Here is a 55,528-nt window from a genome sequence, read left to right on the forward strand (position 1 = left end):
GACGGTGGCCGTCGAGTACGTCGGCATCACCGTCACCACTCGCAGGCCCAGACCGCTCCGCGCGTCCCGGCTTCCCGATCTTGTCGGTCCCCGCGCCTACCCTGTGTATTCGGGGGCTCTTGTGGCGGTTGATCTTGGCGCGGGGGGTGGGTCAGTGGGCGGCGGTCAGTCGCGGTCGTGGGCGCGGGCGAGGCGGAGGACGGCGCGTTCGAGGGCGTAGTCCGGGTCGGCGGCGACGCCCTTGACGTCGGCGTTGACCTCGGCGGCGGCGCGCATGGCTTCGGCGAGACCGGCGGGTTTCCAGCCGCGGGACTGGGCCAGCGCCTTCTTGACCTTCCAGGCGGGCATGCCGAGCTCGCCAGCGAGCTTGAACGGGTCGGCGCGGCCCGCGCCGGCGACCCTGGCGACGGTGCGGACCGCGTCGGCGAGGGCGTCGGCGACCAAGACGTGCGGGACGCCGAGCTGCATGGCCCAGCGGAGGGCCTCCATGGCGCCCGGGATGTCGCCGGTGATGGCCTTCTCGGCGACGGCGAACCCGGTGACGTCGGCGCGGCCGCGGTGGTAGCGGCGGACCGCCTCCTCGGTGACCTCGCCCCCCGCGTCGGCGACGAGCTGCGCGGCGGCGGCCGCCAGCTCCCGCAGGTCCGAGCCGACCGAGTCGATCAGCGCGGCGACCGCGCGCGGGTCGGTCTTGCCGCCCGCGTGACGGATCTCGTTGCGCACGAACGCTTCCCGCTCGGCCGCCTTGGTGATCTTGGGGCACTCGGTGACGACGGCGCCCGCCTTCTTCATGGCGGCGACGATGTCCTTGCCCGCCTTGCGGCCGCCGCCGTTGTGCACGACGGTGAGGACGATCCCGTCGGCCGGGGCCTTGGCGTAGCCGATCACCAGGGCGGCGATGTCCTGGGTGGCGTCGTGCGCGGCGTCGAGGACGATCACCCGGCCCTCGGCGAACAGCGACGGGCTGACCATCTCGGCCAGTTCGGGGGCTGTGAGATCAACCACCCGGGTCCTGGTGAGGTCCGCGGCCGGGTCGGCCAGCCGGGCGGTGTCCAGCACGGCCCGGATGGCGCGCTCGACGAGCAGTTCCTCTTCTCCCAGCACCAGTTGCAGCGGCGGCGGGGTGACCGCGGGGGAGTTCACGCCCGCGATCCTGCCACGGTGGGCCGACGTGGGCGGTACCGGCGCGCGGCGGTCGCCCGCTGGCCGAGGGGGCCGCGCGTGCCGTACCGTTGCCGTCACGTCTTAGGCCCAGGCCTGGGCGACAACTGAATACCGCTCATCCAGAGGGGCAGAGGGATCGGCCCGAAGAAGCCCCGGCAACCGGCGTACGCGCCACTTCCTCATCGCGAGGAGGCGGACGACCACGGTGCCAATTCCGACCCGCGTAGCGGGATAGATGAGGAGACACCTCGCGATGACTTCTGTCGACGTCCAGACCGGCACCATCGACCTCGGCCCCGCTCGGGCCCTGTCCTGTCGTGAGTGCGGCCACCGGATCCCCCTCGCCGCCGAGTTCGCCTGCGCCGAGTGTTTCGGCCCCCTCGAGGTGGCTTACGACTTCGGCACCGTGACCCGCGCGGACATCGAGGCGGGCCCCAGGTCGATCTGGCGCTACCGCGCGCTGCTGCCGGTGCCGCCGGACGTGGAGCGCCACCCGAACACCGACCCCGGCCTGACCCGCCTGGTGAAGGCCGACCGCCTGGCCGCCGCGCTCGGCGTGAAGTCGTTGTGGGTCAAGGACGACACGGGCAACCCGACGCACTCCTTCAAGGACCGCGTGGTCGCCGTGGCGCTCGCCGCCGCCCGCACCCTCGGGTTCAGCGTGTTGGCGTGCCCGTCGACCGGCAACCTCGCCAACGCCGTCGCCGCCGCCGCGGCCCGCGCGGGCTGGGAGTCGGTCGTGCTGGTCCCGTCGTCGTTGGAGCGCGCCAAGATCCTGACCACCGCGGTCTACGACGGCGCCCTGATCGCGGTCGACGGCAACTACGACGACGTGAACCGCCTGGCGACCGAACTCGCCGCCGAGCACGAGGACTGGGCGTTCGTGAACGTCAACGTCCGCCCCTACTACGCCGAGGGTTCGAAGACGCTGGGCTACGAGGTCGCCGAGCAGTTGGGCTGGCGGCTGCCGCAGCAGGTCGTGGTACCCGTCGCGTCGGGCTCGCAGTTGACCAAGGTCGACAAGGCGTTCCGCGAACTCGGCGAGCTGGGCCTGGTCGAGCCGACCCCATACCGGGTGTTCGGCGCGCAGGCCACCGGCTGCTCCCCCGTGTCGGCCGCGTTCAAGGCGGGCGAGGACGTGATCCGCCCGGTGAAGCCGGACACCATCGCCCGCTCGCTGGCCATCGGCGCCCCCGCCGACGGCCCGTACGTGCTCGACTCGGTCCGCCGCACCGGCGGCGCCGTCGAGGACGTCACCGACGCCGAGGTGGTCGAGGGCATCCGCCTGCTGGCCCGCACCGAGGGCATCTTCGCCGAGACCGCCGGTGGCGTGACCGTGGCGACCGCCAAGAAGCTCATCGAGACCGGCCAACTCGACCGCGACGCCGAAACCGTCCTCCTGATCACCGGCGACGGCCTCAAGACCCTGGACGCGGTCCAGGACCACATCGGCCCGCGCGCCACCATCCCCCCGTCGGCCGCCGCCGTCCACGAGGTCCTCAACCGGGGCTGACCCGCCCCCACCTCCTCTCTGACTCTCTCCAATCCTCTGACTCTCTCCAACCAGCCTGATCTCCCAACCTGCCTTCCCCGACCGGCGGCGCAGTGACATCCCACCGCGCCGCCGGTCGACCCGGCTGCTCCCCCCAACTCAGCGGCGCACGCCACGCCACGCCACGCCACGCCACGCCACGCCACGCCACGCCACGCCACGCCACGCCACGCCACGGAAGCGGAGACCGACAAACCGGTGGCAGTCAACCCGGGCGGTCGCGGTCGGACAGTGGACCGGTGGTCAGTGCCGGGGCGGTGCTCTCGGCTCGCCCCGGGTCAGCAGGGTCAACGCGTCCGCCGGACCGATGATCGCCGTGTCGCCGTCCTGGTCGGTGCGGGTGACCCGGATCCCCCGCCGCCGCAGGTCCAGCACGGTCATCGGGCTGGGGTGCCCGTACGGGTTCCCCGCCCCCACACTGATCATCGCGAGGCGGGCACCCACGGCGGTGATGAAGTCCGGTGTCGTGTACCGGGACCCGTGGTGCGGCACCTTGATCACGTCCGCGCGCAGGTCGACCCGGGCGGTGAGCAGATCGGCCTGCGCGGCCAACTCCACGTCACCGGTGAGCAGGACCCGCCCCGCCCGCGTTGTCGCGCGCAGCACCACCGACCCGTTGTTGATCGATGTCCCGTCCCGCGCCGATGTCTCCTCTCGTTCGTCGTCGATCTCCTTCCGTTGCGGCCCAAGCACTTCCAGGGTCAAGCCGGGCCACGTCAACCGCTGCCCGGCGGCGATGCCGACCAGCGGTACGCCCGCGGCCGAAGTCTGACGGCGTACCTGCCGCCAAGCCCAGTCCGGCGATCGCCCCGGTCCCACGGCGACCGCGCCCACCGACCGGTCGGCCAACACCGCGGCCAACCCGCCGACGTGGTCCGCGTGCAGGTGGCTGAGGATCACCATCGGCACCCGGTCGATCGCCAGCCGGTCCAGGCATTCCCGCACCGGCACGGGATCGGGCCCTGTGTCGACGACCACCGCCCGCCCACTGTCCGCTGTGGACAGGACGATGGCGTCGCCCTGCCCGACGTCGCACACCACCATGGCCCAACCGGCGGGCGGCCACCTCGGTGCCAGCACGCGCACCGGCACCAGGACGAGCAGCAGCCCGACCACCACAAGCCCGACCACGACGCGCGTGCGCCGCCACCGCAGCCCGACCACCAGTGCCGCCAGCAGCACCCCGCCCCACCAGCCCGAGGGCCAGTCGAGGGCCGCCCCGGGCACACCGGCCGCCGTGTGCCCGACCAAGACCAGCCAGTCGACCGCCGGACCTGCGGCCCGCACAAGCCACCCCGCCAGCCATGGCGCGACCGGCATGACCAGCGCCGCGAGCAGCCCCTGCACCGTGGCGGGCGCGACCACCGGGACCGCCACCAGGTTGGCGACGACCGCGACGAGGCTCACCTGCCCGCTGATCCCCGCGACCACCGGCGCCGTGGCGAGGTGCGCCGCCGCCGGTATCGCGACGGCCTCGGCGAGCAGCCGGGGCACCCGCCGCCGGGTCAGTCGATCCACCCACCGCGGCGCGACGAGCACCAAGGCGGCGGTCGCCAGGACCGACAGCACGAACCCCAGGCTGACCGCCATCTCCGGGTCGATCGCCACCAGCACGATCACCGCCGTCGACAGCGCCGGGAGCACCGCCCGTTCCCGCCCGAGGGCCAGGGCCAGCAACCCGATCGCGCCCATCACGCCCGCCCGCAGCACGCTGGGCTCCGGCCCGACCAGCACGACGTACCCGAGCAGCGCCGCGAACGCCGCCACCGCCGACCCACGTGGCCCGATCCGCACCAGCCGCGCCAGGAACAGCACCGCGAAGCAGACGATCGCCAGGTTCGCCCCGGACACCGCCAGCAGGTGGGTCATCCCCGCGGTCCGGAACTCGTCCGCGACGGACTGGACCATCCGGTCGGTGTCGCCGACCACGAGGGCGGGCAGCAACCCCCTGGCCTCGTCGTCGAGAACCGACGACGCCTCCCGCAGCCCGTCGCGCAGTGACTGTGCGACCCGCTGCCACACGGGCGCCGCACTGACATCCCTCGGTGGCCCCCGCACCCGCAGCACCGCGACCGTCAACCCCCCGGAGTCCGCGGGCCCCAACGCTCCCTTGACCGTCACCTCCTGTCCTGGCAGCAACGCCGCCCAGTCATCCACCGGTGCCAGCACCAGCACGCGACTCCCGTCCAACAGCGCCGGGACGACCACCGACCGAGCGCCCGAGGGCACCGCCCCAAACCCGGTCGACGTGACCTTCTTGGGCCGCTCCGCGACCTCCACCCGAGCCTCGACCACGGCACCCCGCGCGGCCGCCACCCTCAGCGGATCCGCAGCCGCGACCCAGATCCGCGCCGCGACCGGGCACACGGCCAGCACCCCGCACACCACCAACGGCCATCCGGCCCCGACCACCGTGAACCGCTTCGGCGCACCGCGGAGGTGCAGGACTCCCGCGGCAACCGCCACCCCACCGACCACCGCGGCCAACACCCAGTGCCCCAGCAACCCCAGCAGGGCGGCCAACCACAGCGCGAGAGCCCCGGGCACCAACCGGACATCCTGCGTGCCCCCGTTCACCACCACGACAATCCCCCATACCATTTAGTCCTTTGAGGACAAACAAGCCGCAATGTCGATGTCGACCCGGCCACCGCGTCCAAGCACCTCAGGTGATTCCGCTCGAAGAGCCCTGCCGGAGGTCAGGACTGACCGCTCCACACCGCGCCGAGCACGCAGGCGGCCACGCTCATGACGACGATGAGCGACCAGTGGGCGTACAGCCCGAGGAAGATCCCGACCCCGATGGCCGTGGCGCCGATGGTCACCGTGTGCGCGGTCATTGGACGGTCACCAGGTCGCGGAGGTGTTCGAAGCGGGCCTGGCCGATCCCGTCGACATCGCGCAGTTGCTCGACCCGGCTGAAGCGGCCGTGTTGGCCGCGCCAGTCCAGGATGCGCTGGGCCGTGACGGCGCCGACCCCGGGCAGCGTGTCGAGCCGGGCCAGGGTCGCGGTGTTCAGGTTGACCTTGCCGGGCGGGCCGGGCGGGTCGTCAGCCGGTGGCGCGGGGACGCCGACGTGGATCTGCTCGCCGTCGACGAGCTTGCGGGCCAGGTTGAGCGGGGTCAGGTCGGCGCCGGGCAGGGCTCCGCCGCTGGCGCGGAGCGCGTCGTCGACCCGGGAGCCGTCGGGTAGGGAACGCAGGCCGGGGTTGGCGACCTTGCCGACCACGTCGACCACGATGGTCGGCACGGTGTGCTCGACCGCGGCGGCGGCCAGGGTCGGCGCTTGCTCGGGGGGTGGTGGCGATCCGGAGAGCGTTGACGTGGCTATGACCGCGGCGAGGACAACGGCGAGTCCGGCGAGGACGGGTATCCGCGACCGCCGCCGCGCCGGTTGCTCCGCCGGTTCGCGATCCCAAGGGCGACCGGCGACGGTGGCGAGGCGGGCGAGGACGGCGTCGATGTGCTTGGCACGCTGTGAGTTGGACATGGGACCCACGCTAGGAACCCGCGGCGACCTGGGACAGCGCTGATCATCTTGTGTGGACGGGCGCGGCGAGTGTGGACAACCCGCCTACCGGTAGCCGGATTGCAGGCGGCTCAGCGCGGGCTGACGATGATGCCGAGCACGCCCGGTCCGGTGTGCGCGCCGATGACCGCGCCCAGCTCGGCGACCAGGCACTCGGCCGAGGGCAGCCGTTCCCGCAGCCGGTTCGCGACCTCGACTGCCCGGTCCGGGTCGGCGAGGTGGTGCACGGCGATGTCCACCGCAGACCCGCCTGCGGCCTCGACCGCCAGGTCGACCAGGCGGGCCACCGCGCGGCCGGTCGTGCGGACCTTCTCCAACGGCACGATCTGCCCGTCGTGCACGTGCAGGATCGGCTTGACGGACAGCGCGGTCCCCAGCAGCGCGGCCGCGGCACCGATCCGGCCCCCGCGCCTCAGGTACTCCAGCGTTTCGACCACGAAGAGACTCCGGCTCGCCGCCGCCGACTCGACCGCGGCGGCCTCGACGTCCGCTCCCCCGCCTCCCCCTGCGGCGACCTCCGCGGCGCGAACCACGGCGAACCCGAGGCCCATCGCGGTGGTCCTGGAATCGACCACACGCACCGCGGAACCGAACTCGGCGCCCGCCAGCCGGGCGGACTCCCAGGTGCCGGACAGGTCGCGGGAGAGGTGCACGGAAAGCACTCCGTCGGCGCCCCCGTCGAGCAGTTCGCGGTAAGTGGCGGCGAACTCGGCCGGGTTGGGTCGGGACGTGGTCACCATCCGCCGGTCGCGCAGGGCTGCGGCCAACTGGGTGGGGCCGATGTCCAGCCCGTCGCGACCTTCCCGACCGTCCACACGCACCAGCAGCGGGACGACCCGCACGCCGTGCCGGTCGGCGAGGCCCTCCGGCAGGTACGCGGTGGAGTCGGTCAGCACGGCGAACGGCACGTGATGGGAGCGTAGTGGCTAGCAGGCGGGCGGCCGACCCAACAGCGGTGCCAGGTGCTCCACAAGCCCTTCCGCGACCAATTTGTGTCCGTCCCAGCCCCAGTGGATGCCATCCGGGTTGCCGTGGCCGTTCATGACATGGTCACCGATTACAGCGGTCACGTCGAAGGTGACCACACCTGTCCGCTCGGCCCACGCACGCATGAGGTTCACCGTGCGGAGGCGACCGGTGTGCACGTAACCGTAGGCGGGTGCGCGGTGCACGGAAGGCAACATGGCCACGACAGGTAGGTCCGGCCGCAACGCGCGCACAGCGACGACTATGTCGTTGAGGTACCGCACGGTGAGTGCAGCCGGTAGCGCTACCGGCCACCCACCCATCACGCGCGAAGCCCACGGTTGGGCGGCCAGGTAGGTCTTACGAACACGACGACGCAACCAGTCGGGCCGGAGGTACCGGATTCCCTGACGCAGGTAGGTCGGCAACGGCGAGGGCAACGTGTCCATACCGCTCACGGCAAGCACCAGGACGTCGACCTTGGGCATGTGTGTCCACACGCGAGGATCACCCGTCAGCGCCCAGTACGCGTCACGAGCCGTCCACCCGAGTCCCGCGAACAGCTCGGTACGGCCACCTACCGCGGTGGCGGCGAGGTTCGGCCAGAGACGCGGGTCGTCCGCGGGATGGGGACCGTCGGGGCCGTGGAAGCTCAGCGAGTCGCCGAACACCAGCACGGTCGGCGCCACCGGGCTATCCGGTGATGCCCACGTTGTAGGCGACCAGACGCCAGGCCAGCCCGCTGGTGTCGCGGCGGGCGAGCACCGTCCAATGACAGTTGCCGATGCCGCCGAGCTGCCACCAGTTGGCCACCGGTAGCTCCAAGAGGCTGCCTGCCAACGCCGTGATCAGGCCGCCGTGCGCGCACAGCACCGCGGTCTCGTCGGTCCCCTCGTCCAGCGCGGCGACCACCTCGACCGCGCGGGCGGCGACCTCGACCCGGGACTCACCGCCCGGTGGGGCCCACGTGGCGTCGGTCTGCCACTCGGCACGACCGCCCGGCCACTCCTGGTCGATCTCGGCACCGGTTTTGCCCTGCCAGAGGCCGAGGTGGGTCTCGCGCAAACGCTTGTCGAACCGCAGCGGCACGCCGACGGCCTCGCTGAACACCGTGGCCGTGTCGGTCGCCCGGCGCAGGTCGGAGGCCACGACGACGTCCGGTGAGAACCGGGCCAGCGCCGGGACGGCGAACCGGGCCTGGTTCCACCCGATCTCCGTCAGGTGCGAGTCGATGTGGCCCTGCATCCGCCCGGAGGCGTTGTGGTCGGTCTCGCCGTGGCGCCAGAGGACGAGCCGCCGCAGCGTCACTCGGCGTCCTCGTCGGCGGGCGGGTCGGCGTCGAACGCGATCCGCGGGCAGTCCTTCCACAGCCGCTCGATGCCGTAGAAGGAGCGTTCCTCGGCGTGCTGGATGTGCACCACGACGTCGACGAAGTCGAGCAGCACCCAGCGCCCCTCACGGGCGCCTTCGCGGCGGACCGGCTTGGTGCCCGCCTCGCGCATCTTCTCCTCGACGTTCTCCACGATCGCGCCGACCTGCCGCTCGTTCGCGGCGGAGGCGATCACGAAGCAGTCGGTGATCACGAGCTGGTCGGACACGTCCAGCACGATCACGTCCGCCGCCTTCTTGTCGGCGGCCGCCCCGGCCGCGACCAGCGCCAGTTCGCGTGCCTCGTGCGTCGCTGCCACTTCACTCCTCGATCCGGTCCACGGGCCAACCAGTCGAGGGTACCGGGTCGCGCACATCACTTACTGCTCGGCAGCGTAGAGACCGCGCTTCGATATGTACTGCACCACACCATCCGGTACGAGGTACCAAACGGGCATACCGGTGGCTACGCGAGCGCGGCAGTCAGTGGAGGAAATCGCGAGCGCGGGAACTTCGATAAGACTCACAGTTCCCGACGGCAGGTGAGTGTCCGCGAGGCTGTAACCGGGCCGGGTGACGCCAACAAAGTGTGCCAGCGTGAACAGCTCCTCGGCTCGGTGCCAAGACAGGATCTGTTCGAGCGCGTCGGCGCCGGTGATGAAGTACAGGTCCGCGCCAGGGTACCGTTCCCGCAGGTCACGCAGGGTGTCGACGGTGTAGGTGACCCCGGTGCGGTCGATGTCGACCCGGCTGACCGAGAACCTCGGGTTGGACGCGGTGGCCACCACCGTCATCAGGTAGCGGTCCTCCGCGGCGCTGACCCCCTTGGCGCCCTTCTGCCAGGGCACCCCGGTCGGGACGAACACGACCTCGTCCAGCTCGAACCGGGCCTGCACCTCGCTGGCGGCCACGAGGTGACCGTGGTGCACCGGGTCGAAGGTGCCGCCCATGATGCCAATCCGGCGAGCCATGTCCAGGAGCCTACGGGCGCCCGGTCTGACATGCGCGGACGTCCCACGGGGGCTATGAGTTTCGTCTCCCCCCGCGGCCGACTTTCGGACACCACCGTTCGGGCCATGACATGGGCCCTATGACCGGATCGGTATGACCGTGGGCGGGCGTCCGACCGGGAGACTGCCGGACATGGCTTGGATACCGATCCACGATCAGCCGTACGACCCGGTGCCTTACCGGCCTGCCCGGGTCACGGCCGAGGAGTCGCTGAGGGCGGCTGCCGACCTGCGCGCCAGGATGGACGAGCGCAGGACGGTACGCGCGTTCTCCGCTGAGCCGGTGCCCGAGCAGGCCGTGATCGATGCCATAGCCGTCGCGGCGACCGCGCCGTCCGGCGCGCACCAGCAGCCGTGGACGTTCGTCCTGGTGACCGATCCCGAGGTCCGCGCCAAGATCCGCGAGGCGGCGGAGCGCGAGGAGCAGATCTCGTACGCGGGCAGGCTTGGCGAAGAGTGGTTGTCGGCGTTGCGTCCGTTGGGGACGGACCAGAACAAGCCGCACCTGACCGACGCGCCCTACCTGATCGTCGTGTTCGAGCAGCGGTACTACTTGGACGAGGAAAGCGACGAGCAGCACAAGCACTACTACGTCGACGAGTCCGTTGGCATCGCGGTGGGCATGCTCATCACCGCGTTGCACCTGGCGGGCCTGGCAGCTCTGACACACACACCGAGTCCGATGAAGTTCCTGTCCGAGGTTCTGAACCGGCCGCGCAACGAGAAAGCGTTCGCGGTCATCCCGGTCGGCTACCCGGCGGACGACGCCACCGTCCCCAAGCTGATCCGCAAGGACCTCGAACAGGTGCTGGTGCGGTTCTGACGACTTCGGCGGAGGGCTGCCGCTTCGCCCGCCGGAGTTCCCGGTCTGGATGACCGGGACCCGCCTCGCGCGGATGGTGCGCGTCCGCGCGGGGCGGGGTTCTCCGCTCCCACCAGGGCATCGGCGAAGTTGTCCACAGGCTGCCGGAGCCGAGGTCGACGAATGTCGGCCCGGCGCGGTATCCATGTGACGTGGACGACAACACATTGCGGACATCGGCGGAAGAACACCTGAAGGCCCTCGCGGGACCGACCGCGAGCCTGCGCGCGGACCAGTGGACGGCCATCGAGGCCCTGGTCGCGCGGCGCAGGCGGGCATTAGTGGTGCAGCGCACCGGGTGGGGCAAGTCCGCCGTGTACTTCGTTGCCACCGCCCTCCTGCGGGAGTTGGGCGAGGGTCCGACCGTGATCGTGTCGCCGCTGTTGGCGTTGATGCGCAACCAGGTCGAGGCGGCGGCCCGCGCCGGGGTGCGCGCGGCGACGATCAACTCGGCCAACCAGCAGGAGTGGGACCAGGTCCAGACCGCCGTCACCGACGGGGACGTCGACGTGCTGCTGGTGAGCCCGGAGCGGTTGAACAACCCGGACTTCCGCGACACCGTCCTGCCCAGTCTGACCGCGTCGGCGGGGATGCTGGTGGTCGACGAGGCGCACTGCATCTCCGACTGGGGCCACGACTTCCGGCCGGACTACCGTCGGTTGCGGACACTCCTGGGTGAACTCCCCGACGGGGTACCGGTCCTGGCGACCACGGCGACCGCCAACGACCGCGTGGTGCGGGACGTGGCCCAGCAACTGGGTCTCGGCGCCGACGACGCGTTGGTGCTGCGCGGCGCGCTGGACCGGGAAAGCCTCCGACTGGGCGTGCTGCGGTTGCCGACGCCACAGGCAAGGTGGGCCTGGCTGGCGCAGAACCTGGGCGACTTCACGGGTTCCGGCATCATCTACACGCTGACCGTCGCCGCGGCGGAGGAACTGGCGGCGTTCTTGCGCGGTCAGGGTTTCGAGGTGACGGCGTACACCGGGCGCACCGAGCCGTCCGACCGGCAGCGCGCCGAGGACGACCTGCTGGGCAACCGGGTCAAGGCGTTGGTGGCGACATCGGCGCTGGGCATGGGGTTCGACAAGCCGGATCTGGGGTTCGTCGTGCACGTCGGCGCGCCGCAGTCACCCATCGCGTACTACCAGCAGATCGGGCGCGCGGGCCGTGGCGTGCGGCGGGCGGATGTCGTGCTGATGCCCGGCACGGAGGACAAGGACATCTGGGCCTACTTCGCGTCCCTCGCCTTTCCACCGGAAAGCTATGTGCGGCAGGTACTGGACGCGCTCGCCGCCGAGGGCAGGCCGTTGTCGACCCAAGCGCTGGAACCACGGGTCGATTTGTCGCGCGGGCGGTTGGAGATGGTGCTGAAGGTCCTCGATGTCGACGGTGCCGTCCACCGCGTTCGCGGCGGCTGGGAATACACCGGCGACGCCTGGGAGTACGACGCGGAACGGTACGCGCGGATCGAGCAGGCGCGAACCGCCGAGCAGCAAGCGATCCTGGACTACCAGCGAACCGATGGCTGCCGGATGGAGTTCCTCCTGCGCCAACTCGACGACCCGCACGCCGCCCCGTGCGGCCGCTGCGACAACTGCACCGGGGAAAGGTGGAACGCCGAGGTGTCGGCCGAGAACATGGCCCTCGCCCAAGACAAATTACGCCAACCGGGGGTCGAGGTCACGCCCAAGAAGATGTGGCCGACCGGAATGGCGACGCTCGGCGTACCGCTCTCGGGGAAGATACCCGCGAGCCGGGTAGCCCAACCCGGCCGAGCGGTCGGCAGGTTGACCGACATCGGCTGGGGCAACCGGTTGCGCGCGCTGTTCTCGTCCACAGAGGATGGTGCAGTCCCCGGCGACCTGGTGGACGCCTGCGTGCGGGTGCTCGCGGCCTGGGACTGGGAAACCCGTCCCGCTGGTGTCGTCACGGTGGGCTCCACCCGGCGTCCACACCTGGTGCGGTCCGTGGGTGAACGCCTGTCCACGCTCGGCAGGCTGCCCCTGCTCGGCGAGATCGCGGTCAGCGCGTCCGCACCCCAGGCCAACAGCGCCCAACGCCTGGCCTGGCTGTGGAAGACCATCACCCTGCCCGACGACGTGGCCGCGCGGGTCCAGGACCTCACCGGTCCGGTGCTCCTCGTCGACGACCGCGTCGACACCGGCTGGACCATGACCGTCGCCGCGGCGCTGCTCCGTGACGCCGGGGCGGACGCGGTCCTGCCGTTCGCCTTGGCGGTCACGTCGTGAGCGCCGCTAGTGGATCAGCGGGACGAGGTCGTCGGCGTGGATGACCTCGCGGCGGCGACTGGTGGGGAGGTCGTGGGTGGAATGGCCGATGAGGGCGGGTAGCTCGGCGGCGTCGAAGTTGGTGATCCCACGGGCGATGACGGCGCCCGTGGGATCGGCGAGTTCGACGACGTCGCCCGCCTGGAAGTCGCCGGACGACGTGGTGATGCCCGCGGCGAGCAGGGAGCGACGGTGGGTGACGACGGCGGCCACAGCGCCGTCGTCGAGGGTAAGAGTGCCGTTGGTGTCGGCGGCGTAGGCGAGCCAGAAGCGGCGGGAACTCAACCGGCGGCCGGAGGTCGCGAACGCGGTGCCGACGTCGGCCGGGCCGAGCGCACGGGGGGCGTCCGAGGCCGCGGCGAGCAGCACGGGGACACCGGCGGCGGAGGCCAAGCGGGCGGCGGCGAGCTTCGACGCCATCCCGCCGGTGCCGAGGCCGGAGGCGCCGGTGGTGCCCGCGCGCACACCGGCGATGTCGGAGTCGCCCCCGACCTCGGCGATCGGGTGGGCGTCGCCGAGACGCGGGTCGCCGTCGTAGAGGGCGTCCACATCGGACAGGAGAACCAGGGCGTCGGCACCGATGAGGTGGGCGACGAGAGCGGCCAAGCGGTCGTTGTCACCGAAGCGGATTTCCTCGGTGGCGACGGTGTCGTTCTCGTTCACCACCGGCACGGCGCCGAGCGCGAGCAGACGGGAGAGAGTGCGTTGAGCGTTGTGGTAGTGCGAACGGCGGACAACATCATCGGCGGTCAGCAGCACCTGGCCGACCCGCAGCGAGTAGCGGGCGAACGAGGCCACGTAGGCGTGGCCAAGCACGATCTGGCCGACGCTGGCGGCCGCCTGCTGGGTCGCCAGGTCACGTGGGCGGCGCCCCAGGCCCAGCGGCGCGAGCCCGGCCGCGATCGCGCCGGAGGACACCAGCACGACCTGCGATCCCGCGGCGCGCCGGGCGGCCACGGCGTCGACCAGGGCATCCAGCCTGGCCGGGTCGAGACCGCCCTCGGCCGTGGTCAGCGAGGACGACCCGACCTTGACCACCACCAGCCGGGCATCCGCCACGGCGGCGCGCGTCCGCGACACAGCCACCCCCATCATCGGGCTCCACAATGGACCGCACAGCCGGGTTCCCGCCGCCGGGACCGGGCGCCGTCAGGTGAGTTCGCCCACCCGCGCGGCTCACTCGTCGTCGAAGTCGTCCTCGTGCGGCGCGCGGCGGGCCACCTTGGCGGCCTTGCGCTCCGCGGCGCCGATCCGCTCGACCCGGTCCAGTCGCGGGTCGCTGCCCCGGTTGTGCATCATGACCGCCACCCCCGCCGGGGTCGACGGCTCCCAGTCGAACGTGACGCCGCCGATGGTCACCGGGCAACCCGGCACGGCGCCCGCCCCGGCCAGGGCCTCCTCGACGCCGAGGCGGGCCAACCGGTCGCCCAGGTAGCCGACGGCCTCGGAGTTGTTGAAATCGGTCTGCCGTACCCAGCGCTCCGGCCGCTCGCCGCGCACGAAGAAGCCGGTCTCGTCGTCCGGGTCCCGCTCGACGGTGAACCCGGCGTCGTCGACCGCGGTGGGCCGCAGCACGATGCGGGTCGCCTCGGGTTCCGGCCGGGACGCCCGGTCCTCCTCGATCACCTTGGCCAGCGCGAAGCCGAGCTCACGCAGCCCGGCCCTGGTGACCGTGGACACCTGGAACACCGGCAGCCCGCGCGCCTCGATGTCCGGCTTGACCAGGTCAGCCAGCTCGCGCGCCTCCGGGACGTCCATCTTGTTCAGCACCACCAGCCGCGGCCGGGCCGCGAGCTCGCCACCGAGCGACGGCGTGTAGCGGGCCAGTTCGGCCTCCAGCGCGTCGATGTCCGACAGCGGGTCCCGGCCGGGCTCGTAGGTGGCGCAGTCGATCACGTGGACCAGCACCGCGCAGCGTTCGATGTGCCGCAGGAAGTCCAGGCCGAGGCCCTTGCCCTCGCTGGCGCCGGGCACCAGGCCGGGCACGTCGGCGATCGTGTAAACCGACTCGCCCGCGGTGACCACGCCCAGGTTCGGCACGAGGGTGGTGAACGGGTAGTCGGCGATCTTCGGCTTGGCCGAGGAGAGCACCGAGATCAGCGACGACTTGCCCGCCGAGGGGAACCCGAGCAGCCCGGCGTCGGCCACCGACCGCAGCTCCAGCACCAGGTCGTGCGCCTCGCCCGGCTCGCCGAGCAGGGCGAACCCGGGGGCGCGACGGGCCTTGGAGGACAGCGCCGCGTTGCCGAGGCCGCCCCGGCCGCCGCGCGCGGCGACGAACCGGGTGCCGTGGCCGACCAGGTCGACGATGATCTCGCCCGCGGCGTCCAGGATGACGGTGCCGTCCGGGACCTTGAGTTCGAGGTCCTCGCCGTTGGCGCCGTCCCGGTTCGAACCCGCGCCCTGCTTGCCGCTCAGGGCGCTGGCGTGCGGGCGGAAGTGGAAGTCCAGCAGCGTGTGCACGTTGTTGTCCACCACCAGCACGACGTCGCCGCCGTTGCCGCCGTTGCCGCCGTCGGGGCCGCCCAGCGGCTTGTACTTCTCCCGGTGCACCGAGGCGCAGCCGTTGCCGCCCGCACCAGCGGCGGCATGGATGACGACTCGGTCGACGAAACGGGACACCAGAGCTTCCTCTCAAAACACGGAACGAGGGGCGGACCAGAGCGGCCCGCCCCTCGCCAGGGGTCTAGCGTCGTCCGCGGGCCGTCAGGCCTCGACTGGGACGATGTTGACGGTCTTGCGGCCGCGCTTGGTGCCGAACTGCACCGAACCGGCGGAGAGCGCGAAGAGGGTGTCGTCCTTGCCGCGGCCGACGTTCACACCGGGGTGGAACTTGGTGCCGCGCTGGCGGATCAAGATCTCACCGGACTTGACGACCTGGCCGCCGTAGCGCTTCACGCCGAGGTACTGGGCGTTGGAGTCGCGCCCGTTGCGGGAGCTGGACGCGCCTTTCTTGTGTGCCATGGCTGCTGCGGTCCTCTACTTGGTGATGCCGGTGACCTCGACGCGGGTCAGCTTCTGGCGGTGACCCTGTCGCTTGTGGTAGCCGGTCTTGTTCTTGAACTTGTGGATGCGGATCTTGGGGCCCTTGGTCTGCTCGACGACCTTGCCGGTCACCGCGACCTTCGCCAGCGCGTCCGCGTCGGTGGTGACGTCGGTGCCGTCGACGACGAGCACCGCGGCGAGGTTGAGCTCGGTGCCCGGCGCGCCCTCGAGCTTCTCGACCTCGACGACGTCGCCGACAGCCACCTTGTACTGCTTGCCGCCGGTCTTGACGATCGCGTACATCGGGACGGAAGTCTCCTGCTACTAGACGGTGGGGGTCCTACGCGCCCCTGTCCGCGACACCTAAGGTCGGACCGGGCTTCGCACGACACAGCCCACCGAACGGCGGGCCATGTGACAGGTTACGTGTCTGCGGGAAGACGGGTCAAACCGGGGTCGGGTAACCCCGGTTCGACCCGCCGGTCAGCTCTCGTTCACCTCGACCGGCGGTCCCGCCGGGCGGGAGGCGGCCCGGCGCGGCGTGCGCCGCTTGGGCACCTCGGGGGCGGCGACCGGTTCGGCGACCGCGACGGCCTTGGGCTCGGTCGCGGAGCGGACCTGGGCGGCCGACGCGGACACCGCGTGCGGGTCCACCTCGGCGCGGACCGGCTCCGGCGGGCTCCACTGCTCGGGCGTGGACACCGGTGTCGCGGCGCCCTGGGCCCGGCTCGACGAGCGGCGCCTGCGGCGGCTGGGGGCCGCCTCGGCGGGCGCGTCGGCGATCCGTTCCGACCCGGTGTGCCTGCCGTTGCGGGTGTGCTCCGCCGGGGCGTGCTCGGCCGCGAGGTCGACGCCTACCGACTCGACGTTGGCCTGGCCTGCCGCGACGTGGTCCACATCGGTCTGCTCGGGGGCCTCGGTGACCCCGCCGGGCTGCTCGATGGTGGCCTTCGCGATGTCGCGCACGGCGACCTTGGCGGCCTCGTCGCGGTCGGGCTGCGCCGGGGCCTGCTCACGGGCCTTGTCCTCGTTGTCACGGCGGTTGCGGTTGCGGCGACCACCGCCCTGCTGCTGCCCCTTGTCCTTCTCCGGGGCGGCGGGGGCGGGCTGGTGCTGGCCGTTGCCGTTGACCGGGGGGGCCTTCACCGCCAGGTCGGTGCTGACCACCACGCCGCGGCCCTTGCAGTGCTCGCAGGTGGTGCTGAACGCCTCCAGCAGTCCGGTGCCGACCCGCTTGCGGGTCATCTGGACCAGGCCGAGCGAGGTGACCTCGGCGACCTGGTGCCGGGTGCGGTCGCGGCCGAGGCACTCGGTGAGCCTGCGCAGCACCAGGTCCCGGTTGGACTCCAGCACCATGTCGATGAAGTCGATCACGATGATGCCGCCGACGTCGCGCAGCCGGAGCTGGCGGACGATCTCCTCGGCCGACTCCAGGTTGTTGCGGGTGACCGTCTCCTCGAGGTTGCCGCCGGACCCGGTGAACTTGCCGGTGTTGACGTCGATGACGGTCATCGCCTCGGTGCGGTCGATCACCAGGTAGCCGCCCGACGGCAGCCAGACCTTGCGGTCGAGCGCCTTGAGCAACTGCTCGTCGATGCGGTGCTCGGCGAACACGTCCTTGGTGCCGACGTGCTTGCGGACCCGGTCGAGCAGCTCGGGGGCGACGTGCCGGACGTAGGCGTCGATGACCTCCCACGCGATGTCGCCCTGCACGACCAGCGAGGTGAAGTCCTCGGTGAACAGGTCGCGGACGACCTTGACCAGCAGGTCGGGCTCCTCGTAGAGCAGCGACGGGGCGCCTGCCTTCTTGACGCCGTTGCCGCCCTCGGACTTGTCCTTGATCACCTGCCACTGGGCCTGCAGCCGGCGCACGTCGCGGGCGAGTTCGTCCTCGCTGATGCCCTCCGAGGCGGTGCGGATGATCACACCGGCGTCCTCGGGGACGATCCGCTTGAGCACGTCCTTGAGCCTGCGCCGCTCGTTCTCCGGCAGCTTGCGGGAGATGCCGGTCGCGCCACCGCCCGGCACGTAGACCAGGAAGCGGCCGGGCAGGCTGATCTGGGTGGTGAGCCGGGCGCCCTTGTGCCCGACCGGGTCCTTGGTGACCTGGACCAGCACACTGTCCCCGGTGGACAGCGCCTGCTCGATCTTGCGCGCCTTGCCCTCCAGGCCCGCAGCGTCCCAGTCGACCTCACCGGCGTAGAGCACCGCGTTGCGGCCGCGGCCGATGTCGACGAACGCCGCCTCCATGCTGGGCAGCACGTTCTGCACCCGGCCGAGGTAGACGTTGCCCACCAGCGAGCCGGTGCCGGACGAGGTGACGAAGTGCTCGACGAGGACGCCGTCCTCCAGCACGCCGATCTGGGTGCGGTCGCCGTGCTCGCGGACCACCATGGCCCGGTCGACGGCCTCGCGGCGGGCCAGGAACTCGGCCTCGGACAGGATCGGGGCGCGCCTGCGGCCCGCCTCCCGGCCGTCCCGGCGGCGCTGGCGCTTGGCCTCCAGCCGGGTGGAGCCGCGCACGCTGCGCACCTCGTCCCGGCTGGTCTCGGGCTTCTCGTCGCGGACCTCGCGGACGTGCACGACGGTGTTCGGCGGGTCGTCGCCAGCCTCGGCCTCGGGGTCGTCCCCGCCCTTGCGGCGGCGACGCCGGCGGCGGCGCCTGCTGGCGGCGTCCCCGGCCTCGGCGGCCGCGTCGTCCTCGGCCTCAGCCTCGGCGGGTTCCTCGGCCTCGGCCTTGGCGGGCTCGTCCTCGGGGTGCTCGGCGACATCGTCGCTGCCGCCCTTGCCCCGGCCTCGACCGCGGCGACCGCGGCGGCGACGGCGGCTGCTGCCGTTGTCGTCGTCATCGTCCGATTGCTCGGCGTCGACATCGGCCTCGGCCTGGGGTTCCGGCACGGGTTCTGGCTCCGGCTCCGGTTCGGCGACCGCGGGCGCGGGGCGCGCGGGAGCCGGTTCCGGTGGCAGGAACAGCGGCGACGCGGACGCGAACACCGGCGTGGGCGGCACTCTGCGCGCGGGGGCCTCGACGACCACCGGCTCCGGCTCGTCCGCCGGGACCTCGGCAGCCTCGACCTCGGGTTGCTCGTCGCCGAGCAGCGCGCGGGCCACCCGTTCGGCCAGTTCACGCGGCACGCTGGACTGCGCGCCGCGCACCGGCTCACCGAGGGTGTCCAGCGCCGCGACGACGTCCTTGCTGCTGACCTCCAGCAGCTTGGCCAGCGCGTGCACCCGCACCTTGGCGGGCAACTGCGCCAGCACCGCGTCGATGGGTGTGGTTTCGGCCCCGCCGGTGCTTCCGGCGGGGGTCGACTTATCCGACATGTAGCTCCTCCGCCCCCGGGCGCGTCGTCTGGACGCGGCCGCTCAGGGGCCCTAGTTGTCCTTTCCGCCGCGCTAGGCGGCGGGAATCCTCGCCTGACACCGGCGCGAAAGCGGTCGCGTGGACCGCGGCCCGCGCGCGGCAGGTCGTACGACCACGGTGAGGTGCTGCGACTCCCCGATGGACTACCCGAGGCCCGCCTGCCTGTCGAGGGCCAGCGGGTCGGACAGACCGCCATCGTCGTCAAGCCGTCCTTGGGCCAACCGAGTCGCCTTAGCGGGTACCGGCGGTTCCAGAGCGGCGACGACACGCAACGCGCTCAGTACGTCGTCGGGCCGAACGGCCGGTGTTGTCTGCCGGACGACCACACGCAGTATCCCACACGAACGCTCCGGGTAGGACATGTCGAGGCCCACACCGTTCGGCGCGTCGCCGATGGCGGGCACCTCGGCGCGGATCACCGCAGGTCGGGCGTCGATGACTCTCCTGCCGTCTTTGGTGAGCCGTTCCACCTCGACGTGCTCGGCGGCCAGCAGTTCGACCACCGCGGCGCGCAAGGCGTCCGGGTCGACACCGGGCAGCTCGATGTGCCAGTCGCTGGCCTCCATCCGCTCGGCCAGCCCGCCCGGACCCGCCTCGACCGCCTCCAGCACGTCCAGGCCGGGGGCGAGGGCGGCGTCGAGGACCTCGGCGAGCCGGACCGGGTCGAGCCGCTCGACCACCTGGACCTCGACGTACTCGGCCTCGCTGGCCACCCCGGTGGGGGCGGCGCCGATCCAGGAGATCTTCGGGTGCGGGTTGAACCCCTGCGAGTAGGCCATCGGCACGCCCGCCCGGCGCAGCGCCCGCTCGAAGGCGCGGGCCACGTCCCGGTGCGAGGTGAAGCGGAGCCTGCCCCGCTTGGCGTAGCGCAGCCGGATCTTCTGCACCGGTGCGGCCGAGGGGTTCGGCTGGTCCTGGCGGCTCAGGATTACTCCTTCTGGTGGTCCGGCGTTGCTCCGGTGGTGCGGGCGCCGGGATTGGTGGCACCGTACCGGGAGCGCCAATTCGGTCGGCGAGCTTGTTTCACACCCGCCGCCTGGCTAGCGTCCGCAGCGAGTGGACAGCCTGCGCCGAGGGAAACCAGCACTGGAGGTCGCCCGTGCCTCTGCTCCGCCTGACCAAGGCGGCAGCGGTCAGCGTCGCGATGGTCGCGACGGCGTTCGCCGTCCCCCACCTGGCTGATGGCGAGCCCCTCGACGACGCCGTGCCCGCCTGCCCGTCCGCGGGGTCCACGATGCCGTACCTGGTGCTGTTCGACCAGGGTGATTCCGCGGCGCAGGCGACGGCCGAGATCACCCTCGCCTGCGGGTCGATGGTGGTGTTCTACCCGGAGATCGGGGTCGGCGTCGCCACTTCGGCGGATCCGCGGTTCGCCGACCGGGTCGGCCGGGACCGGGCGTTCAGCACGGAGGCGGTGGAGTCGGCGGCCGGGCACCCGGTGCCGCAGGCGCGGCAGCTCACGACCGGCGGGCCGGCGGCCCAGGTGGACCGGTCCGGCGAGCAGTGGGACATGGACATGATCCGGGCGCCCGCGGCGCACGCGGTCACCGAGGGTAGTCGGGACGTCCTGGTCGGGGTCCTCGACTCGGGGATCGACGCGACCCATCCGGACCTGGTGCACGCGGTTGACCCGAGTCGGTCGGCGGGCTGCCTGTCCGGCAAGGCGGACCCGAGCCCGGCGGCGTGGGCGCCGACGACCTCCCCGCACGGTACGCACGTGGCGGGCATCATCGCGGCGGCCGACGACGGCAAGGGCACCACCGGCGTGGCCCCGGGGGTGCGGTTGGCCTCGGTCAAGGTGGTCGACGACGAGGGCACGGTGCGCCCGGAGTCGGTCGTGTGCGGTCTGATGTGGGCGGCGGCGAACGGCATGACGATCGCCAACCACAGCTACTACGTCGACCCGTGGCCGCTGACCTGCGACCGCGGCGAGGAGCACGTGGTCTACGAGGCGATCCGGCGGGCCACCGACTACGCCACCGGCAACGGCGTGTTGAACGTCGCCGCGGCCACGAACGAGAGCGTGGACCTCGCGTCGCCGAGTGGTCAGACCGCGGGTCCGGACGGGCAGTGGCGGACCCTCGACGGCGACTGCAAGGTCTTGCCCGGAGGGTTGCGGGGCGTGATCGCCGTGTCGGCCGTCCGCCCCGATCGGTTGAAGGCGAGCTACAGCGCCTACGGGCTCGGTGTGATCGATGTGGCGGCCCCGGGCGGTGAGCAGTCGATGGATCAGTGCGTGCTGTCGACGGTGCCGGGCGGATACGCGCGCGAATGCGGGACGTCGATGGCGGCCCCGCACGTGTCCGGGGTGGCCGCGTTGATCGCGTCGACCCACCCGGGGGCGTCCCCGCAGCAGTTGGCCAGGCTGTTGACGTCGGAGGCGGAGAGCGTGGCCTGCCCGACCGACTACGACCTCGACGGCACCGGCGGGCAGGACGCCTTCTGCTCCGGTTACGCCCCGTTCAACAGCTTCTACGGGCACGGCCTGGTCGACGCCCTGGCTGCGGTCACCCCGTAGGGGGTCCGCCAGGGAGACGGCGCAGCATCAGCGAGTCCGCGGTGTCGAACCCGGCCCGCCGGTAGAGCGGGATCGCGCGTTCGGACGGGCTGAGCACGACCCGCACGTGGCCCCGGGTGTCGGCGTGGTCGAGGGCGGCGGTGAGCAGGTCGGTGCCGACCCCGGAGCCCCGGTGTTCCGGGACGACGAACGCGTTGCCGATGTAGCCCCAGCGACTCGCCCGCTGCCCCGGTCGCGGCATGCGGACGAACTCGACCATGGTGATGAAGCCGATCGGCTCGTCGGTCTCCGCCAACCAGAACGTGCGCCGGAGCCGTTCCTCTTCCCACCACTGGGTGAACACGGTCAGGTGGTCGGGATCGTCGACGGGTTCGCCGCACGCCTCCTCGGTCCACACGCGACGCAGATGGGCGACCGACGCGATGTCCGCGTCGGTCGCCAACCGGATGGTCACCCGGACAACGCCGGGTTCCGCACCGGGGAACCCACGCCGACCGGGCTGATCGGCAGGAGCTTGCGGCCGGTGGGGCCGATCTCGATGTCGGTGCCCATGGCCGGGCAGACGCCGCAGTCGAAGCACGGGGTCCACCGGCAGTCGTCCTGCTCGCGCTCGTCGAGGGCGTCCTGCCAGTCGTCCCAGAGCCAGTCCTTGGCCAGGCCGGAGTCGAGGTGGTCCCAGGGCAGGACCTCGCCCTCGAACCGCTCGCGGGTGGTGAACCAGGCCATCGACACGCCCAGCGGCTCAAGCTCGGCCGTGGCGGCGGCGCTCCACCGGCCGAAGGAGAAGTGTTCGCTCCAGCCGTCGAACCGGCCGCCGTCGCGCCACACGGCCTCGATGACCCTCCCGACGCGACGGTCCCCCCGGGACAGCAGCCCCTCGATCAGGCTGGGTTTGCCGTCGTGGTAGCGCATCCCGATGTTGCGGCCGAGGCTGCGGTCGCGGTCGGAGTTGACCGCCTCGCGCAGCTTGCGCAGCCGGGAGTCCACGGTGTCCGGGTCGCACTGGGCGGCCCACTGGAACGGGGTGTGCGGCTTGGGCACGAACCCGCCGATCGAGATGGTGCAGCGGATGTCCTTGCGGCCGCTGGCGACCCGACCGGCCCGGATGACGTTCTTGGCCATCTCGGCGATCTGCAGCACGTCGTCGTCGGTCTCGGTCGGCAGGCCGCACATGAAGTACAGCTTGACCTGCCGCCAACCCTGCGCGTACGCGGCGCTCACCGTCTTGATCAGGTCGTCCTCGGAGACCATCTTGTTGATGACCTTGCGGATCCGCTCGCTGCCCCCCTCGGGGGCGAAGGTGAGCCCGGACCGGCGGCCGTTGCGGGACAGCTCGTTGGCCAGGTCGATGTTGAACGCGTCGACCCGGGTGGACGGCAGCGACAGGCCGGTGTTGGTGCCCTCGTAGCGGTCGGCGAGCTGCTTGGTGATCTCGCCGATCTCGGAGTGGTCGGCGCTGGACAGGCTGAGCAGCCCGACCTCCTCGAAACCGCTGGCCGCCAGGCCGGTCTGGATCATCGCGCCGATGCCCTCGATGGACCGCTCGCGCACCGGCCGGGTGATCATCCCGGCCTGGCAGAACCGGCAGCCGCGGGTGCAGCCGCGGAAGATCTCCACGCTCATCCGCTCGTGGACGCTCTCGGCCAGCGGCACCAGCGGCTTCTTCGGGTACGGCCAGGCGTCGAGGTCCATCGTGGTGCGCTTGGCGACCGTCTCCGGGACGCGTGGCCGGTTCGGGGTGATGGCCTCGAGGTGGCCGTCGGCGCGGTAGGCGACGTCGTAGAAGCGCGGGATGTAGATGCCACCGGTCTCGGCCATGCGGGTCAGCAGCTCGTCGCGGCCACCGGGGCGGCCGTCGGCCTTCCACTGGCGGACGATGTCGGTGACCTGCCCGACGGCCTCCTCGCCGTCGCCGAGCACGGCCGCGTCGACGAAGTCGGCGATCGGCTCCGGGTTGAACGCGGCGTGCCCGCCCGCCAGCACGACCGGGTGGTCCTCGGTGCGGTCGGCGGCGTGCAGCGGGATACCGGCGAGGTCCAGCGCGGTCAGCAGGTTCGTGTAGCCCAGCTCGGTGGAGAAGCTGACGCCGAGCACGTCGAAGGCGCCGAGGGGACGGTGGCCGTCCACGGTGAACTGCGGGACGCCGTGTTCCCGCATCAGCTTCTCCAGGTCCGGCCAGACCGCGTAGGTGCGCTCGGCCAGCACGTCCGGGATCTCGTTGAGCACCTCGTAGAGGATCATGACGCCCTGGTTGGGCAGTCCGACCTCGTAGGCGTCCGGGTACATCAGCGCCCACCGGACGGTGGTGCTGTCCCAGTCCTTGAGGGTGGCGTTCAACTCCCCGCCGACGTACTGGACCGGCTTGGACACCCTGGGCAGCAGGGGCTCGAGTTGGGGGAAAACAGACTCAACGCTCACAGCCAACCAGGGTAACCCCCTGCCGACGGGCCGGTCCCGGTCACCTCTCAGGCGAGCAGCAGCGTGCCGAGGCGTCGGGAGGCCACGACCACGCCGATGCCCGCCATCACGGCGAAGTAGCCGAGGTGGCCGAGGATCGACAGGTCGACGTACCCGGTGCAGAGCGCGCGCATGATCTCGATGCCGTGGTAGAGCGGGAAGCACTTCACCGCGAACTGGATGGCGGCCGGGTAGACCGTCACCGGGTAGAACGTGGTGGAGAACAGGAACATCGGGATCAACGCGAGCTGCACCAGGTCGAAGTCCTGCCACGACCGCATGAAGGTGGTGCAGGCCATGCCCAGCGCGCCGAAGGCGAACGCGACGAACACGGCCGCGGGTAAGGCGAGCAGGGCCCACCCCGAGGTCAGCAGGCCCATGCCGAGCATGACGGCGAGGAACCCGGCCGCGTAGAGGCCACCGCGGATCAGCGCCCAGGTGATCTCGCCGATCGCCACGTCGACCGGGCCGAGCGGGGTGGCCAGCATGGCGTCGTAGAGCTTGGCGTACTTGAACTTGAAGAAGATGTTGAAGGTGGAGTCGTAGACGGCGCCGTTCATCGCGGACGCGGCGAGCAGCGCGGGGGCGACGAAGGCGACGTAGCTGATCGGTTGACCGCCCGGCCCGGTGACCTCGCCGACCAGCCTGCCGAACCCGTAGCCGAGGCCGAACAGGAAGAACAGCGGCTCGAAGAACCCGGTCACGATCGAGAGCCACGCGGTGCGGTTGACCAGCGCGGACCGTTCGACGAGCACCTTCGCCCGGCCCGCGTAGAGGCCGGTGGGCAGCACCCGGAACAGCAGGCCGGTGCGCTCGGGTACCAGGGTCGCGGTCACCTAGACCTCCAATCTGCGGACGAAGGTGCGGATGGACAGCCGCACCCCGACGACCAGCAGGGCGCCGAGGAACAGCACGTGGCCGAGCACGGGGAGCAGTTCACCGGTGCCGAACGCGGCCGCCCGGGACAGCTCGGTGCCGTGCCAGAGCGGGGTGAGCCAGACCAGCGGCTGGACCCAGCCGGGTAACTGGTCGGCCGGGAAGAAGGTGCCCGCGAACACGGTCATCGGCATCACGATGAACCGGAAGATCACGTTGAACTGCTGGCCCTCGCTCTCGACGGTGGCCGAGTAGGCGACCACCGGGGTGGCGAAGGCCATCGCGGTGAGCAGCGCGGCCAGCAGGGACAGCACGACGCCCGCGCTGGTCACCGCGCCGAGAGCAGCCGCGATCAGCACGAACGCGACCGACGAGAAGATCAGCCGCAGGGCGATCCAGGTGAGCTGCCCGGCGACGACCTGGTGCGCGGTGATCGGGGTGGCCGTGATGCCCAGGTAGGTGCGCTGCCACTTGAACGAGGACAGGATCGGGTAGGTCGACTCCCCCGCCGCCGTCTGCACGGCGGAGGCCACCAGCAGCGCGGGCGCCAGGTACTGGACGTACGGCAGGCCGTCGGTCGCCGCGCTGGGCCGGACCTGCGAGCCGAAGCCGACGCCGAGGGCCAGCAGGTAGAGCACGGGCTGCAGGACACTGGAGACGACCGAGGAGCGCCAGTTGCGGCGGTACCAGGTCCAGAGCCCCTCGACCACCAGCCAGGCCGCTACCGGCGTGCTGGGGGCGTGCGCGACGGTGCCGGGCGGCCGGTGCGTGGTCGTCATCAGTCCACCAACGTCCGGCCGGTCAGGCGCAGGAAGACGTCCTCGAGGGTGCCGCGCCGGACCAGGCTGGTCACCGGGGTGAGGCCGCGCTGGTAGACGGCGGCCAGGGCGGCCTCGCCGTTGTCGGTGTAGAGCAGCAGCCGGTCGGGCAGGATCTCGACCCGCTCGGCCAGACCGTGCACGTCGACGTCCTTGTGCTCACCGGTGAACCGGAGTTCCAGGACCTCACGACTGCAGTAGCGGGCGATCAGCTCACCGGGGCTGCCCTCGGCGACGATCTTGCCGCCGTCCATCACCACCAGCCGGTCGCACAGTTGCTCGGCCTCGTCCATGTAGTGCGTGGTGACGATCAGGGTGACGCCCTGCTGGCGGAGCCGGAACAGCCGGTCCCAGAGCAGGTGGCGGGCCTGCGGGTCCAGCCCGGTGGTCGGCTCGTCGAGCAGCAGCAGCTCGGGGTCGTTGATCAGCGAGCGGGCGATGGTCAGCCGCCGCTTCATGCCGCCGGACAGCGGCTCCACCTGGTCGTCGGCCCGGTCGGTGAGCTGAGCGAACTCCAGCAGCTCCACCGCCTTGGCGCGGACGTGCGCGCGGGAGAGCCCGAAGTAGCGGCCGTAGACGTGCAGGTTCTGCCGGACGGTCAGCTCGAAGTCGAGGTTGTCCTGCTGCGGCACCACGCCGAGCCGGGCCCGGATGTCGGGGCCCTGGGTGCGCGGGTCCATGCCCAGCACCGTCAGCTCGCCGTCGGTGCGCGGGGACACACAGGACACCATGCGCATGGTGGACGACTTGCCCGCGCCGTTGGGCCCGAGGAAGCCGAAGGCCTCCCCCGGGCGCACGTCCAAGTCGATGCCGCGCACCGCGTCGAAGTCGCCGAACCGCTTGGTCAGGCCGCGGGCGCGCACGAGTTCCCCATTCACGCCGGGCACCATAACCGGGACCACCGACAATCCCGGCAGGGTTTTCCCGGGCCGCCCGGTCGTGCCGGGCGGCCCGGGTCAGCTCACAGCTCGGGGAACCAGATCTTGATCTCGCGCTCGGCCGACTCCGGCGAGTCCGACCCGTGCACCAGGTTGAACTGCACCTCCAGGCCGAAGTCGCCGCGGATGGTGCCGGGGGTGGCCTTCTCGACCGGGTCGGTGCCGCCCGCGAGTTGGCGGAAGGCCGAGATCGCGCGGGTGCCCTCGACGACCAGGGCGACGACCGGGCCGCCGGTGATGAAGTCGAGCAGGTCGTTGAAGAAGCCCTTGCCCGCGTGCTCGGCGTAGTGCTGCTCGGCCACCGAACGCTCGACGGTCCGCAGTTCCAGCGCGGCCAGGCTCAGGCCCTTGCGCTCGATGCGGGAGATGACCTCGCCCACCAACCCGCGGCTGACGCCATCGGGCTTGACCAGGACCAGGGTGCGCTCACTCACGGCTCTCGGTACTCCATTCCGTTTTCCACGGGGGATCTGCGCGTGTTGACCACACGAGCGTGTGAGCAGGGTAACCCGGTGCGGTGGCAGCGTTTGCCCGGCTCCCGCGTACGTGCCCACGGTGGCCACATGCCCAGGTCCGCCGTAGTCGTGCAGTTGACGCTCGCTGCCGCGCTCAGCACCTCTGTCGTGCTCGGTACCTCTGTCGAGGCGGCCGCCGAAGCCGCGCTGTCGTACTCCTACGAGTACCCGTTGGCTCTTGAGACTGCGCAGACCCCAGAGTCGTTGACCACTTCCGTCGCCACCGACTTCCGCAGGTTCTTCCCGTTCGACTCGGACTGCCCCCGTTTGCCTCCTATAGGCGGCCGTTGTGACCTCTATGTGTTGCCGGGCATCCCGGTGCCGTCTAATCCAGTGCAGGTCATTGATCGCACCTCGAACTCGTGGACCTTTCAGTCTCTTCCCGGTCACACGGAAGGCGCCGGGAGGACCATCGTGTTCTCTTTCGAACCCAGCCCCACCGGCCTGGAGCTGCACACACGCGCCAACGGCCCCTACACGCTGACCGCCGCCGCGACGATCTACTCGGGTGGCGCCTACTTCTTCTGGCACGTGTTCGCCGACAAGGTGTCCCAAGCGTTCTGAGCGACCGGTCCGTTACGCGGCGTGTCGAAAATTGGGGACCGAACAGGGGAACCTTTCCGGCCGGTGATCGTCGTAGGGGTTGCGACGTAGACCCGGTTTCGCGCGGGAAGGGGAGTCCATGGTCGGCGATCCGAATGCCGAGCTGTCGGCGGTCGAGTCGATGGTTGCGGACTGGGGAAACCGTGGTCAGCAGCGGTTGGCCCAGGTCAAGGAGTTCACCGACCGGGTCGCCGGGTTGACCGCGACAGCCCGGTCCAGCGACGGCAAGGTCACCGTGTCGGTCGACTCGAGGGGGCTACCGACCCACATCAGCGTCGAGGGAGATCCCGAGCTGACCGGCTCCATCATGGCCGCGTTGCAATCGGCGCAATCTCGACTGCCGCAGTTGATGACCGAGGTGGCGCAGCAGGCCGGGATGGCCGGTGACAGCGTGGTCGGGCACCTGTTGGAGCAGGCAGAGTCCTCGTTCCCGCAACCGCCCGCAAGCGACCCCGCGCCGACGAGCCCGGAGCCGCACGCGGACGACGACTACTTCGACAACTCGGGTTTCTACCGGGGCAGGAACTGAACCGATGGGCGAGCAGGTAGAGGTCACCGGGCAGGAGTTGACCGCGCACGCCGGGCACCTCGGTGACATCGAGCAGCGGTTGTCGACAGCGTTGTCCGCCGCGCGGCAGGTCAGCATGGACAACGACGCGTACGGCATCTTGGGGCGGCCGTTCGCGTGGCTGCTGGATCCGTTCGAGAGCCTGGGCACCGACATGATCTCGGCGGGTACGGACACGATCGCATCCGACGTGGACAACCTGAAGCGGTCGGCGGCGGGCTACTCGACCACTGAGGACACCAACACCGCGATGTACACCGGCGGTGCTCAGTGAGCAATCCTCTTGTCGCCGCCCCGCAAGACTCCACAACGGCCTATTCGGGGATCCCACTCGCCGAAGACGCGGTCTCCGCTTACCAGGGCCTGTCCTCCGGCGACTGGGTCGAGGGCGGCATGGGTGCCCTCGCCACCGGCATGGACATCGCCGACACCGTCGCCAACCCGTTCGGCGCGTTGTTCGGGGCTGGCGCGGGCTGGTTGATGGAGCACTTCGAACCGTTGCGGCAAGCGCTGGACTGGCTGGCGGGCAAACCAGACGTCATCGCCTCTTACGCGCAAACCTGGGACAACATCTCGCAAGAGCTGGCCTCGGTGCAGAAAGACCACGCGGACATGGTCTCGCGGGACCTACCGGGCTGGTCGGGCACGGCGGCGCAGAACTACCGGGCGTCGGCGGCGGAAGTCTCCGACGCGTTGTCCTCGGCGTCGTCGGTCGCGGGTGGGCTGTCCATGGGCACGTCGATCATGGGCGCGCTGGTGGCGGCGGTGCGCTCGACCGTGCGGGACCTGATCGCACGGCTGGTCGGCGACGCGATCGAGTGGCTGTTGGAGGAGGCGTGCACCCTCGGCCTGGCCACCCCGGTCGTCGTCGCGCAGGTCACCACGGCGGTGTCCAACGCGATGACCAAGGTGTCCCGGTTGCTGTCGAAGGTCACCGACGCGATCGGCAAGGTCACGCCGCTGCTGGCCAAACTCAAGGGCCTGTTCGGCAAGATCGCGGAGAAGTTCAAGGGGCTGCGGCACTCCGGCGCCGACCACGCGCCGGTCCCGCACGACGTGCCCAAGGTGCACGCGGACGCGCCGAACGTGCACGGCGGCGGGATGGACACAAAGGCGGGTGACCCGCGCACGGCGTCCTCGTCTGCGGACCGGCCGTTCTGCAAGGACGACCCGATCGACGTGACGACCGGTGAGGTCGTGCTGTCGCAGACCGACCTGGAGTTGCCGGGCATCTTGCCGTTGACCATCGCACGCCACCACCAGTCGAACTACCGCGCGGGTGGGTTGTTCGGGCCGTCGTGGTCGTCGACGCTGGACCAGCGCGTTGAGCTGACTGGGGACGCGGTGTGGCTGGCGACGGCGTCGGGCAGGCTCTTGCGGTTCCCGGTACCCGTGGCCGATGAGGCCGTCGCGCCGGAACACGGTCCGCGGTTGTTGTTACGGCGCACGGCTAGCGGCTACGAGGTCACCGACCCCACGGGGCCGACATTGCGGTTCGCGCCTCTTGGGCCGGAGTGGGCCGCGGGCGGCGTGCAACCTTTGGCGTCGATCACGCACCGGTCGGGCGCGCAGATCACGTTGTCTTACAACGACTCTGGCATGCCAACGGAACTACAGCACTCTGGTGGTTACCGGGTGCTGGTGGATACCGCGGATGGGGTCGTTACCCGGCTCAGTGTGACCACGCCTGCCGGAACTGTGCCGGTGATGCGGTACACCTACGACGAGGGGCACTTGTCGGAGGCGGTCAACTCGTCCGGGCAGGCTTTGCGGTTCACCCATGCCGAGGACGGCAAGCTCACCTCGTGGATTGACCGTAACGGCCAGTGGTACCGCTACCTGTACGACGCGCAAGGCCGCGCCACCAACACAATCGGGTCGGGCGGAGCTCTTAACGGCACGTTCCGGTACGAGCATCGGGTCACCACACACACGGACACGATCGGCAACACCACGCGCTACGAGATGAACCACCTCGGGCAGGTTGTGCGGGAGGTCAACCCTCTTGGCGCGGTTACGTTGCGGGAGTGGGACGAGCGCGATCAGCTTCTCGCCCTGACTGACCCGTTAGGACATACGACTCGGTACACCTACGACGGTTCAGGCAATGTCACCTCGGTGGTTCGACCGGACGGTAGCGTTGTCTCCTCGCAGTACAACGAGTTCGGACTGCCAACCGTTGTCGTTGACCGTGACGGCACTCGGTGGGTACGCGAGTACGACGAGCACGGTGGCCTTGTCGCGGAGACGGACCCGATCGGCGCCACGACGCGGTTCGAGCGGGGTCCCGGTGGGGCGATCCGGTCAATCACCGACCAACTCGGTGCGGTGACCAGGTTCGAGACCGACGCGGCCGGGCTGGTCCTCGCGACCACAGACCCGCTCGGTGCTGTTACCCGCCACCGTCGCGACGCGTTCGGCCGGGTTGTCGAGACGGTTGACCCGTTGGGCGCGACGACCCGATGGGGCTGGACGGTCGAGGGTAAGCCGTTGTTCCGGACCGACCCGGACGGCGCCACCGTGCGCTGGCGCTACGACTCCGAAGGCAACCAGGTCAACTACACCGACGCGCTGGGGAACGTCAGCGCTACCGAGATCGGCCACTTCGACACGCCCATCACCAAGATCAGCGCCGATGGCAGTCGCACCACTTACGCGTACGACACCGAGTTGCGGCTCATCGGCGTCACCAACCCGCAGGGCCTCACCTGGCACTATGACTACGACGGCGCGGGCAATGTCGTGCGGGAAACCGACTTCAACGGCCGCACGCTCTCTTACGCCTACGACGCGGCCAACCAGCTCACCGCCCGCACCAACGGCGTCGGGCAGACCGTGTCGTTCGAGTACGACGTCACCGGGCAGGTCACGGCCAAACACACCCCGGATGGCACCACGACGTTCGAGCGTGATGCCAAGGGACGCGTAGTGCGCGCGGTGACACCAGATGGCTCGTTGGTGTTCACGCGTGACGCGACCGGTCGGGTGGTGGCCGAGGACATCGACGGCCGAGTGGTCACCTCCACCTTCAACGCCGTGGGCAGGCGCTCGTCCCGACGCACCCCCTCCGGCGTGCTGTCCTCCTGGGAGTTCGACGCCGCCGGGTCGCCGACCACGTTGACCGGCGCTGGTTCGACCGCTTCGAGCATGGTGTTCCGCCACAACGCGGTGGGTCGGGAGGTGGCCAGGGAGATCGGCGCGGTCACGATCACCCGGCAGTGGGACCTCAACCGCCGCCTCGTCGGCCAGCAGGTCACCGCGCCCGGCGGCGCCTTCCACCGCGGGCTGCGCTATCGGCCCGACGGACACCTCATCGGGATGCTGGACAACGGTCGGGACCACCGGCTCGACGTGGACCCGACCGGCCGGGTGACCGGTGTGTTCGGGCCGGACAGCGCCGAGCACTACCGGTACGACCAGACGGGCAACATCACTGACTCGTCGTTCGACGGTGCCCACGAGTACACCGGCACGCTTCTCCACGGCACTGCCCGCAACCGGTATACCTACGACGCACAGGGCCGGGTAGTCGCACGTGACCACCGCACGTTGTCGGGTAAGAGGCTTGCCTGGCGCTACACCTGGGACGCCGAGGACAGGCTCACGGCGGTAACCACCCCCGACAACAGCACTTGGCGCTACCGCTACGACGCACTCGGCAGGCGTACCGCGAAGGAGCGCCTGGTCGCCGGGACCGTCGTCGAGCAGGTGGCGTTCACGTGGGACGGCACGCGGCTCGTCGAGCAGACAACCGGCACGACCACCACGAGCTGGGAGTACGACCCGAACGGCTACACCCCGGTCAGCCAGCTCACGCAATCCGATGTCGACACCCGCTTCTATGCGATCGTGTCCGATCATGTGGGCACTCCCACGGAGTTGGTCGCTCCCGATGGCACCGTGGCCTGGCGCGCGCGGGCGACGCTGTGGGGTCGTACGGCTGCCAGCTCCGCCGCGTGCTTACTCCGGTTCCCCGGCCAGTACTTCGACGCCGAGACGGGTTGGCACTACAACCTGCACCGCTACTACGACCCCGAGACCGGTCGTTACGCGAGTCAGGACCCGCTCGGTCTCGCCCCGGCGCCCAACCCGAACTCTTACGTCCCCAACCCCACCCGCCAGATCGACCCGCTTGGTCTCATCTGCGGCGAGCAGGCCAAGCAACAGGCGCTCCGCGACGCAGGTGTCCCCGAGGGCGCTGAACCACTGGACGCTTACACCGTCCCGTCGACCACACCGAGCGGCAGGCAGATCCTGGACGAGAACTACCAGCCCGTCCGCTTCCCCGAAGAGGTCTACGAGAACGCCAACGGCGATCTCATCGTGTTCCAGGACCACTACACGGGCCACGACTTCGGTGACCCGAACGGCGTCGGCAACCAGCCGCCGCACGTCCACGTCCGCCCCTACGACGACCCCCGCGGCGGACAGATCCCCGGCGCGCAGGAGCATTACTACTATGACCCCTCATTGGGCCGACCGAGTTACTCCGGGCCGGAGTACTGACCTCCGGTCGCTCTACCGCGTCGTACCGGACCTGGTGGGGGTCGTCGTCCACCAGGTCCGGCTGTCCCGCTTCGGCCCCGCCTTGAGCCTGCGGTTGGACCTGCCCCGGTTCCCCGACAACCCCCCGCCGGAGTGGTCGGACTTGGAGCACCTCCAGTGCCACCTGTTGTTCAACAGCGTGGCTCAGGTAGGGCTAACGGGCTCGGTACTGCCATCTACCGTCGCCATCAACATCACCGACGGGTCCGCGGACCGGGTAGCCGTATCAGCAACCGGTGATCTCACCTTGTCGTTCACCGCCGACGCCCACATCCACCTCGGTCGCATCGGCGCGTACCGCGACGGAAGTACCGAACACCGCTACCTGGGCAAGTTGGAACGCCGGTTCACCACCGTGCCCGGCCCGGAGCTGGAGTCGTTCCATGACCGCTTCTGACCTCACCGGCCTCGGTCTGGTCACTCTCCACTGGGACGACAGGGGAAACGAGCTGACAGCCGCGTTCGAGGGACCTATCCGGGCGCCCTACAGCGCTGATTCCCCCGAACACACTCACATCCGGTTGCGTCTGTCCCTCACCGGTATAACCGCTCTGTCCATCACGTCCTGGGCTGTTGGCCTCAACGCGGACGTGACCATCGCGGAGCAAGACGGTCAGGTGGTTGCTCGTTTCACCGGCCCCGGTACCGCCGTCGAGTGCACCGCCCAGTCCGCGGACGTAGTAGTAGGGCAGACGTTCCGGCCGGTTCCCTAGTCACCGACTCGGGTTGCCGTGTAGGTAACTGGCGCGAACGTCTCCGGAATCACCACCAGGTGATCGCCGCTGGGCACGACCGGCCAGTCGTTGGTCGCCGAGGTGATGGTCACGACCGCCCCGTTCGCGGTGTGATCGACCAGGTACCCCTTCCACAGTTCGTTGCGCGGGTACGTCGGCGGCCAGGTCGGGAACACGATCAACGGCGCGACGGTCACCGGACTGGACGGCTGCGTCCCCTTGAGCACCCACCCGCGCGAACGGTCCGGCGTCGTGATGAGGTACGCGCCCGAGCGGTCGGCGTCGAGCCGCCACCGGGTCGCCTGCGCCGGGGCACCCAGACCGACCACGCCACCGCGATCCACGAGTGCCTGACCGTTCTGCGTTGTCACCACGTAGACGCCGTTGACGTGGTTGACCGGCCTACCCGCCACCGCGGGTGTCGCACCGACCACCGCACCCGCCACCAACGCCATCGTCGCCGCCAATGCCGCTACTACTCGCACCACGAACCTCCAGGTCGGGGCGCCGCCCCCACGGCGGCGCTCGGACCCGAGACTTCCCCAGTCGATCCGGCGAACGCGCCCTTTGCCCGACGAACCATCCGATCGAGTGCCCGCCCGAGATTCACCCCCGTGGTCACCCCCACGGCGGCTTTCCGCTCCCGTTCACCCGGTGCCACCGTTGAGCCCTCACTCAGAGGGGGTACAACCCATGATTCCCTTCAAGCGCACCGCCGCCGCGGTCGCGAGCACAGTCGCCTTGATGTGTGTGGCCGCGCCCACGGCGTCCGCAGGCAACGCCACCCTCGGCTCTGGTTGCCGCAACGGTTGGTTCACCTTCACCCTCAGCGCGACGGGCAACATCCCGGCGGGTAGTACGTGGACCTCCAGCTACACCGCCGCGTCACCGTTCCCCACCCTCTACAACCTCACCAGTTCCTCGAGCGCCATCACGGTGACCAACACCGGCAGGTCGACGGCTTCCCTGGTGAGCACCGCTGTCATCCCGGCGGGCACCACGGTGTACCTGCAGCCCTACGAGTACCCGCTGACCAGCAAGAGCGCCCTCACGCTGTACATCTCCGGCTACGGCGGCTCCACCAGCGCCTACTTCCCGAGCTACGACGGCGAAGTCGACACCACCTGCTGACCCGGTGGGCCCCGGTTAAGACCGAGGCCCACCACATGTCAGCGGCTGGGCTGCAGGATCTTGGACCAGAGCGAGGTGCCCTTGCCGTCACGCAGGTTGACGGTAAGAGCGCCGCTGCGACCGTCCACCTCGACCTCGCCGAAGTGCTGGTAGCCACCCATCGGCGAAGTGTTCGCGGCGGGCGGGGCGTGCACGAACACGGCCTCCGGACCGAAAGTGGAGTCGAGCGCGTTCGGCCCGAACGCACCCGCGTGCAGCGGGCCGGACACGAACTCCCAGAACGGGTCGAAGTCGCCGACTGCCGCGCGCTCGGGCGAGTAGTGGTGCGCCGCCGTGTAGTGCACGTCCGCGGTCAGCCACACAACGTTGCGAACGTTGCGGCGAGCCAGCGAACGCAACACCCAAGCCAGCTCCGACTCCCGGCCCGCAGGCGCGCCGGGCAGATTGTTGGCGACCCCCTCGATCCCACCGCCGTCCGGCACGACCAGACCGAGCGGGAGGTCGTTGGCGACGATCTTCCAGGTCGCGCGGCTGCGGGCCAGGCCGTCCACGAGCCAGCGGGCCTGCTTGTCGCCGAGGATGTGGCCCGGCTTGGTCTGGTCGGCGGTGTTCGCGTCCTTGTAGGTGCGCATGTCGAGCAAGAACACCTCGACGTGCTTGCCGTAGCTGAAGCTCCGGTAGACGCGGCCGTCCTCGGCGATGCGCTTGTCGATCGGCTGCCACTCGTGGAACGCCTGCGACGCGCGCGCGGCCAGCACGTCGACCCGCTTCTCGGTGTACTGCGGCAGGTCGAGGATCTCGCCCGGGTACCAGTTGTTGAGGACCTCGTGGTCGTCCCACTGGACGTAGCTCGGTACCTGCGCGGCGAACGCCTTGACGTTCTCGTCGAGCAGGTTGTATGCGAATTGTCCTCGGTACTCGGTGAGGCTTTCCGCGACCTTCGACTTGGCCGGGGTCACGATGTTGCGCCACACCCGACCGTCCGGCAGCGTCACCGACTCCTGCATCGGCCCGTCCGAGTACACCGTGTCACCACTGTGGATGAAGAAGTCCGGCCTGCGCGCCAGCATCGCGGAGTACGCGGTCATCCCGCCGATGTCCGGGTTGATGCCCCACCCCTGCCCGGCAACGTCACCCGACCACGTAAACCGCACACCGGCACGCCCAACCGGCGCGGTCCGGAACGACCCCACCAACGGCGCGCTGGCGTTGCGCCCGTCGAGGTCTTCCGCCCGTACGCGGTAGTGCACCTCGGTACCCGCAGGAAGCCCGGTAAGCCTAAGATGCCCGGTGCCATCCGTGTCCGGCGTCAACACCGGCCCACACAACTGGCGCGCGTTCCGGAACGACGGGTCCCGCGACACCTCCACCAACATCCGCGACGCCCGGTCCGCCCGCGTCCACACGATCGCACCGTCCGTGGTCACGTCCCCGGTCTGCACACCGTGCGTGAGCACCGGCCGGGCCTTGGGGGTGGCGTACGCCACCCCGGGCAGCACCAGCCCGGCCGCCACCGCGCCCGCACCGATGCCCCCGGCCCGCAACAGGTTCCTACGATTCAGTTCGGTCATGGGCGGTTTGTAATCCGTGGTCACCACGGGTGGACCAACCCGAGTTGACCAGCGGATGACGCTTGCGGGCGCGCCGGTACCGGCGCGCCCGGGTTCAGCGTCAGCCGAGGTCGAGGCAGATCTGCGGGCGGAACAGGCCGTCGGGCGTGCACCGGAGTTTCAGGATGCTGTTGGCGCCCTGCGGGTTGAACGGGTTGTACAAGCCGGGGGCCGGTGCGATCCACCCGCAGAACCCGCCGCCGCTGAGGTCGACCGCCTGCCCGTTCGACGTGGGCGTCGCGGTGCCGTTCGCCTGGAAACCGCCGGACTGGAAAGCGTTCGCGACCGAGAACGCGGTGCCGCGCAGGTCGATGTTGCCGACGCCCTGGGAACCGCAGCCCATGGCCACCGCGTAAGGCATGCTCGTCACCGACTGGCCGCCGTGGTTGAGCGTGCCGGTGGACTTGGCGAAGGTCAGGTCGTTGATGTCCACGGTGAGGGTCTGCGGGTCGACCCGCAGCTTGGTGAACGAGGTCCGCACATTCGTCCCCGGCGACGCCCCACCCGCCGTGTACTGGGAGAAGTTCGCCCCTGCACCGACGTTGGTCAGATCCAGGTATTCGCGCGGCTTCCCCGCCATGTCGTAGCAGTACACGCCGAGCAGCGAGTGGTTCGTGGCGAGCGTGTACTCCCCATCTGGCACACCGGGCAGGAAGGAGTGCAGGGCCGCACAGGAGTCCAGCAACCCGGCGGAGGTCGACGCACTCGCTGCAGGCACACCGACAACGGCGGTCGCGGCAACGGCGGAACAGGCGAGGAGAATTCGAGAAAGGGATCTCACAGCCGACTCGCAATCACATTCGGAATGGATTGGGCCTGCTGGACGCTAGCAGCGGGTGAACGACTCACCCATAACCCGGCCAGGTGTACCCGATACCCGGTCGAGTGCATTTCGGTTGATTGGTTGGGCCAAAAGGGTTGACGTCGTCCCACAACCGTGAAATTCACCCCCGGACGACGGCGAGGACCACGTCGGCCACGCCGAAGATCCCGACGACCAGCCCCAACTTGACCAACTCGAGATCCAGCCGTCGAACCACTTCGCCCGCGCCCCCGCGCCCCGACCTGGCCCCCAGGATGGAGCCCACCGGCCCGCCCAGCACCCGTTCGTAGAGGACCGGGTCCCCGATGGCCGGGCGCACCCGACCGCCGTTGTCAAGCAGGAAGGTCACCTGCGGCTCAATTGCCACTGAGCGCAGGCGTCCCCACGGAATCGAGTAGCGGGTGAACCAGTTGACCACCGTGATGCCGTCCTCGCCCACCACCACCCGGGTCTTGACCACCAGCCACATACCCCAGGCGATGACGATCATCAGGCCGGTGAACTGAGCACGACTCCAGGTCGTTTCGTTCGGCACTTGTTCGGTGTAGGACCACCCCACCGTCGCCAGCACCAAGACGACGAGGACCGACCCGAACACATGCTGCGCCCGATGGCGGATCACTCGCACCACAGCAGGACCTCCCCATCAGACCAACTCAAGCTCAACAGCCGAAGAATTGAACGAGAAGCTCACCAGCCCGAATCCCGACTGGATGTTCCGGATCACACCAGCGATGCCGCAAAGTCACCCTGCGGCCACTTTCGAAGTGGACAACAAGATACTGCCTGCCCAGCACCGCCCCCACCGGGATACCTCGATCGGCGGTCCACCGCCAAGCCTTGACGCCCTCGGCTCGGATGGACCACGGCCGCAAGTTCTCCCAGAACTCCAGCCGCCCACCGGAAATCCGCACCGGGCCGAGGTCCGCCACCACACTCACCGACCCCGCCACCATCCCCAGGCTCGCGAGAGCGAGGACCAACGAGAGAACGCTCGCCACGTCACCGCGCCCACCCCAGTTGCTGAACCCAACAGCGGCGAAAAAGAGCCACATAAGAGCGAAAAAGCACCACACCACGGACAATAACCGCGCTCGCGGAAGCACTACCATGACACCTCCTCAACTCAACCGTAGATACCCGACCGCTCGACGGCAACGAATATCATAATCGCCGGAATCGGCCTCAGCCACAAGACCCGCCGCCCGTCCACCAGCCGCAACGCCACCTCATCCGTCGTCTCCACGATCGACACCGCCTGGTACGGAATCCAGTATCGGAAATAGAAGTTGGTCACTTCCGGTCCAGCGGTCGTGACCACCATGACTCCTTGCCGCCCCGCTGCTAGTCAATCACAGATCACGCTCGTGCAGCAGTGACCGCACCCCCAACTCCCTGCGCATAATGTTGCTCTCCAGCGCGTCAACAATGACCGCCGCGCCAATCCACGTCGCACCCACGGAATGGATAATCCGCTGCACACCGGAAGCTTGCCCGCCGGTATCAATCCAGTCGTCGACCAACAGGACTCGGTCTCTGGAACCAACCAACCTTTGAGGAAATCCCAGCACGAGTTGCCGGTCCCGATAATCAGGCGGTGTCACCTGACGCACCCACGCCTCGTTGTCCGTGAGTTGCGGGCGGTCTTTCCGAACCTCCACAAACCCGACCCCCAAGGTCAAAGCAACCAGCGGCCCCAGCAGCACCCCTCGGGACTCAACCCCCACCACCACCGACGGCGCGGCGTCGCTGAACAACCCCGCCAAAGCACTGCCAAGCTGGGCGAGCAACGCCGGACTACGCCACCACCCGGCGATGTCGGCGAACTGCTCATCCCCATTGCCCCGCCAGGAGAACTCGCGCCTCAAGGCATCCTGGACTGAACTGCGCTTCCCCTTCACTCCGTGAGGTCCCTCTTTTCGAATCCGCACCGCCACGAGGCGTACACGTGGCTACTCACTCATCCGCGCGACGGCGGCCTGCAGACGGCGTACACGCCAAGGTATCCGGAAGTAGAACGCCTGGGAGTGGAGCGGGAGAGGGTCACCAGACCCACGCACGACAACCGGCATCCGCGAGGGCAACACACTGCCCGGATTACCCACCACATCGATCCGGACGACCTCGCCCCACACGGCGAGTTCACCCCGACCGAACAGCGGCGTTTCGCGAATCCCGTCCTCGCCCACGCGAACCCCTGCCCTCAGCGCCGCGACCAAACCCACGACCCCGATAACAGTCACCACGCAACCGATGACTACCGCACCGACATCGTCATGGCCGAAAACGACCATCACAATCCCAAGTAAGGTGCAAGTACCCGCAGCGAACACGGCGACCCATGTCCAGGGCGACCGAAGTGCCCCGGGTAGCCGCTCCAGACCGACAGCAGGATGTTGCTCAGTCATGATCAGGACGCTCCTTGATGGGCACTCCGGCCGAAGAACTGCACCAGGAGTTCGTCCGCTCGAATCCCGGAAGGCCGGCCAGAGAAGTACCAGCGGTGTCGAAGAGTCACCCTTCGACCATTAGCCAGGTCGATGACCAGGTGCTTCGCACCTGCCGCGGCACCGAGCGGTATACCCCGATCACCGACCCATCGCCAAGCTTTGACGTCGCTGGCCCGGATGGACCACCGCCGCAGCTTCTCCCAGAACTCCAGCCGTCCACCGGAGATCCCCACCGGGCCGAGATCGAGAATCCTGCTCACCGATAAGACAACTAATCCCAGGCACCAAAACACCAGAAGCAACGCCAACAGGCTACCGACATCATCACGGAAGCCCCACTGGAAGAACTCGACGACGGCGAGCACCAGCCGCCCGAAGACCACGAAACACCAGAACGCACTCAACAGGAGCGGACGGGAAAAGATTACCATTTCGTCTCCGCAAGAGGCTATTTTAAGTGCAAGTACGCCAACGATTCGAGCACAACGAGCGTCGAGACCGCCGGAATCGACACTTCAACATTCCCACCATCCTCTTTAGCCTTCTCCATCGCGGCCGAGATTTGTTCCCTCATCGCCCGCTGCGCCGGATTTCCCCGCATCCGCCCCACCAGTGACCAACTCCCCGCCGCCACCTTCAACCGTCGACCGTCCACCAGTCGCACCACCACCTCGTCGGTTGACTCGATCGACGACACGGCCTTGAACAGAATCCAATGGCGGAAGAAGTAGTTGGTCACCTCCAACCCTGCCGTCGTCACCACTACCTTCGGATTCAGCGCGGCCAGGATCATCGGCCGGCCGAATACCCACACCACCAACATCCTCTGCGCCACAGGCATCCGGGTCACCAGCGGGTTCGGCGTGAAAATGAGCCACAGTACACCGAAAACCAGGACAGAAACGGCAATCCACCCGAATATGAACTCGTTCTACCGTCGAACCACCGCCAACTGTTCGCCGTGTCGCACGGAATCCACCTCCAACCGGAGCCGATCGCACTCGGCTGAGCGATCGCGCCACGTATCAAACGCGCCGCGAATGGGTGGACGTCAACGAGCGTGCGTGGTTACCGCCGATTCAACCGGCCGTGGCCCGACGTGGTGATCAACCCAAGTCGGGCCACGACTGGCTTAACTCGCTCAGAACGGGTGTCGGTAAGACCCTCGCATGTCACGAATGTCTTTCGCTCGTTTGGCATTCTCCTCGCTGAGCACGACCAGACGAGCTTCGCCCGCACCCCACAGGCTGGGCGCCAGTATCACTTCGTCGCTGTTGCGCACGCGGGCGATCCGGTCCGAGTTCGCGGTATCGACCATCCGCGACAGCACATCGGCGTCCAATGGAGCACCCCAGTGCCAGCCATCGCACTCGTCCACGGCGACCTCGGCTCCGGCGCGAACCCAGTCGGCCACTTCGTCGGGTTCGAGCCAGCTGCTGACTTCCGCCCAGACAACCCCGCCCGGACCGATCAGTTCCGCACCCTGTGCCCGATAGCCGGGTTTGGTCACGTTGCACTCCTCCTCACGGCTCACCAATAGTAGTGTTTTGTGCCAATGCGTCCGTTTTCCTACCACGTTTGGCGGCCTGTGTATCACGATAATAGTCGCAGTGGACATGGTTGCCCGCCTTGCACGTGCCACGGTAGCGAGCCTGCGACCCACCACGTCGTGCCGCCCTCTTCGCCGCCTTTTTCGCCACTGTCTTGCTGGGATAAGTCTGCCCAGAGTTGCCCGCCACCGGCTTGTAGGTCGATATCGGCGCGGCGTGCATGGCATCCCAAGCCTGGACTGAGATGACCGGTGCGGGCGCGTAGGCGGTGCGCTACTGGCGCTGCTGGAACCGGACGAACCGAAATCGGGTACCGGGATGTGCACCGGACACGACCTTCGACCGCGACGTGTCGAACCGGGACCCGCCTGCGGCCTGCCGGGTCAACGGCGCGAAATCCGCGTCTGTCCGCTGCACCGGCGCCTTCCTCGCCACAGCGGGCGCACCGGCCAGCGGCAAGGTCCGAACATCAACCCCTGTAGATGGACCCGCGGGCTTCGTCGCCACCGCAGGCGCCATCCCGGTCACGGCGGAAAGCACCACGGTCATGGACAACACGGCCCCGGTCACCCGGGCAGCCTTCTTCAGACGTACCCATGCGGGCACGCCACTATGGTGACGTTTCACGAATTCCCCAGAGCTCAGGCGGCTCCCCCATTGAAGCCGCACAGCGAAACAGCCGAAGCATGACCGCTTCCCGCCACTCCTGGCGATAGACCATTCGAGCTACCCAACGGCGACTTCACACGGCGATGCGCCAATCAGCCCACAGCGGCCGGGGAATCCAAATCGAACAGTAAACTCTTACCTCACGCTACCTTTGCGTTTCCGAAACACGGAAGACGGCCGCCATCTCGGCAACCTTTGCCAAGCAAGGGCCAAAAGGGACAATGGGGACGCGGAGGTTATTCGGTTGGGGGTTGTTGGCTGCTGAGGCGGCCCTCGGACATGCGTTTGAGGACGTCGTGGCGGGCCCAGAGCATCCAGGTCCAGCCGAGGGCGAAGGCGACGCCGACGGCGCCCAGGGCGGGGGTGATGAAGAAGCCGAGGCAGGCGATGGCCTGGAGGGTGAGCGCGAGGTGGAGGCCCCAGGGGCGGGCGACGAAGGCGCAGGTGGCGATGAGCAGGAAGGCCATGGCGCCGACGGACCAGCCTTGCCAGGTGGCTAGGCCGGAGGACTTCGCGACGACCAAGAGGGCGAGGAGGACGACGATGGCTTCCAGGATGAGCATCGCGGACATGACGCCGCGGAAGCCCTTCATGGGGTCGGGGGTGGTCATGCGGGGTCCTTGCCGAAGAGGGCGCGGACGTCGCCCGCGGTGACGACGGAGCCGGTGGCGATGACGCCGCCGCCGGTAAGGGGCTCGTTGGGGTCGTCGGATTCCTCGGCCAGGGCGATGGCGGCCTCGATGGCGTCGGGGAGGTGGGGGTAGACGGTGACGCGTTCGTCGCCGTAGATGTCGGTGGCGATGTCGGCGAGGTGGTCGGGGTCCATCGCGCGGGTGGAAGAGTTCGCGGTGACAACGACGTCGGTTAGTACCGATTCGAGAGCGGACAAGATGCCGGAGGCGTCCTTGTCGGCCATCACGCCGATGACACCTACGAGGCGGCGGAAGCCGAACTCGGTGTCGAGGGCCTTGGCGAGCGCGGCGGCGCCGTGGGGGTTGTGGGCGGCATCGACGAAGACGCTCGGTGACATGCGGACGCGTTCGAGGCGGCCGGGTGAGGTGACGGACGCGAAGCCCTCACGGATGGCGTTGACGTCGAGCTGGCGATCGGCGCCTGCCCCGAAGAACGCCTCGACGGCGGTAAGAGCCAAGACAGCGTTGGCGGCTTGGTGTTCGCCGTGGAGCGGTAGGAAGATCTCGTCGTAGACCCCGCCGAGTCCCTGTAGCCGCAAGACCTGCCCGCCTACGGCGACGTCGTGGGCGAGGACGCCGAACTCCAGCCCTTGCCGCGCAACGGTCGCGTCAACGGTGGCCGCACGCTCCAAGAGGACCCGGTTGACCTCGGGGGTCTGCTCTGCCAGTAGCGCGACGGAGTCCGGCTTGATGATCCCGGCCTTCTCCCCCGCGATGCTGACGAGGTCAGGTCCGAGGTAGTCGGTGTGGTCGAGTCCGATGGGCGTGATGACGGCGACCTTGCCGTCGGCGACGTTGGTGGCGTCCCACTCACCACCCATGCCGGTCTCGATGACGGCGACGTCAACGGGCGCGTCGGCGAACGCGGCGTACGCCATCGCGGTCAGCACCTCGAACTTGCTCATCCGGATGTCGGACCGCGCGTCGACCATCTCGATGTACGGCTCGATGTCCCGGTAGACCTCGATGTAGCGCTCCGGGTCGATCGGCGCGTTGTCCAGGCTGATGCGTTCGGTCACCAATTGCAGGTGCGGGCTGGTGAGCCGACCGGTGCGCAGGCCGAGCCGGGTGAACAGCGCGTCGACCATGCGGGTGACCGAGGTCTTGCCGTTGGTGCCCGCGATGTGCACGACCGGGTAAGCGCGCTGCGGTGACCCGAGCAGGTCGACCAGGGCGGCGATCCTGGTCGTGGAGCGTTCCAGCTTGGTCTCGGGCCACCGGGTGTCGAGTTCCGCCTCGACCTGGCGCAGTTCGTCCAGACTCACCCCTAGAGCGTACGGAGGGCCTGCGCGAAGGCGGCGACGGGGAAGGCCAGGAGGGGACCATCGGGGTTCTTGGAGTCACGCACAGCGGTGGTGGCGGCGGTTTGTGCCACCTCGACGCAGTTGGCGTTCGTGCCGCTTCGGCTCGACTTGCGCCAGACGATCGGGGCCAGGTCCACCGCGTCCATCAACTTCCTCACTCTCGGTCATGCTCTCGTGCGATGGTCGCAACGAGTTCCGCCGACTTGACAGGATCCAGAGCCAGCCTGCTCAGGGTATCGGTCTCGACTCGGAAGAACTCGATGTGCGTGGGTTCTTCCAGGAAGAGACCGGAAACCTTGTGATCCAAGTAGACCACCGGCTTGTTCCGCTCGAAGTCCATCTGAACGTAGGAACCGTCTAGACCTGAGTGCCCGCGTAGCGACAGAGGCAACACCTGCAGGCTCGTTTTCCCGCGCTCTATGGCCTCCAAGAGGTGCCGCAACTGCCGAGCCATGATCTTGGATGAGCCGAGCACTCGCCTCAGCACGAACTCGTCGACAATCAGCCTCAACTCCGGCGGTTCGTCCTTCGTCAACACCACCTGCCGAGCCAGTCTCGCGGCCACACGAGAGTCGATGTCGTCGGCCGGAACGTTGCCAACTCGCATCAAAGCTCGGACATAGTCCCCGGTCTGCACCAGACCCGGGACGAGAAGCGGCTCGTAGTTAACAATCCGAGTCGCCTCGCGCTCGATGCGCATGAGGGTCCTTGACTCCGCCGACAGCGCTGGCTGGTTCTCCCAGTAGCCGATGTCGTCGGACCGCTCGGCCAGCCTGAGCAGGCGGTCCCGCTCCTTGCCGACGACCCCGTAGATGACCAGCAGCGACGCCACGTCGGCCGACTTGATCCCCTGCTTGCCGGTCTCCATCCGCGAGATCTTCGAGGCCTGCCAGCCCAGCAGGAACGAGACCTTCTTCAGGCTCAGCTTCCGGTCCTCGCGCAGTACTCGCAGCTCGCCGCCGAGCCCACGGCCGATCATGGTGGGTTGCCTGGGGGTCACCATCGTCACGCCCTCCCGATCTTGGAATTCTCGGCGACAGTGTCTCGCAACAGTGCCATCCCGTCATTCACTCGATAGAGTCATTGTTCAGCAACCCATTGAGATGCGATGCTGCCCACGGTCAATCGCAACGTTGCGACACATGGAGGCAACATGCATCCCACGCTCACCGAGAACGAGTTGGCCCGGCAAATCGCCGAGGTCACCGACCTGTGCGCGCCCCGCCGCTTCGCCGTCTACCAGGTCAAACGGGACGCCAACGGCGACGCGGTCGACTTCGCGGTGCTCGGCTGGGGCCTGGAGGTCGCGGACGGCCAAGGCGAAGACTACGTCGAGCTGGTCGGCATGCCCGACGCGCGCGGCAGCCGCACGCGCGGGCAGTTCAGCACCCCGGAGTCGGCCAGCCGCGTGCTCGCGCACAACGAGCCGACCGAGGTCTGGTGGCTCGACCCGGAGTACGACCAGGGCTGACCTGGCCGAACCCCGGTCCCCGAGCCGAGATCAGCCCGTGGGCAGGGCGGCCAGCCTGGCCTGCACGCGGGCGATCTCGGCGGCGGCAGCGTCCCGCCTAGTCTGGATCTTCGCGACGACGTCGGCCGGGGCCTTGTCGGTGAACTTCGGGTTGCCGAGCTTGGCCTCGCACTGCGCGAGTTCCTTCTCCGCGACCGTGAGGTCCTTGGTGAGCCGCTTCCGTTCCGCCGCGACGTCCACCGCGCCGGACAGGTCCAACTCGACGGTGACGCTACCGCCCGCCAGAGCCACTTCCAGCGACGCTCCCGCGTTGAAGTCACCCTCCGGTGCGTTCAACCGGGCCAGGCTGGTCACCGAACCGATGTGCGCCGACAGCCCTACCTCGTCCACACCGGACAACCGCGCCGTCACCCGTTGGCCCGGTTTGACACCCTGGTCCGCGCGGAAACGTCGGATCTCGGTGATGAGCCGCTGCGCACCCTCTATGCGGGAAGCGGCACCAGCGTCCGGCGTGTGACCGGACACGGTAGGCCACTCGGCAACAACCAGGGATTCCTTGCCCGTCAACGCCTTCCACAGCACCTCGGTGATGAACGGTGTAACCGGGTGCAAGAGCCGCAGCACCGTGTCGAGCACGTGACCCAGCACGGCGCGGGTGGCGTCCACGCGGCCATCGGCGATCTGGACCTTGGCGAGTTCCAGGTACCAGTCGCAGAAGAGGTCCCAGGTGAAGTGGTAGAGCGCGTCGCAGAGCTTCGCGAACTGGAAGCCCTCGAACAGCGTGTCCACTTCCGACACTAGGGCGTCAACGCGGTCGAGAATCCACCTGTCCGCGTCGGTCAGCTCATCGCGAGCCGGGACCGGGATGGCCGTCGTGGCGCCGTTCATGAGCGCGAACTTGCTCGCGTTCCACAGCTTCGTCCCGAAGTTGCGCGAGCCTGCCGCCCACTCTTCCGCCAACGCCATGTCGCTACCAGGGTTCGCCCCGCGCGCGAGGGTGAAGCGGGTCGCGTCGGCGCCGAAGCGGTCGAGCCAGTCAAGAGGGTCGATGACGTTGCCGCGCGACTTGGACATCTTCTTGCCCTGCGCGTCGCGGATGAGACCGTGCAGGTACACGTGGTCGAACGGCTGCTTACCGTCCATCGCATAGAGGCCGAACATCATCATCCGGGCGACCCAGAAGAAGAGGATGTCGTAGCCGGTCGACAACACACTCGTCGGATAGAACTTGGCGAGGTCGTCGGTGGCGGTAGGCCACCCGAGCGTCGACACCGGCCACAGACCAGACGAGAACCACGTGTCGAGCACATCGGGGTCCTGGAACCAGCCCTCACCGGCGGGGGGCTCGTCGTCCGGCCCCACACACACGACCTCGTCGTTCGGCCCGTACCAAACCGGGATGCGGTGGCCCCACCACAACTGACGCGAGATGGTCCAGTCGTGCATGTTGTCGACCCAGTCGAAGTAGCGCTTGGCCAACTCCGGCGGGTGCACCTGCGTCCTACCGTCGCGGACAGCGTCACCGGCCGCACGCGCCAGTGGCTCTACCTTCACCCACCACTGCAACGACAACCGAGGCTCGACCACCGTGTCACAGCGGGAGCAGTGGCCAACCGAATGCAGGTACGGACGCTTCTCCGCGACAATCCGGCCCTCTTCGCGCAACGCGGCCACCACAGCCGGACGCGCCTCGAACCGGTCCAGGCCCTCGAATGGCCCCTTGGCGGTGATGTTGCCGCTGGTGTCCATGATCGTGAGCGACGGCAGGTCGTGCCTGCGGCCGATCTCGAAGTCGTTCGGGTCGTGCGCCGGGGTCACCTTGACCGCGCCGGTGCCGAACTCCGGGTCCACGTGCTCGTCGGCCACGATCGGGATGCGCCTACCGGTCAGCGGTAGGACCACCTCCGTGCCGATGAGGTGGCGGTAACGCTCGTCGTCAGGGTGAACGGCGACGGCGGTGTCACCGAGCATCGTCTCCGCGCGCGTGGTGGCGACAACGATCGCGTTGTCACCGTCGCCGTAGCGGATGGAAACGAGCTCGCCCTCGTCCTCGGAGTGCTCCACCTCGATGTCGCTCAACGCCGTACGGCAGCGCGGGCACCAGTTGATGATGCGCTCGGCGCGGTAAATGAGACCGTCGTCGAAGAGGAGCTTGAACACGGTTTGAACGGCCTTGGACAGGCCCTCGTCCATCGTGAAGCGCTCGCGCGACCAGTCGACACCGTCGCCGAGGCGGCGCATCTGGTCGAGGATCTTGCCGCCGTACTCGGCCTTCCAGTCCCAGACCCGCTCGACGAACTTCTCCCGCCCCAGGTCGTGCCGGGACAGGCCCTCGCCCGCCAGTTGCCGTTCCACGACGTTCTGGGTGGCGATGCCCGCGTGGTCCATGCCGGGCAGCCACAGCACCTCGTAGCCCTGCATGCGGCGGCGGCGGGTGAGCGCGTCCATGACCGTGTGGTTGAGCGCGTGGCCCATGTGGAGGCTGCCCGTGACGTTCGGCGGGGGGAGCACGATCGTGAACGGGGGCTTCTCGCTGGCCGGGTCGGCGGTGAAGTAACCGGCGGCTACCCAGCCCTCGTACAGCTCCGGCTCTACCGCGGCCGGCTCCCAGGCCGGGGGGAGGTCGGTGCCGCGCGGGGTGGGGGTGTCAGTCACGGTGCGAGTCTACGAAGGCCAGCGAAAACAGGTCGAACCGGGAGCGCGACGACCACTACCGTCCGTTCATGGCGCACACACCCACGCCCCCGCAGCGCCCGTCCCTGGATGGGCTGGAATCGACCTGGTCGAAGCGGTGGGCCGAGGTAGGCGTATACGCGTTCCGCGGCGATAGGCCCCGCGAGGAGGTCTACTCGATAGACACACCGCCGCCGTCAGTGTCGGGAAGCCTGCACATCGGGCACGTGTTCTCGTACACGCACACAGACGTCATCGCGCGCTATCAACGCATGCGCGGCAAGGACGTGCTGTACCCGATGGGCTTCGACGACAACGGTCTGCCTACCGAGCGCCGTGTGCAGATGGTGCACAACGTGCGGTGCGACCCATCGTTGCCCTACGACCCCGATTTCGCTCCTATGGGCAACCCAACCGCCATCTCGCGTCGCAATTTCGTCGAGCTGTGTGCGCGGCAGACCGCCGAGGACGAGCAGGCGTACGAGGCTCTATGGCGGCGGTTGGGCCTGTCCGTGGACTGGACCCGCACGTACACGACCATCGGTGAACGAGCGCGGCGGCTGTCACAGCGGTCGTTCTTGAGGCTGCTCGCGGCCGGTGAGGCGTACCAGGCCGAGGCGCCGACGCTGTGGGATGTCGGGTTCGGCACCGCGGTGGCCCAGGCCGAGGTGGAACACCGCCCGGTTAAAGGGGCCTGGCACACGCTCCGATTCGGCGACGACATCGAGATCGAGACGACGCGGCCGGAGCTGCTACCAGCCTGCGTCGCCCTCATCGCGCACCCCGACGACGAACGCCACCGCTCTCTCGTGGGCTCTACCGTGCGCACGCCCGTGTTCGGTGTGCCCGTGCCGGTCTTGACGCACCCGGACGCGGACCCGGAGCGCGGTAGCGGTCTGGTGATGTGTTGCACCTTCGGCGACCTGACCGACGTGCGGTGGTGGCGCGAACTGGGCCTACCGGTGCGTTCCGTGATCGGACGTGACGGGCGTTTTCTCCCCGAGGCCCCGGACGGGGTGCCGCAGGAGCTGTACTCGACGCTGGCGGGCGCGACCGTCCACACGGCACGACAGCGGATGGTGGAGCTGCTCGGTGACGCGTTGGTGGGTACGCCGAGGCCGGTGGAGCGTCCGGTGGCGTTCTTCGAGCGCGGTGACAAACCGCTCGAAATCGTCTCGGGACGGCAGTGGTTCATCCGTGCATCGGCCTACCGGGAGGCCATGCTCGACAGGGGTAAGGAGCTGGATTGGCGTCCGGCGCACATGCGGTCCCGGTATGAGAGCTGGGTCGAAGGGCTCGCGGGTGACTGGTTGATCAGCCGTCAACGGTTCTTCGGGGTGCCGTTCCCCCTGTGGTACGCCGTTGACGCCAACGGCGAACCCGACCACGACAAGCCCATCCTGCCCGACACGCTGCCAGTCGACCCTGCCTCGGACACGCCCCCGGGCTACCGGCCCGATCAGCGCGACGCGCCTGGTGGGTTCACCGCAGACCCCGACGTCATGGACACGTGGGCCACGTCGTCCCTAACACCGTTGCTTGTGTGCGGCGCGGACGACGACCCTGACCTCTTCGCGCGCACGTATCCGATGGATCTGCGGCCCCAGGCCCACGAGATCATCCGCACCTGGCTGTTCACCTCCGTGCTGCGCGCGCACGTCGAAACCGACTCGCTGCCGTGGCGCCGGACCGCCATCTCCGGCTGGGTGGTGACTCCGGACCGGCGCAAACTGAGCAAGAAGTCCGGCAACGCCACCAGGCCGGACGCGCTGCTCGACACCTACGGCGCGGACGCGGTCAGGTATTGGGCCGTCTCCGCCCGACCTGGTGTGGACACCGTGTTCGACGAGACCAAGATGCGCGTGGGCCGCAGGCTCGCGACCAAGCTGCTCAATGCCAGCCGCTTCGTCCTCGGCATCGGCCCAGGTGAGACCCCCACACACGGGTTGGACCAAGCGGTGCTGGCCGAGTTGGGCGCGGTGGTCGCCGACGCCACGGCCGCCCTTGACGTCTGCGACTACACGGAGGCGTTGGAGCAGATCGAGCGGTTCTTCTGGTTCTGGTGCGATGACTACCTGGAACTGGTGAAGGACAGGGCCTACGAAGGCGATGACTCCGCCCGCGCCACGCTGCGGATAGGGCTGTCGACGCTCCAGCGTCTACTCGCCCCGTTCCTGCCTTACGCCGCCGAGGAGTCGTGGTCGTGGTGGCAAGAGGGCTCGATCCACACCAGCACCTGGCCTGCGGTCACTGGCAGTTACACCGGGGCGGAGATGCTGGCACCGGTAACGGCGGTGCTGTCCGCGATCCGGCGGGCCAAGTCGGAGGCGCGGAGATCAATGCGCTGGCCGGTGGCCGAGGTGCGGGTGGCGTGTTCGCCTTCGGCGGAACGCGCGCTGTGCGTCGCGACCGGTGACCTTCAGTCAGCGGGGACCGTTCGGACCCTCACTTACACCCGTTCGACTGATGGTGAGCTCGCCGTGGCCGTCACCCTTTCGCCGGAGTAGCGCCGTGACCTGCGCCACTCCCGACTCACCGGGACCGCACCGGTACGGAAGGGGGCGCACCCGCAGTGTCCCGTCGGCCGGGTGCTGACCCCGGTCTGCGCCGATCGGGTGACACAGTGCGATCGCAGACCCGGCACAGTGACCGTTGGTCCGGCCTCGACGGCCGTTCACCGCAGCGTGGCGGGTCTCGCCCGAACCGTTGCTAACACGGGCTGTGGCCATATCGATGAGCTGTTCACCAGGCAGTCGACACCTCAACCGGACCGGTTCGCCGATCTGGAACGCCCTTGGGGGGCCGGTGGACCAACGTGAGTACGGCGATCACGCGGCGTTACAAGATGCCGTGTGGCGTCGGCGGGTGCGCGAGTCGGCGCGGGCCGACGTGAAGGCGATGTTGCGCGGGACGCGGCGTCGTCGGGTTGAGCGCTGGCTGGTGACGGCCATGGTGCTCGCCGCGACCGTCGCCGTCGTCATGCTGCTCGCCGGTGTCGGCGTCTTCAGCCGCGGCGGCAAGGCGGCCGCGCCCGGCGGCGGCAGCACCGACAGCAACGCGCTGACCGTGGTCGACATGGACCACCCCTTCGAGTTGACCCCGGCCGCCCAGTGGGCCGACGGGGCCGCGGGCATCGAGGTGCCGCCCGCGATGCAGGTGGGCGAGTTCAGCGCCGCCGAGGTCGCCGACGCGACCCACCGGGTCCGCGACGTGCTGGTCGCCAGCAGGCTCGACCAGGCGATGCTGCGCGACCACGACCCGTCGCGCTACCTCGCGCTGCTCGCCCCGGACAACGCCCGCCAACTGCGGCCGCTGTTCGGCACCGGCCGCGAGCAGCAGGCCCAGGCGCTGGTCAGCATGGTCGACAAGGGCACGACGCTGTCCAGGGCCGAACCCAAGGTCAAAGGCACCATGACTGTGTCGGCGGGCGGTCCGGGAGAGCTGGTCGTGCGCACGAACTACGTGTTCGCGTACGCGTTCACGGCGGACCCCGCGCAGCCGCCGGTCGACCCGATGAGCGTGGTCGTGGTGGTCCGCGCCGACATCCAGTACGTCCTGCTCAAGGGCACCCGCTGGACCGAGGCCAGCCAGGGCCTGTGGTACCGCGACGTCAACGGCTTCTTCTACTCGATCTCCTGCGACGCCTACCACAAGGGCTTCATCGCCCCGGCCTACCAGGACAAGTCGCAGAGCCACTCGGCGCCGCGGCAGGACAAGACGACCTACTTCAACCCCGACGCCGCCGTCCCGGCCGAGAGCGGTTGTCCGAACTGACCAGTGGTCTAGACCGATAGAGTACAGATCCCCAGGTCAATGGCCTGTGGACAACTTTTTGCACTACTTGCGTTGGTGGACAACCATGGACACATGGTCAGCACACCGCCCGAACGGGATGTCGTCGAAGCCGAACTGGACGTCACGCCGCACAAGGAGTGGGCCGCCGGGATACCGGGGGTCGCCGTCTCCCTGCGGCGCGGGGTCGAGCAGATGGGCGCCGTCCGCACCGCGCGCACCCTCCGCCTGCTCAACCAGCGCGAGGGTTTCGACTGCCCCGGTTGCGCGTGGCCGGAGCCGCACGGGCACCGCAAGCTGGCCGAGTTCTGCGAGAACGGCGCCAAGGCGGTCGCGGAGGAGGCGACGCTGCGGCGGGTCGGTCCGGAGTTCTTCGCCACGCACTCCGTCGCCGCGCTGGCCGAGCGCACCGACTACTGGCTGGGTCAGCAGGGCCGCGTCACCCACCCGATGCTGCTGCGGGCAGGCGCCACCCACTACGAGCCGGTGAGCTGGGCAGACGCGTTCTCGCTGGTCGCCGATCGGCTGCGCGCGCTGGCCAGTCCGGACGAGGCGGTGTTCTACACGTCCGGGCGCACCAGCAACGAGGCCGCGTTCCTGTACCAACTGCTGGTGCGCGCGTACGGCACCAACAACCTGCCGGACTGCTCGAACATGTGCCACGAGTCTTCCGGGGCGGCGCTGGCCGAGACAACCGGCATCGGCAAGGGATCGGTGACGCTGGCCGACATCACCAGTGCCGACCTGGTGGTGGTCGTCGGCCAGAACCCGGGCACGAACCACCCGCGGATGCTGAGCGCGTTGGAGGAGGCCAAGGGCAACGGGGCCAGGATCATCGCGGTGAACCCGTTGCCCGAGGCCGGGCTGATGCGGTTCAAGAACCCGCAGAACGTGCGCGGCGTGATCGGCAAGGGCACCAAGCTGGCCGACGTGTTCTGCCAGATCAAGCTGGGCGGCGACCAGGCGCTGTTCCAGGCCATCGGGAACCTGCTGCTGCGGTGGGAGGCGGAACGCCCGGGAACGGTCGTCGACCGGGAGTTCGTCGACACGAGCAGCGAGGGGTTCGAGGAGTACGCGGCGCACGTCGGCGCGCTGGACTGGGCGCAGGTCGACGCCGCGACCGGGCTGTCCCGCGAGGAGATCGAGCGGGTCGCCCGGATGTTCGCCGAGTCGGAGCGGACGATCGTGTGCTGGGCGATGGGACTGACCCAGCACAAGCACTCGGTGCCGACCATCCGCGAGATCGCCAACGTCGTGCTGCTGCGCGGGATGATCGGCAAACCGGGCGCGGGACTGTGCCCGGTGCGCGGGCACTCGAACGTGCAGGGCGACCGGACCATGGGCATCTGGGAGAAGATGCCGGAGAAGTTCATGGCCGCGCTGGAGACCGAGTTCGGGATCACCGTGCCGCGCGAGCACGGGTACGACACGGTGCACGCGATCCGGGCGATGCGCGACGGTCACGCCAAGGTGTTCTTCGCCGTGGGCGGGAACTTCGTGTCCGCGACGCCGGACACAGCCGTCACCGAGGCCGCGCTGCGCCAGTGCGACCTCACGGTGCACGTGTCGACCAAGCTGAACCGGTCGCACGTCGTGCACGGCCAGACCGCCCTGATCCTGCCGACCCGCGGCCGCACCGAGCGGGACACGCAGGCGAGCGGCGACCAGTTCGTCACCGTCGAGGACTCGATGTCGGTCGTGCACCGCTCCCGTGGCCGGTTGGAACCGGCCTCGTCTTCGCTGAAGTCCGAGGTCGAGATCATCTGCGGCCTGGCCGCGGCGCTGTTCGGTCCCGACCACCCGGTGCCGTGGTCGTCCTTCGCCGGCGACTACGACCTCATCCGGGATCGGATCTCCCGCGTCGTCCCCGGCTGCGCGGACTACAACGCGCGGGTCCGCCAGCCCGATGGTTTCGTGCTGCCGCACGCCCCGCGTGACTCGCGCGAGTTCACCGGCACCCGCAACAACAAGGCCGTCTTCACCGCCAACCCGCTCACCGTGCTGCGCGTCCCGCCGGGTCGCCTGCTCCTGCAGACCCTCCGCAGCCACGACCAGTACAACACCACCATCTACGGCCTCGATGACCGCTACCGCGGTATCAAGGACGCCCGGCGCGTCGTGTTGGTGAACCCCGCCGACATCACCGCCCTCGGTCTGGCCGACGGCCAACTCGTCACCCTCACCAGCGAGTGGCCCGACGACCCGACCGGCACCCCCGAACGCTCCGCCCCGCACTTCCGCGTCGTCGCCTACCCCACCGCCCAGGGTTGCGCCGCCGCCTACTTCCCGGAGGCCAATGCCCTCATCCCCCTCGACTCCACCGCCGACACCTCCAACACCCCCACCTCCAAGTCGATCGTCGTCCGCCTCGACCCGGAGCCGTTATGACCCCAGCCTCGGCACGGAACAGGCAGCCCACCTGCCGGTTTCCACGCCCGTGTGAGCCCCGCCTCACCTAGGCATTCCGGGTGCCGCCACTACGTTGACACCTGACACACGGTCATCCGATCGCCTTGAGGGAGCCCACCATGTCCGCGCCGCAGACGCTCACCATGTACTCCACCACTTGGTGCGGCTACTGCCGCAGGCTGAAGCTGCAACTCGACGCCGAGGGCATCGAGTACGTGGAGGTCAACATCGAGGAAACCCCCTCCGCCGCCGACTTCGTCATGTCGGTGAACGGCGGGAACCAAACCGTGCCCACCCTCCATTTCCCCAACGGATCAGCGCTGACCAACCCGTCACTGGCCGAGGTCAAGGCCCAACTCGTCTAACCCAGACCACCCCACCCGGCAGCCAAAGCCGAGCGGCCGGCCAGTCACGCGGCCAACTGGCGGCAGCCAGTGGGCGGCAGCCGGTCGGTCGAGTGGCACGGCCGGTTGTGGCACGGCCGGCTGGCGGCCGGTCGGCGCGATCAGTTGGCGGCGCGGCAGCTAGCAGCCGGTCGACTGGACGACGCGATCAGGTGGTGGCCCAGTCGGCAGACTGGCGCAGTCGGCTGGCTGCGCCGTCAGGTGATGGCGCGGGTCGCTGGCGGCCTTGGCTGGGTGGCGCGATCCGCTGGCGGCGCGGCAGCTAGCAGCCGGTCGGCTAGGTGGCTCGGTCAGGTGGTGGAGCGGTCGGCAGGGGTGGCCCGATCGGCTGGCTGCGCAGTCAGGTGGTGGCGCGAGTCGCCAGCAGCCGGCCACTCAGGTGGCGCGGTCAGGTGGTGCGCGGTCATTCGTGGCGCGGACCGCTAGCGGCCGGTTGGCTGGGTGACGTGGGCGGATGAATGCACAGTCGAGCGGTGGCGCGGGTCGCTAGCAGCCAGTCAACTAGACGCGCGTGCAGGTGGTGGTTCGGTCGTTCGTGGCGCGGGTCGCTGGTGGCCGGGTGGCGGGATCGGCTCACGGCGCGGCAGCTAGCAGTAGGTCGACTAGATGGCGCGATCAGGTGGTGGCGCAGTCGGCAGGGTGGCGCGATCGGCTGACTGCGCAGTCGAGCGGAAACGCAAGTCGCTAGCGGCCGGCTAACTAGTGGCTCATGCAGGTGGTGGCTCGATCGTTCGTGGCGCGGGTCGCTGGCGGCCGGTCGGCCGGGTGGCGCGGTCGGCTGGTCGCGCAGTCGGCTGGTCGCGCAGTCGAGTGGTCGCGCAGTCGAGTGGTCGCGCAGTCGAGTGGTCGCGCAGTCGAGTGGTCGCGCAGTCGAGTGGTCGCGCAGTCGA

Annotated in this window: 53 protein-coding genes and 1 riboswitch; of the genes, 16 read left to right on the forward strand and 37 right to left on the reverse strand. The window is 69.3% G+C overall.

Annotation, left to right across the window (positions count from 1 at the left end; genetic code table 11):
• Positions 1-165: 165 nt before the first annotated feature.
• Positions 166-1,143 (reverse strand): DNA polymerase III subunit delta, encoded by a 978-nt coding sequence (gene holA, locus H504_RS0112745; RefSeq protein WP_026423089.1) that lies wholly within the window; start codon positions 1,141-1,143, stop codon positions 166-168.
• A 133-nt stretch (positions 1,144-1,276) separates the two neighbouring features.
• Positions 1,277-1,406: riboswitch (SAM riboswitch) on the forward strand.
• An 11-nt stretch (positions 1,407-1,417) separates the two neighbouring features.
• On the opposite strand from holA, the gene thrC reads away from it, so the two are divergent.
• Positions 1,418-2,677 carry a threonine synthase gene (thrC, locus tag H504_RS0112750; protein ID WP_026423090.1) on the forward strand — a complete coding sequence of 420 codons (1,260 nt, stop codon included), beginning with the start codon at positions 1,418-1,420 and terminating at the stop codon, positions 2,675-2,677.
• Positions 2,678-2,959: 282 nt separating this feature from the next.
• Here thrC and H504_RS0112755 read toward each other — a convergent pair whose 3' ends face one another.
• The 8 genes from H504_RS0112755 to nadD form a co-directional block, all read right to left on the reverse strand.
• Positions 2,960-5,317, reverse strand: a complete 2,358-nt coding sequence (locus H504_RS0112755; RefSeq protein WP_051385778.1) for a ComEC/Rec2 family competence protein — start codon at positions 5,315-5,317, stop codon at positions 2,960-2,962.
• A 98-nt stretch (positions 5,318-5,415) separates the two neighbouring features.
• Entirely contained in the window at positions 5,416-5,556 is a 141-nt protein-coding gene (locus H504_RS41105) for a hypothetical protein (RefSeq protein WP_157440369.1), read from the reverse strand.
• Positions 5,553-6,206, reverse strand: a complete 654-nt coding sequence (locus tag H504_RS0112765; protein WP_026423092.1) for a ComEA family DNA-binding protein — start codon at positions 6,204-6,206, stop codon at positions 5,553-5,555. Before H504_RS0112765 ends, H504_RS41105 begins: the two co-directional genes overlap by 4 nt.
• Positions 6,207-6,316: 110 nt before the next feature.
• Positions 6,317-7,153, reverse strand: a complete 837-nt coding sequence (locus H504_RS0112770) for a DegV family protein (protein ID WP_026423093.1) — start codon at positions 7,151-7,153, stop codon at positions 6,317-6,319.
• 18 nt (positions 7,154-7,171) lie between these two features.
• Positions 7,172-7,900: a diglucosylglycerate octanoyltransferase gene (octT, locus tag H504_RS0112775; RefSeq protein ID WP_026423094.1), complete on the reverse strand. Its 729-nt coding sequence runs from the start codon at positions 7,898-7,900 to the stop codon at positions 7,172-7,174.
• A 4-nt stretch (positions 7,901-7,904) separates the two neighbouring features.
• Positions 7,905-8,519 carry a histidine phosphatase family protein gene (locus tag H504_RS0112780; RefSeq protein ID WP_026423095.1) on the reverse strand — a complete coding sequence of 205 codons (615 nt, stop codon included), beginning with the start codon at positions 8,517-8,519 and terminating at the stop codon, positions 7,905-7,907.
• Positions 8,516-8,899 carry a ribosome silencing factor gene (gene rsfS, locus H504_RS0112785; protein WP_026423096.1) on the reverse strand — a complete coding sequence of 128 codons (384 nt, stop codon included), beginning with the start codon at positions 8,897-8,899 and terminating at the stop codon, positions 8,516-8,518. Before rsfS ends, H504_RS0112780 begins: the two co-directional genes overlap by 4 nt.
• Before the next feature lie 60 nt (positions 8,900-8,959).
• Positions 8,960-9,556 carry a nicotinate-nucleotide adenylyltransferase gene (gene nadD / locus H504_RS0112790; protein WP_157440370.1) on the reverse strand — a complete coding sequence of 199 codons (597 nt, stop codon included), beginning with the start codon at positions 9,554-9,556 and terminating at the stop codon, positions 8,960-8,962.
• Between the two features lie 166 nt (positions 9,557-9,722).
• Between nadD and H504_RS0112795 the strand changes: the two genes are divergently transcribed.
• Both H504_RS0112795 and H504_RS0112800 read left to right on the forward strand, forming a co-directional pair.
• Positions 9,723-10,412, forward strand: a complete 690-nt coding sequence (locus H504_RS0112795) for a nitroreductase family protein (protein WP_026423098.1) — start codon at positions 9,723-9,725, stop codon at positions 10,410-10,412.
• A 191-nt stretch (positions 10,413-10,603) separates the two neighbouring features.
• Entirely contained in the window at positions 10,604-12,700 is a 2,097-nt protein-coding gene (locus H504_RS0112800; RefSeq protein ID WP_026423099.1) for a RecQ family ATP-dependent DNA helicase, read from the forward strand.
• Between the two features lie 6 nt (positions 12,701-12,706).
• Here H504_RS0112800 and proB read toward each other — a convergent pair whose 3' ends face one another.
• The 6 genes from proB to H504_RS0112830 all read right to left on the reverse strand — a co-directional run bounded on the left by proB (position 12,707) and on the right by H504_RS0112830 (position 19,975).
• The gene (gene proB / locus H504_RS0112805; RefSeq protein ID WP_026423100.1) at positions 12,707-13,819 is read right to left on the reverse strand and encodes a glutamate 5-kinase; all 1,113 of its coding nucleotides are present in this window, start codon (positions 13,817-13,819) and stop codon (positions 12,707-12,709) included.
• A 96-nt stretch (positions 13,820-13,915) separates the two neighbouring features.
• A complete protein-coding gene (obgE, locus tag H504_RS0112810; RefSeq protein WP_026423101.1) occupies positions 13,916-15,364 on the reverse strand; it encodes a GTPase ObgE in 1,449 nt (482 codons plus the stop codon).
• 81 nt (positions 15,365-15,445) lie between these two features.
• The gene (rpmA, locus tag H504_RS0112815; protein WP_026423102.1) at positions 15,446-15,703 is read right to left on the reverse strand and encodes a 50S ribosomal protein L27; all 258 of its coding nucleotides are present in this window, start codon (positions 15,701-15,703) and stop codon (positions 15,446-15,448) included.
• Positions 15,704-15,718: 15 nt separating this feature from the next.
• Positions 15,719-16,027: a 50S ribosomal protein L21 gene (gene rplU, locus H504_RS0112820; protein WP_026423103.1), complete on the reverse strand. Its 309-nt coding sequence runs from the start codon at positions 16,025-16,027 to the stop codon at positions 15,719-15,721.
• Between the two features lie 180 nt (positions 16,028-16,207).
• On the reverse strand, positions 16,208-19,048 hold the full coding sequence (locus H504_RS0112825; RefSeq protein ID WP_026423104.1) for a translation initiation factor IF-2 N-terminal domain-containing protein: 2,841 nt from the start codon (positions 19,046-19,048) through the stop codon (positions 16,208-16,210).
• Between the two features lie 183 nt (positions 19,049-19,231).
• The gene (locus H504_RS0112830; RefSeq protein WP_026423105.1) at positions 19,232-19,975 is read right to left on the reverse strand and encodes a TIGR03936 family radical SAM-associated protein; all 744 of its coding nucleotides are present in this window, start codon (positions 19,973-19,975) and stop codon (positions 19,232-19,234) included.
• 257 nt (positions 19,976-20,232) lie between these two features.
• Here H504_RS0112830 and H504_RS0112835 point away from each other — a divergent pair, with 257 nt between their 5' ends.
• Positions 20,233-21,606 carry a S8 family peptidase gene (locus H504_RS0112835; RefSeq protein WP_084467617.1) on the forward strand — a complete coding sequence of 458 codons (1,374 nt, stop codon included), beginning with the start codon at positions 20,233-20,235 and terminating at the stop codon, positions 21,604-21,606.
• Here H504_RS0112835 and H504_RS0112840 read toward each other — a convergent pair.
• The 6 genes from H504_RS0112840 to ndk form a co-directional block, all read right to left on the reverse strand.
• The gene (locus tag H504_RS0112840; protein ID WP_026423107.1) at positions 21,596-22,060 is read right to left on the reverse strand and encodes a GNAT family N-acetyltransferase; all 465 of its coding nucleotides are present in this window, start codon (positions 22,058-22,060) and stop codon (positions 21,596-21,598) included. The genes H504_RS0112835 and H504_RS0112840 overlap by 11 nt on opposite strands.
• Complete coding sequence (locus H504_RS0112845) at positions 22,057-24,024, reverse strand: TIGR03960 family B12-binding radical SAM protein (protein ID WP_026423108.1); 1,968 nt, start codon at positions 24,022-24,024, stop codon at positions 22,057-22,059. The genes H504_RS0112840 and H504_RS0112845 overlap by 4 nt, the downstream gene beginning before the upstream one ends.
• Positions 24,025-24,071: 47 nt before the next feature.
• Positions 24,072-24,899: an ABC transporter permease gene (locus H504_RS0112850; RefSeq protein WP_026423109.1), complete on the reverse strand. Its 828-nt coding sequence runs from the start codon at positions 24,897-24,899 to the stop codon at positions 24,072-24,074.
• Entirely contained in the window at positions 24,900-25,718 is an 819-nt protein-coding gene (locus tag H504_RS0112855; protein WP_026423110.1) for an ABC transporter permease, read from the reverse strand. It abuts the gene before it with no gap.
• Positions 25,718-26,647, reverse strand: coding sequence for an ABC transporter ATP-binding protein (locus tag H504_RS0112860; protein ID WP_026423111.1), 930 nt, complete (start codon positions 26,645-26,647; stop codon positions 25,718-25,720). The genes H504_RS0112855 and H504_RS0112860 overlap by 1 nt, the downstream gene beginning before the upstream one ends.
• 71 nt (positions 26,648-26,718) lie before the next feature.
• Positions 26,719-27,129, reverse strand: coding sequence for a nucleoside-diphosphate kinase (gene ndk / locus H504_RS0112865; protein ID WP_026423112.1), 411 nt, complete (start codon positions 27,127-27,129; stop codon positions 26,719-26,721).
• 129 nt (positions 27,130-27,258) lie between these two features.
• Here ndk and H504_RS0112870 point away from each other — a divergent pair, with 129 nt between their 5' ends.
• From H504_RS0112870 to H504_RS0112895, 6 genes are all read left to right on the forward strand, one after another.
• Positions 27,259-27,774: a hypothetical protein gene (locus tag H504_RS0112870; protein ID WP_026423113.1), complete on the forward strand. Its 516-nt coding sequence runs from the start codon at positions 27,259-27,261 to the stop codon at positions 27,772-27,774.
• Positions 27,775-27,892: 118 nt separating this feature from the next.
• Positions 27,893-28,342, forward strand: coding sequence for a YbaB/EbfC family nucleoid-associated protein (locus H504_RS0112875; protein WP_026423114.1), 450 nt, complete (start codon positions 27,893-27,895; stop codon positions 28,340-28,342).
• A 4-nt stretch (positions 28,343-28,346) separates the two neighbouring features.
• Entirely contained in the window at positions 28,347-28,655 is a 309-nt protein-coding gene (locus H504_RS0112880) for a type VII secretion target (RefSeq protein ID WP_026423115.1), read from the forward strand.
• Positions 28,652-32,887, forward strand: coding sequence for a DUF6531 domain-containing protein (locus tag H504_RS34750; RefSeq protein ID WP_051385779.1), 4,236 nt, complete (start codon positions 28,652-28,654; stop codon positions 32,885-32,887). Before H504_RS0112880 ends, H504_RS34750 begins: the two co-directional genes overlap by 4 nt.
• Positions 32,841-33,323, forward strand: a complete 483-nt coding sequence (locus H504_RS0112890) for an Imm50 family immunity protein (protein ID WP_157440371.1) — start codon at positions 32,841-32,843, stop codon at positions 33,321-33,323. The genes H504_RS34750 and H504_RS0112890 overlap by 47 nt, the downstream gene beginning before the upstream one ends.
• Positions 33,310-33,639, forward strand: a complete 330-nt coding sequence (locus tag H504_RS0112895) for a hypothetical protein (protein ID WP_026423117.1) — start codon at positions 33,310-33,312, stop codon at positions 33,637-33,639. Before H504_RS0112890 ends, H504_RS0112895 begins: the two co-directional genes overlap by 14 nt.
• On the opposite strand, the gene H504_RS0112900 is transcribed toward H504_RS0112895, so the two are convergent.
• Positions 33,636-34,145: an I66 family serine proteinase inhibitor gene (locus H504_RS0112900; protein ID WP_157440372.1), complete on the reverse strand. Its 510-nt coding sequence runs from the start codon at positions 34,143-34,145 to the stop codon at positions 33,636-33,638. The genes H504_RS0112895 and H504_RS0112900 overlap by 4 nt on opposite strands.
• Before the next feature lie 208 nt (positions 34,146-34,353).
• Between H504_RS0112900 and H504_RS0112905 the strand changes: the two genes are divergently transcribed.
• Positions 34,354-34,791: a hypothetical protein gene (locus tag H504_RS0112905; protein ID WP_026423119.1), complete on the forward strand. Its 438-nt coding sequence runs from the start codon at positions 34,354-34,356 to the stop codon at positions 34,789-34,791.
• Between the two features lie 38 nt (positions 34,792-34,829).
• Here H504_RS0112905 and H504_RS0112910 read toward each other — a convergent pair whose 3' ends face one another.
• The 14 genes from H504_RS0112910 to H504_RS0112980 form a co-directional block, all read right to left on the reverse strand.
• On the reverse strand, positions 34,830-36,362 hold the full coding sequence (locus tag H504_RS0112910) for an alkaline phosphatase D family protein (RefSeq protein ID WP_026423120.1): 1,533 nt from the start codon (positions 36,360-36,362) through the stop codon (positions 34,830-34,832).
• A 100-nt stretch (positions 36,363-36,462) separates the two neighbouring features.
• Positions 36,463-37,119: a GON domain-containing protein gene (locus H504_RS0112915; protein WP_245614223.1), complete on the reverse strand. Its 657-nt coding sequence runs from the start codon at positions 37,117-37,119 to the stop codon at positions 36,463-36,465.
• 226 nt (positions 37,120-37,345) lie between these two features.
• Positions 37,346-37,852: a PH domain-containing protein gene (locus tag H504_RS0112920; RefSeq protein WP_169735378.1), complete on the reverse strand. Its 507-nt coding sequence runs from the start codon at positions 37,850-37,852 to the stop codon at positions 37,346-37,348.
• Between the two features lie 498 nt (positions 37,853-38,350).
• Positions 38,351-38,548 carry a hypothetical protein gene (locus H504_RS41110; RefSeq protein WP_169735379.1) on the reverse strand — a complete coding sequence of 66 codons (198 nt, stop codon included), beginning with the start codon at positions 38,546-38,548 and terminating at the stop codon, positions 38,351-38,353.
• Positions 38,549-38,576: 28 nt separating this feature from the next.
• Entirely contained in the window at positions 38,577-39,125 is a 549-nt protein-coding gene (locus tag H504_RS0112935; protein WP_026423124.1) for a phosphoribosyltransferase family protein, read from the reverse strand.
• Between the two features lie 51 nt (positions 39,126-39,176).
• Positions 39,177-39,632, reverse strand: coding sequence for a hypothetical protein (locus H504_RS0112940; protein WP_157440374.1), 456 nt, complete (start codon positions 39,630-39,632; stop codon positions 39,177-39,179).
• 2 nt (positions 39,633-39,634) lie between these two features.
• A complete protein-coding gene (locus tag H504_RS0112945) occupies positions 39,635-40,057 on the reverse strand; it encodes a hypothetical protein (protein WP_157440375.1) in 423 nt (140 codons plus the stop codon).
• Between the two features lie 65 nt (positions 40,058-40,122).
• Positions 40,123-40,515, reverse strand: a complete 393-nt coding sequence (locus H504_RS0112950; RefSeq protein WP_026423127.1) for a hypothetical protein — start codon at positions 40,513-40,515, stop codon at positions 40,123-40,125.
• 300 nt (positions 40,516-40,815) lie between these two features.
• Positions 40,816-41,208, reverse strand: a complete 393-nt coding sequence (locus H504_RS0112955) for a hypothetical protein (protein WP_157440376.1) — start codon at positions 41,206-41,208, stop codon at positions 40,816-40,818.
• Positions 41,209-41,497: 289 nt separating this feature from the next.
• Positions 41,498-41,794 (reverse strand): hypothetical protein, encoded by a 297-nt coding sequence (locus H504_RS0112960; protein WP_026423129.1) that lies wholly within the window; start codon positions 41,792-41,794, stop codon positions 41,498-41,500.
• A gap of 335 nt (positions 41,795-42,129) precedes the next feature.
• The gene (locus H504_RS0112965) at positions 42,130-42,504 is read right to left on the reverse strand and encodes a DUF4233 domain-containing protein (protein ID WP_026423130.1); all 375 of its coding nucleotides are present in this window, start codon (positions 42,502-42,504) and stop codon (positions 42,130-42,132) included.
• Complete coding sequence (gene folC, locus H504_RS0112970) at positions 42,501-43,850, reverse strand: bifunctional tetrahydrofolate synthase/dihydrofolate synthase (protein WP_026423131.1); 1,350 nt, start codon at positions 43,848-43,850, stop codon at positions 42,501-42,503. The genes H504_RS0112965 and folC overlap by 4 nt, the downstream gene beginning before the upstream one ends.
• 2 nt (positions 43,851-43,852) lie before the next feature.
• Complete coding sequence (locus H504_RS0112975; protein ID WP_425394055.1) at positions 43,853-44,047, reverse strand: DUF397 domain-containing protein; 195 nt, start codon at positions 44,045-44,047, stop codon at positions 43,853-43,855.
• Positions 44,044-44,892, reverse strand: coding sequence for a helix-turn-helix domain-containing protein (locus H504_RS0112980; RefSeq protein ID WP_026423133.1), 849 nt, complete (start codon positions 44,890-44,892; stop codon positions 44,044-44,046). The genes H504_RS0112975 and H504_RS0112980 overlap by 4 nt, the downstream gene beginning before the upstream one ends.
• Before the next feature lie 150 nt (positions 44,893-45,042).
• Between H504_RS0112980 and H504_RS0112985 the strand changes: the two genes are divergently transcribed.
• The gene (locus H504_RS0112985) at positions 45,043-45,360 is read left to right on the forward strand and encodes a hypothetical protein (protein WP_026423134.1); all 318 of its coding nucleotides are present in this window, start codon (positions 45,043-45,045) and stop codon (positions 45,358-45,360) included.
• Between the two features lie 30 nt (positions 45,361-45,390).
• On the opposite strand, the gene H504_RS0112990 is transcribed toward H504_RS0112985, so the two are convergent.
• Positions 45,391-48,015 (reverse strand): valine--tRNA ligase, encoded by a 2,625-nt coding sequence (locus tag H504_RS0112990; RefSeq protein ID WP_026423135.1) that lies wholly within the window; start codon positions 48,013-48,015, stop codon positions 45,391-45,393.
• Positions 48,016-48,083: 68 nt separating this feature from the next.
• On the opposite strand from H504_RS0112990, the gene valS reads away from it, so the two are divergent.
• From valS to H504_RS0113015, 4 genes are all read left to right on the forward strand, one after another.
• Positions 48,084-50,540: a valine--tRNA ligase gene (gene valS / locus H504_RS0112995; RefSeq protein ID WP_026423136.1), complete on the forward strand. Its 2,457-nt coding sequence runs from the start codon at positions 48,084-48,086 to the stop codon at positions 50,538-50,540.
• A gap of 298 nt (positions 50,541-50,838) precedes the next feature.
• Positions 50,839-51,807, forward strand: a complete 969-nt coding sequence (locus tag H504_RS34755; RefSeq protein ID WP_157440377.1) for a hypothetical protein — start codon at positions 50,839-50,841, stop codon at positions 51,805-51,807.
• Between the two features lie 93 nt (positions 51,808-51,900).
• A complete protein-coding gene (locus tag H504_RS0113010; protein ID WP_026423137.1) occupies positions 51,901-54,213 on the forward strand; it encodes an FdhF/YdeP family oxidoreductase in 2,313 nt (770 codons plus the stop codon).
• Between the two features lie 140 nt (positions 54,214-54,353).
• Positions 54,354-54,599, forward strand: a complete 246-nt coding sequence (locus tag H504_RS0113015; protein WP_026423138.1) for a mycoredoxin — start codon at positions 54,354-54,356, stop codon at positions 54,597-54,599.
• Positions 54,600-55,528: the final 929 nt, after the last annotated feature.

It is taken from the genome of Actinokineospora inagensis DSM 44258 (assembly GCF_000482865.1).
In the GTDB taxonomy this organism is placed as follows: domain Bacteria; phylum Actinomycetota; class Actinomycetes; order Mycobacteriales; family Pseudonocardiaceae; genus Actinokineospora; species Actinokineospora inagensis.

What these genes read in the sequence shown, in the direction of transcription:
- valS (WP_026423136.1), top strand. Translation starts at nt 48,084, where the DNA reads ATGGCGCACACACCCACGCCCCCGCAGCGCCCGTCCCTGGATGGGCTG.
- H504_RS0113010 (WP_026423137.1), top strand. Translation starts at nt 51,901, where the DNA reads ATGGTCAGCACACCGCCCGAACGGGATGTCGTCGAAGCCGAACTGGAC.
- H504_RS0112950 (WP_026423127.1), bottom strand. Translation starts at nt 40,515, where the DNA reads ATGCCTGTGGCGCAGAGGATGTTGGTGGTGTGGGTATTCGGCCGGCCG.
- H504_RS0112890 (WP_157440371.1), top strand. Translation starts at nt 32,841, where the DNA reads ATGACCCCTCATTGGGCCGACCGAGTTACTCCGGGCCGGAGTACTGAC.
- rplU (WP_026423103.1), bottom strand. Translation starts at nt 16,027, where the DNA reads ATGTACGCGATCGTCAAGACCGGCGGCAAGCAGTACAAGGTGGCTGTC.
- thrC (WP_026423090.1), top strand. Translation starts at nt 1,418, where the DNA reads ATGACTTCTGTCGACGTCCAGACCGGCACCATCGACCTCGGCCCCGCT.
- H504_RS41105 (WP_157440369.1), bottom strand. Translation starts at nt 5,556, where the DNA reads ATGACCGCGCACACGGTGACCATCGGCGCCACGGCCATCGGGGTCGGG.
- rpmA (WP_026423102.1), bottom strand. Translation starts at nt 15,703, where the DNA reads ATGGCACACAAGAAAGGCGCGTCCAGCTCCCGCAACGGGCGCGACTCC.
- H504_RS0112795 (WP_026423098.1), top strand. Translation starts at nt 9,723, where the DNA reads ATGGCTTGGATACCGATCCACGATCAGCCGTACGACCCGGTGCCTTAC.
- H504_RS0112910 (WP_026423120.1), bottom strand. Translation starts at nt 36,362, where the DNA reads ATGACCGAACTGAATCGTAGGAACCTGTTGCGGGCCGGGGGCATCGGT.
- H504_RS0112905 (WP_026423119.1), top strand. Translation starts at nt 34,354, where the DNA reads ATGATTCCCTTCAAGCGCACCGCCGCCGCGGTCGCGAGCACAGTCGCC.
- H504_RS0113015 (WP_026423138.1), top strand. Translation starts at nt 54,354, where the DNA reads ATGTCCGCGCCGCAGACGCTCACCATGTACTCCACCACTTGGTGCGGC.
- H504_RS0112980 (WP_026423133.1), bottom strand. Translation starts at nt 44,892, where the DNA reads ATGGTGACCCCCAGGCAACCCACCATGATCGGCCGTGGGCTCGGCGGC.
- H504_RS0112965 (WP_026423130.1), bottom strand. Translation starts at nt 42,504, where the DNA reads ATGACCACCCCCGACCCCATGAAGGGCTTCCGCGGCGTCATGTCCGCG.
- H504_RS41110 (WP_169735379.1), bottom strand. Translation starts at nt 38,548, where the DNA reads ATGGTGGTCACGACCGCTGGACCGGAAGTGACCAACTTCTATTTCCGA.
- H504_RS0112835 (WP_084467617.1), top strand. Translation starts at nt 20,233, where the DNA reads ATGGTCGCGACGGCGTTCGCCGTCCCCCACCTGGCTGATGGCGAGCCC.
- H504_RS0112985 (WP_026423134.1), top strand. Translation starts at nt 45,043, where the DNA reads ATGCATCCCACGCTCACCGAGAACGAGTTGGCCCGGCAAATCGCCGAG.
- H504_RS0112825 (WP_026423104.1), bottom strand. Translation starts at nt 19,048, where the DNA reads ATGTCGGATAAGTCGACCCCCGCCGGAAGCACCGGCGGGGCCGAAACC.
- H504_RS0112860 (WP_026423111.1), bottom strand. Translation starts at nt 26,647, where the DNA reads ATGGTGCCCGGCGTGAATGGGGAACTCGTGCGCGCCCGCGGCCTGACC.
- H504_RS0112895 (WP_026423117.1), top strand. Translation starts at nt 33,310, where the DNA reads ATGACCGCTTCTGACCTCACCGGCCTCGGTCTGGTCACTCTCCACTGG.
- H504_RS0112855 (WP_026423110.1), bottom strand. Translation starts at nt 25,718, where the DNA reads ATGACGACCACGCACCGGCCGCCCGGCACCGTCGCGCACGCCCCCAGC.
- H504_RS0112880 (WP_026423115.1), top strand. Translation starts at nt 28,347, where the DNA reads ATGGGCGAGCAGGTAGAGGTCACCGGGCAGGAGTTGACCGCGCACGCC.
- H504_RS0112765 (WP_026423092.1), bottom strand. Translation starts at nt 6,206, where the DNA reads ATGTCCAACTCACAGCGTGCCAAGCACATCGACGCCGTCCTCGCCCGC.
- H504_RS0112875 (WP_026423114.1), top strand. Translation starts at nt 27,893, where the DNA reads ATGGTCGGCGATCCGAATGCCGAGCTGTCGGCGGTCGAGTCGATGGTT.
- H504_RS0112755 (WP_051385778.1), bottom strand. Translation starts at nt 5,317, where the DNA reads ATGGTATGGGGGATTGTCGTGGTGGTGAACGGGGGCACGCAGGATGTC.
- H504_RS0112870 (WP_026423113.1), top strand. Translation starts at nt 27,259, where the DNA reads ATGCCCAGGTCCGCCGTAGTCGTGCAGTTGACGCTCGCTGCCGCGCTC.
- H504_RS0112940 (WP_157440374.1), bottom strand. Translation starts at nt 39,632, where the DNA reads ATGACTGAGCAACATCCTGCTGTCGGTCTGGAGCGGCTACCCGGGGCA.